Source organism: Halomonas rhizosphaerae (genome assembly GCF_030012485.1).
Taxonomy (GTDB): Bacteria; Pseudomonadota; Gammaproteobacteria; order Pseudomonadales; family Halomonadaceae; genus Halomonas; species Halomonas rhizosphaerae.
Map to the genome: position 1 here is coordinate 1 of NZ_JASCQQ010000030.1, position 51,800 is coordinate 51,800.

The 51,800-nt window shown below is 69.6% G+C and carries 47 protein-coding genes and 1 other RNA gene; 10 read left to right on the forward strand and 38 right to left on the reverse strand.

Annotation, left to right across the window (positions count from 1 at the left end; genetic code table 11):
- The 3 genes from plsX to QLQ86_RS14345 all read right to left on the reverse strand — a co-directional run.
- A partial coding sequence (plsX, locus tag QLQ86_RS14335) for a phosphate acyltransferase PlsX (RefSeq protein WP_282817424.1) occupies positions 1-1,072 on the reverse strand: 1,072 nt, incomplete at its 3' end.
- A gap of 37 nt (positions 1,073-1,109) precedes the next feature.
- Positions 1,110-1,280: a 50S ribosomal protein L32 gene (gene rpmF, locus QLQ86_RS14340; protein WP_106229211.1), complete on the reverse strand. Its 171-nt coding sequence runs from the start codon at positions 1,278-1,280 to the stop codon at positions 1,110-1,112.
- A gap of 32 nt (positions 1,281-1,312) precedes the next feature.
- A complete protein-coding gene (locus QLQ86_RS14345; RefSeq protein ID WP_282817425.1) occupies positions 1,313-1,840 on the reverse strand; it encodes a YceD family protein in 528 nt (175 codons plus the stop codon).
- Positions 1,841-1,970: 130 nt separating this feature from the next.
- Between QLQ86_RS14345 and QLQ86_RS14350 the strand changes: the two genes are divergently transcribed.
- A complete protein-coding gene (locus tag QLQ86_RS14350) occupies positions 1,971-2,564 on the forward strand; it encodes a Maf family protein (RefSeq protein WP_282817426.1) in 594 nt (197 codons plus the stop codon).
- Positions 2,565-2,790: 226 nt separating this feature from the next.
- Here QLQ86_RS14350 and sppA read toward each other — a convergent pair whose 3' ends face one another.
- The 3 genes from sppA to QLQ86_RS14365 are packed head-to-tail and all read right to left on the reverse strand — an operon-like array spanning position 2,791 to position 5,509.
- Complete coding sequence (gene sppA, locus QLQ86_RS14355; protein ID WP_282817427.1) at positions 2,791-3,876, reverse strand: signal peptide peptidase SppA; 1,086 nt, start codon at positions 3,874-3,876, stop codon at positions 2,791-2,793.
- A gap of 22 nt (positions 3,877-3,898) precedes the next feature.
- The gene (locus QLQ86_RS14360; RefSeq protein WP_282817428.1) at positions 3,899-4,549 is read right to left on the reverse strand and encodes an HAD-IA family hydrolase; all 651 of its coding nucleotides are present in this window, start codon (positions 4,547-4,549) and stop codon (positions 3,899-3,901) included.
- Between the two features lie 12 nt (positions 4,550-4,561).
- Positions 4,562-5,509 carry an RluA family pseudouridine synthase gene (locus tag QLQ86_RS14365; protein WP_282817429.1) on the reverse strand — a complete coding sequence of 316 codons (948 nt, stop codon included), beginning with the start codon at positions 5,507-5,509 and terminating at the stop codon, positions 4,562-4,564.
- Positions 5,510-6,071: 562 nt separating this feature from the next.
- On the opposite strand from QLQ86_RS14365, the gene rne reads away from it, so the two are divergent.
- On the forward strand, positions 6,072-9,578 hold the full coding sequence (rne, locus tag QLQ86_RS14370) for a ribonuclease E (RefSeq protein WP_282817430.1): 3,507 nt from the start codon (positions 6,072-6,074) through the stop codon (positions 9,576-9,578).
- Between the two features lie 89 nt (positions 9,579-9,667).
- Here the strand turns inward: rne and murB are convergent, their stop codons facing one another.
- The 9 genes from murB to QLQ86_RS14415 are packed head-to-tail and all read right to left on the reverse strand — an operon-like array spanning position 9,668 to position 18,413.
- Positions 9,668-10,684 carry a UDP-N-acetylmuramate dehydrogenase gene (gene murB / locus QLQ86_RS14375; protein ID WP_282817431.1) on the reverse strand — a complete coding sequence of 339 codons (1,017 nt, stop codon included), beginning with the start codon at positions 10,682-10,684 and terminating at the stop codon, positions 9,668-9,670.
- Positions 10,681-11,157, reverse strand: coding sequence for a low molecular weight protein-tyrosine-phosphatase (locus tag QLQ86_RS14380; protein WP_282733852.1), 477 nt, complete (start codon positions 11,155-11,157; stop codon positions 10,681-10,683). Before QLQ86_RS14380 ends, murB begins: the two co-directional genes overlap by 4 nt.
- The gene (kdsB, locus tag QLQ86_RS14385; RefSeq protein WP_282817432.1) at positions 11,157-11,927 is read right to left on the reverse strand and encodes a 3-deoxy-manno-octulosonate cytidylyltransferase; all 771 of its coding nucleotides are present in this window, start codon (positions 11,925-11,927) and stop codon (positions 11,157-11,159) included. The genes QLQ86_RS14380 and kdsB overlap by 1 nt, the downstream gene beginning before the upstream one ends.
- A 9-nt stretch (positions 11,928-11,936) precedes the next feature.
- Entirely contained in the window at positions 11,937-12,146 is a 210-nt protein-coding gene (locus QLQ86_RS14390; RefSeq protein WP_282733850.1) for a Trm112 family protein, read from the reverse strand.
- A 20-nt stretch (positions 12,147-12,166) separates the two neighbouring features.
- The gene (gene lpxK, locus QLQ86_RS14395) at positions 12,167-13,204 is read right to left on the reverse strand and encodes a tetraacyldisaccharide 4'-kinase (protein WP_282817433.1); all 1,038 of its coding nucleotides are present in this window, start codon (positions 13,202-13,204) and stop codon (positions 12,167-12,169) included.
- Between the two features lie 3 nt (positions 13,205-13,207).
- Positions 13,208-14,944 carry a lipid A export permease/ATP-binding protein MsbA gene (msbA, locus tag QLQ86_RS14400; RefSeq protein WP_282733854.1) on the reverse strand — a complete coding sequence of 579 codons (1,737 nt, stop codon included), beginning with the start codon at positions 14,942-14,944 and terminating at the stop codon, positions 13,208-13,210.
- Positions 14,944-15,366 (reverse strand): ExbD/TolR family protein, encoded by a 423-nt coding sequence (locus QLQ86_RS14405; RefSeq protein ID WP_282733848.1) that lies wholly within the window; start codon positions 15,364-15,366, stop codon positions 14,944-14,946. Before QLQ86_RS14405 ends, msbA begins: the two co-directional genes overlap by 1 nt.
- Positions 15,363-16,076, reverse strand: coding sequence for a MotA/TolQ/ExbB proton channel family protein (locus tag QLQ86_RS14410; RefSeq protein WP_282817434.1), 714 nt, complete (start codon positions 16,074-16,076; stop codon positions 15,363-15,365). The genes QLQ86_RS14405 and QLQ86_RS14410 overlap by 4 nt, the downstream gene beginning before the upstream one ends.
- Positions 16,077-16,115: 39 nt before the next feature.
- A complete protein-coding gene (locus QLQ86_RS14415; protein WP_282817435.1) occupies positions 16,116-18,413 on the reverse strand; it encodes a DNA internalization-related competence protein ComEC/Rec2 in 2,298 nt (765 codons plus the stop codon).
- 131 nt (positions 18,414-18,544) lie between these two features.
- Here QLQ86_RS14415 and QLQ86_RS14420 point away from each other — a divergent pair, with 131 nt between their 5' ends.
- Positions 18,545-19,087 carry a DUF2062 domain-containing protein gene (locus tag QLQ86_RS14420; protein ID WP_282817436.1) on the forward strand — a complete coding sequence of 181 codons (543 nt, stop codon included), beginning with the start codon at positions 18,545-18,547 and terminating at the stop codon, positions 19,085-19,087.
- A 59-nt stretch (positions 19,088-19,146) separates the two neighbouring features.
- Here QLQ86_RS14420 and QLQ86_RS14425 read toward each other — a convergent pair whose 3' ends face one another.
- Both QLQ86_RS14425 and QLQ86_RS14430 read right to left on the reverse strand, forming a co-directional pair.
- A complete protein-coding gene (locus QLQ86_RS14425) occupies positions 19,147-19,884 on the reverse strand; it encodes an ABC transporter ATP-binding protein (RefSeq protein ID WP_282817437.1) in 738 nt (245 codons plus the stop codon).
- A complete protein-coding gene (locus tag QLQ86_RS14430) occupies positions 19,877-21,118 on the reverse strand; it encodes a lipoprotein-releasing ABC transporter permease subunit (protein ID WP_282733843.1) in 1,242 nt (413 codons plus the stop codon). Before QLQ86_RS14430 ends, QLQ86_RS14425 begins: the two co-directional genes overlap by 8 nt.
- 152 nt (positions 21,119-21,270) lie before the next feature.
- Here QLQ86_RS14430 and QLQ86_RS14435 point away from each other — a divergent pair, with 152 nt between their 5' ends.
- Positions 21,271-22,320 carry an agmatine deiminase family protein gene (locus tag QLQ86_RS14435; RefSeq protein WP_282817438.1) on the forward strand — a complete coding sequence of 350 codons (1,050 nt, stop codon included), beginning with the start codon at positions 21,271-21,273 and terminating at the stop codon, positions 22,318-22,320.
- Between the two features lie 17 nt (positions 22,321-22,337).
- A complete protein-coding gene (locus tag QLQ86_RS14440; protein WP_282817439.1) occupies positions 22,338-23,240 on the forward strand; it encodes a carbon-nitrogen hydrolase in 903 nt (300 codons plus the stop codon).
- Between the two features lie 193 nt (positions 23,241-23,433).
- On the opposite strand, the gene QLQ86_RS14445 is transcribed toward QLQ86_RS14440, so the two are convergent.
- The 4 genes from QLQ86_RS14445 to QLQ86_RS14460 all read right to left on the reverse strand — a co-directional run bounded on the left by QLQ86_RS14445 (position 23,434) and on the right by QLQ86_RS14460 (position 28,907).
- Entirely contained in the window at positions 23,434-24,381 is a 948-nt protein-coding gene (locus QLQ86_RS14445; protein WP_282817440.1) for a Nudix family hydrolase, read from the reverse strand.
- 84 nt (positions 24,382-24,465) lie between these two features.
- A complete protein-coding gene (gene argJ / locus QLQ86_RS14450; RefSeq protein WP_282817441.1) occupies positions 24,466-25,695 on the reverse strand; it encodes a bifunctional glutamate N-acetyltransferase/amino-acid acetyltransferase ArgJ in 1,230 nt (409 codons plus the stop codon).
- A 46-nt stretch (positions 25,696-25,741) separates the two neighbouring features.
- Positions 25,742-28,477 carry a preprotein translocase subunit SecA gene (secA, locus tag QLQ86_RS14455; protein ID WP_282817442.1) on the reverse strand — a complete coding sequence of 912 codons (2,736 nt, stop codon included), beginning with the start codon at positions 28,475-28,477 and terminating at the stop codon, positions 25,742-25,744.
- Positions 28,478-28,547: 70 nt separating this feature from the next.
- Positions 28,548-28,907, reverse strand: a complete 360-nt coding sequence (locus QLQ86_RS14460) for a hypothetical protein (RefSeq protein ID WP_282733837.1) — start codon at positions 28,905-28,907, stop codon at positions 28,548-28,550.
- 143 nt (positions 28,908-29,050) lie between these two features.
- Between QLQ86_RS14460 and QLQ86_RS14465 the strand changes: the two genes are divergently transcribed.
- Positions 29,051-29,473, forward strand: coding sequence for a DUF721 domain-containing protein (locus QLQ86_RS14465; protein ID WP_282733836.1), 423 nt, complete (start codon positions 29,051-29,053; stop codon positions 29,471-29,473).
- A gap of 91 nt (positions 29,474-29,564) precedes the next feature.
- Here QLQ86_RS14465 and lpxC read toward each other — a convergent pair whose 3' ends face one another.
- The 17 genes from lpxC to rsmI form a co-directional block, all read right to left on the reverse strand.
- Positions 29,565-30,476: a UDP-3-O-acyl-N-acetylglucosamine deacetylase gene (gene lpxC, locus QLQ86_RS14470; RefSeq protein ID WP_282733835.1), complete on the reverse strand. Its 912-nt coding sequence runs from the start codon at positions 30,474-30,476 to the stop codon at positions 29,565-29,567.
- A 111-nt stretch (positions 30,477-30,587) separates the two neighbouring features.
- Positions 30,588-31,760: a cell division protein FtsZ gene (gene ftsZ / locus QLQ86_RS14475; protein ID WP_282733834.1), complete on the reverse strand. Its 1,173-nt coding sequence runs from the start codon at positions 31,758-31,760 to the stop codon at positions 30,588-30,590.
- Positions 31,761-31,794: 34 nt separating this feature from the next.
- Entirely contained in the window at positions 31,795-33,084 is a 1,290-nt protein-coding gene (ftsA, locus tag QLQ86_RS14480) for a cell division protein FtsA (protein ID WP_282733833.1), read from the reverse strand.
- Positions 33,085-33,278: 194 nt separating this feature from the next.
- Entirely contained in the window at positions 33,279-34,004 is a 726-nt protein-coding gene (locus QLQ86_RS14485) for a cell division protein FtsQ/DivIB (RefSeq protein ID WP_282733832.1), read from the reverse strand.
- Between the two features lie 3 nt (positions 34,005-34,007).
- The gene (locus tag QLQ86_RS14490) at positions 34,008-34,925 is read right to left on the reverse strand and encodes a D-alanine--D-alanine ligase (RefSeq protein WP_282733831.1); all 918 of its coding nucleotides are present in this window, start codon (positions 34,923-34,925) and stop codon (positions 34,008-34,010) included.
- On the reverse strand, positions 34,922-36,334 hold the full coding sequence (gene murC, locus QLQ86_RS14495) for a UDP-N-acetylmuramate--L-alanine ligase (RefSeq protein WP_282733830.1): 1,413 nt from the start codon (positions 36,332-36,334) through the stop codon (positions 34,922-34,924). Before murC ends, QLQ86_RS14490 begins: the two co-directional genes overlap by 4 nt.
- A 58-nt stretch (positions 36,335-36,392) precedes the next feature.
- A complete protein-coding gene (gene murG, locus QLQ86_RS14500) occupies positions 36,393-37,481 on the reverse strand; it encodes an undecaprenyldiphospho-muramoylpentapeptide beta-N-acetylglucosaminyltransferase (RefSeq protein WP_282733829.1) in 1,089 nt (362 codons plus the stop codon).
- Complete coding sequence (gene ftsW, locus QLQ86_RS14505; protein ID WP_282733828.1) at positions 37,478-38,686, reverse strand: putative lipid II flippase FtsW; 1,209 nt, start codon at positions 38,684-38,686, stop codon at positions 37,478-37,480. The genes murG and ftsW overlap by 4 nt, the downstream gene beginning before the upstream one ends.
- Positions 38,683-40,059, reverse strand: coding sequence for a UDP-N-acetylmuramoyl-L-alanine--D-glutamate ligase (gene murD, locus QLQ86_RS14510; protein ID WP_282733827.1), 1,377 nt, complete (start codon positions 40,057-40,059; stop codon positions 38,683-38,685). The genes ftsW and murD overlap by 4 nt, the downstream gene beginning before the upstream one ends.
- A gap of 39 nt (positions 40,060-40,098) precedes the next feature.
- Complete coding sequence (gene mraY, locus QLQ86_RS14515; RefSeq protein WP_250061588.1) at positions 40,099-41,181, reverse strand: phospho-N-acetylmuramoyl-pentapeptide-transferase; 1,083 nt, start codon at positions 41,179-41,181, stop codon at positions 40,099-40,101.
- Between the two features lie 9 nt (positions 41,182-41,190).
- Complete coding sequence (locus QLQ86_RS14520) at positions 41,191-42,558, reverse strand: UDP-N-acetylmuramoyl-tripeptide--D-alanyl-D-alanine ligase (protein WP_282817443.1); 1,368 nt, start codon at positions 42,556-42,558, stop codon at positions 41,191-41,193.
- Entirely contained in the window at positions 42,555-44,075 is a 1,521-nt protein-coding gene (locus QLQ86_RS14525) for a UDP-N-acetylmuramoyl-L-alanyl-D-glutamate--2,6-diaminopimelate ligase (RefSeq protein ID WP_282817444.1), read from the reverse strand. Before QLQ86_RS14525 ends, QLQ86_RS14520 begins: the two co-directional genes overlap by 4 nt.
- Positions 44,076-44,100: 25 nt before the next feature.
- Complete coding sequence (locus tag QLQ86_RS14530; protein ID WP_282733824.1) at positions 44,101-45,816, reverse strand: peptidoglycan D,D-transpeptidase FtsI family protein; 1,716 nt, start codon at positions 45,814-45,816, stop codon at positions 44,101-44,103.
- Entirely contained in the window at positions 45,813-46,139 is a 327-nt protein-coding gene (gene ftsL, locus QLQ86_RS14535) for a cell division protein FtsL (protein WP_282733823.1), read from the reverse strand. Before ftsL ends, QLQ86_RS14530 begins: the two co-directional genes overlap by 4 nt.
- 8 nt (positions 46,140-46,147) lie before the next feature.
- A complete protein-coding gene (rsmH, locus tag QLQ86_RS14540) occupies positions 46,148-47,104 on the reverse strand; it encodes a 16S rRNA (cytosine(1402)-N(4))-methyltransferase RsmH (RefSeq protein ID WP_282733822.1) in 957 nt (318 codons plus the stop codon).
- A 49-nt stretch (positions 47,105-47,153) separates the two neighbouring features.
- Positions 47,154-47,518: RNase P RNA component class A (gene rnpB, locus QLQ86_RS14545), an RNA gene on the reverse strand.
- Between the two features lie 32 nt (positions 47,519-47,550).
- Positions 47,551-48,408 carry a 16S rRNA (cytidine(1402)-2'-O)-methyltransferase gene (gene rsmI, locus QLQ86_RS14550; protein ID WP_282733821.1) on the reverse strand — a complete coding sequence of 286 codons (858 nt, stop codon included), beginning with the start codon at positions 48,406-48,408 and terminating at the stop codon, positions 47,551-47,553.
- Positions 48,409-48,454: 46 nt separating this feature from the next.
- On the opposite strand from rsmI, the gene QLQ86_RS14555 reads away from it, so the two are divergent.
- From QLQ86_RS14555 to QLQ86_RS14570, 4 genes are read left to right on the forward strand one after another with little or no spacing between them, the layout of a single operon-like run.
- On the forward strand, positions 48,455-50,206 hold the full coding sequence (locus tag QLQ86_RS14555) for a penicillin-binding protein activator (protein ID WP_282817445.1): 1,752 nt from the start codon (positions 48,455-48,457) through the stop codon (positions 50,204-50,206).
- On the forward strand, positions 50,190-50,558 hold the full coding sequence (locus QLQ86_RS14560; protein ID WP_282733819.1) for a YraN family protein: 369 nt from the start codon (positions 50,190-50,192) through the stop codon (positions 50,556-50,558). The genes QLQ86_RS14555 and QLQ86_RS14560 overlap by 17 nt, the downstream gene beginning before the upstream one ends.
- Before the next feature lie 39 nt (positions 50,559-50,597).
- Positions 50,598-51,191, forward strand: a complete 594-nt coding sequence (locus tag QLQ86_RS14565) for a phosphoheptose isomerase (protein ID WP_106229168.1) — start codon at positions 50,598-50,600, stop codon at positions 51,189-51,191.
- Between the two features lie 5 nt (positions 51,192-51,196).
- Positions 51,197-51,775 carry a BON domain-containing protein gene (locus QLQ86_RS14570; RefSeq protein WP_282733818.1) on the forward strand — a complete coding sequence of 193 codons (579 nt, stop codon included), beginning with the start codon at positions 51,197-51,199 and terminating at the stop codon, positions 51,773-51,775.
- Positions 51,776-51,800: the final 25 nt, after the last annotated feature.

Consider the following 51,800-nt stretch of genomic DNA (forward strand, 5'->3'; position numbering starts at 1 on the left):
CCGGCCCGTCGGGCCTGGGTCCACTCTCGGTTCGGCCGAGGACGGCCGAATCGACAGGGGACCGGTGGTGGTCCAGTTCCGCGGCCAGCCGACTCGGGAGGTCGCGCCTCACCTCGTTCACCGCCCGCTGCACCGCATAGCGAAAGCCCGTGGCATCGGCGCTGCCATGGCTCTTGATCACGATCCCGGCCAGCCCCAGCAGGCTGGCGCCATTGTAGCGCACGGGATCGAGCTCGCCCTTGAGTCGACGCAGCGCCGGACGGGCGAGCAGCCCCACCACCCGGCTGCTCCAGTGGGCCTCGAAGGTCGCCTGGACTCGCTCGACCAGCAGCCTCGCCAGGCCCTCGCTGGCCTTGAGCACGGCGTTGCCGACGAAGCCGTCGCAGACCACCACGTCGGCGGCACCGCTGAAGATCCCGTCGCCCTCCACGTACCCCAAGTAGGCGATGTCGGGATGACGGCGCAGCCAGGCATCGGCATCGCGAACGCTGCGCGTGCCCTTGGTACCCTCGACACCGACATTGAGCAGCGCCACCCGCGGTGCCTCGAGGCCATCCACATGGCGCGCCATCACCTCCCCCATCAGGGCGAAGTCGACCAGGCGCTCGGCACTGGCCTCCACGTTGGCGCCCAGGTCGAGCAGGTAGCAGCGACCCAGATCACGCGTGGGAATGGCGGTGCTGATGGCCGGACGTGGAATCCCCGCCACCGTACCCAGGGCACGCCGGGCCAGCGCCATCAGGGCGCCGGTGTTGCCGGCGCTGACCCCGGCCACGGCGTCGCCACCGGCAACGCAGTCGAGCATCCGCGCCATGCTGGTATCGCCGCCGTGACGCAGCGCCTCGCTGGGTCGCTGGGACTGCTGGACGACCGCCGGGGCATCGCCGACCCGCAGACGCGACGCCGCCGCGGCAAGCTGCCGCGGCAGGCAAGCTATCTCGCCCTCAAGCAGCTCGGCGGGGCCGAACAGCCAGAGCTCGAGATCGGGGTCGGCACGGACGGCCGCGGCGGAGCCCAAGACGGCCGGACGGGGACCGAGGTCCCCGCCCATCGCATCGATGGCGATCCGCACGTCAACGGCCAGCCATTACCATCCGTGTGCCGTCGCGTCAGGCGTCGACGACCTTGCGGCCACGGTAGAAGCCGTCCGGCGACACATGGTGGCGCAGGTGGGTGGTGCCGGTCTCCTTGTCCTGGGACAGGGCCGGAGCGGTGAGAGCGTCGTGGCTACGACGCATGCCGCGCTTGGAACGGGTCTTGCGGTTCTGTTGAACTGCCATGGGTTGTCACTCCAGAGTGAAACGAGGATGTATCAGGGTTTGCCCTTGATCTGCCGCAGCACATCGAAAGGGCTCGCCGGGGCGCTGGCCGAGTCGTCGGTCGCCTCCCCGCTGTTCAGCTGGTCGCGCGAGACCGGACACTCGGCCTCGTCGTGGTAAACCACCTGGGGCAGGCTGAGGATGAGCTCATCCTCGACCACCGCCAGCAGGTTCAGCTGTTCGTTTTCCACCAGCACCGGCTCGTGGGTGCTCGGCAGCTCCGCGGCCAGGGCGTCACTGGTGACCATTCCCAGCCGGAATGCGCTCTCGACCTGTTGCGCCATGGGCTCGAGGCAGCGCCGGCACGGCAGCTGCAGCTCGGCCTTCAGATGGCCACGGATCTCCCGTCGACCCTGGGGATCGATGGCAAAATCCAGCCATACCTGGGCATCACCGGATTGGACGCCGATTTCCTCGGCGAGTCGCGCCATCTCGGCGAGCGCCACCAGGCCTTCCAGGTGTTCGGCACGGGCCGCGAGCTTGTAGGGCTCGACCCTGCCGGGGAGTCTTGAGGTCAACATAGGCGCGCAATGATAGGCACTCCCCCTGCCCCTGTCAAAGCCGCCATCGTCCCGGGTTACCATGGTGGCGAGGCGCCAGGACCGGCGCCGCCGACTCGCCGTTTCCCTCGACCCATTCCGGAGAATGCCCATGCCCCGTCTGATCCTTGCCTCGGGCTCGCGCTGGCGCCGTCAGCTGCTTGACCGCCTGGAGATCCCTTATGCCTGGGAGAGCTCCGACATCGACGAGACGCCTCGCCCGGGCGAGGCGCCCGAGGCCCTGGTCCACCGCCTGGCGCTGACCAAGGCCGAGCGGCTGGCCGACCGCTGGCCTGAGCACCTGATCGTCGGCTCCGACCAGGTGGCACTGTTCGACGGCGAGATCCTCGGCAAGCCCGGTGACGCGGCCACGGCCCGCGCCACCCTGGCCCGCTTCTCCGGCCACCGCGTGCGCTTCCTTACCGGCCTGGCGCTGCTCGACACCGGGCAAGGCTGCCACCGGGTCTGTCACGAGACCTATGACGTGGTGTTCCGCCACCTGAGCGAGGGCGAGATCGCTCACTACGTGGAGAGGGAAAAGCCCCTGGACAGCGCCGGCAGCTTTCGCATGGAGGGGCTGGGCATCGCCCTGTTCGAGAAGTTCGAGGGGGATGACCCGAACACCCTGATCGGCCTTCCGCTGATCCGGCTCTGCGAGCTGCTGCGCGACGCCGGGCTGGACCCTCTCGGACCCAACACTCAGTAAGCCGGCGCCGCTACAGAGAGCGGCGCCGGGGGCAGGTCGTAGAGGGGGTCCTATGCCAGGGGTGAGGAGCATTGCTCCGAACGGGCTGGCCAAGGATGGCCAGCACCGGCCCTGCAAGCGGAGCGGGACGCGAGAGCGAAGCAGCGCATGGTAGCGCCCAGGGAGGGGTTCACAGCGCCCCCTCGCAGAGCTGTCGCCGGGAAAGCCGCGAGCTATGAAGGAGGCGCTAGTAGACCTGATAGCGCACCGGCGACTCGCCCCTCGGCAGGCCCAGCCACTCCATGGCCACCCGGCCGAACTGGCGGGAGATTCGCTCGAAGGGGTCGAGACGCGGGGTGTAGTCGCGCAGTCGTGCCTCGCCGAGTCGGGCGCGGGCCACGCCGTCGATGCTGTCGAGCCCGTCCACCAGCCCCAGCTCGAGGGCCTGTTCGCCACTCCAGATCAGCCCGCTGAACAGTCGCTCGTCGTCGGCCAGTCGACCGCCACGCCCCTCGCGCACGTCCTCGATGAACTGACGATGGGTGGTGGTCAGCACCTCCTGCCAGAACGCCCGCTGCGATGGGGCGATCTCCGAGAAGGGGTCGAGGAACGCCTTGTTCTCGCCGGCCGCGAAGACACGACGCTCGACGCCCAGGCGCCCGATGGCCTCCTCGAAGCCGAAACCGGCGTGGATGACCCCGATCGATCCCACCAGGCTGGCCGGCGCGGCGATGATCTCGTCGGCCGCCGCAGCCACGTAGTAGGCACCACTGGCCCCGATGTCCTCGATCACCGCCAGAACCGGCTTGTCGCCGGACTCGCGCAACCGCATCACCGCCTCGAAGATGCGCTGTGACTGCACGGGGCTGCCGCCGGGGCTGTCGATATGCAGCACCACCGCCTCGACCCCATCCGCCCTCCAGGCCCGTTCCAGGCCCTCGATGATGCGCTCGGCGCTGGCTGGCGAATCGCTGTCGATCACCCCCTTGACCTCGACGACACCGAGATGGGGCTGGGCAGGCGCCCCGGCACCCGGGGCACCGAAGATGCCGTAGAGGGCGGTGGAGAGCGAGGCCAGGATCAGCAGCAAGAAAAAGAAGCGGAAGAACAGCTTCCAGCGCCGGGAGCGCCGCTGCTCCACCAGCACCCCGCCGATCCAGCGATCCATCATCTCCAGCTGGGCCAGGCGCTGGCGCTCGCGAAGCGTCTCGGCGTCCTCGGCGGGCGGCGGCGCTGCATCGCCCCGTGGCGCCTCGCGCTCGCGGCGCGCCTGTTCCGGGGTCAGCTCCGGTCCGCTGGTCCAGCGATCGTCGCGCTTGTCGTCATCACTCATGGTCGTCCTGTCCCTTGGTCAGCTAGCCGTGCAGCCAGTCGAAGAGGTCGGGCACCGCCTCGGCGGTGAACACCGGCCGGCTGGCAGAAAGGCGTGCCGGGGCATGCACGCCCCAGGTCACCGCCACCCGATCCATGCCCAGTGCCCGGGCCATCTCGAGGTCGTATTCGGTATCGCCGATCATCACCGCCTCGCCGACCTCGACATCGAGCTCGACGAGGAGCTCCTCGAGCATCCGGGGGTGCGGCTTCGAGCGCGTCTCGTCGGCGGTTCGGCTGGCATGGAACCAGCCACCGCTGTCGCTCTCGCGGAAGATGCGGTCCAGGCCGCGGCGGCTCTTCCCGGTGGCCACGGCCAGGCGCTGGTCCGCCCTGCCCCGCAGCCGGGCCAGGCCGGCCTCGACCCCATGATAGAAGCGCATGGGGCCGGTATCGTCCTCGACGAAATGGTAGGCATAGCGTGCCCTCAGCAGCTCGGCACGCTCGCCGTCGATGCCGGGGCAGAGGGTGGCGATGGCTTCGGGCAACCCCAGGCCGATGATGTTGCGAATCGCTCCCGCCTCCATCTCACCCCAGCCGGCCTCCCGGGAGGCCGCCTGCATGCTGGAGACGATCCGTTCGATGGAGTCCATCAGGGTGCCATCCCAGTCGAAGATGGCCAGTCGATAGCGCATGAAGCCTCCGTGTCAGCGTGACTGGCGAGTGCGGTCAAGCACCGCCTCGAGCTCACTGGGCAATGGCGCCTTGATCTTCACCGGCCGGCCGCTGCTGGGCTCGGGGAAGGTCAGGGACGCGGCGTGCAGGAAGAGTCGCGACAGGCCCAGTGTGGCGGAGAGCCTCTGGCTCTCGCGGCTGCCGTACTTGTCGTCGCCGAGCAGCGGATGGCCGGCATGGGCCGCATGCACGCGGATCTGGTGGGTCCGCCCGGTGACCGGCTCGGCCTCGACCAGGGTGACCTTCTCGAAGGCCTCGCGCACTGCGAAGCGCGTCCGGGCCACCTTGCCGGCCGCATCGACCCGCACCCGTCGCTCGCCGTTGGCGAGCTCGAAGCGGTCGAGCCGGGCGCTGACGAAGTCGCGTCGCGCCGGCCAGCGCCCGGCCACCAGCGCCAGGTACTTCTTGTCCATCTGGCGCTCCTTGAGCGAGGCATTGAGCGCCAGCAGCGCCGGGCGCGACTTGGCCAGCAGCAGGCAGCCCGAGGTGTCGCGATCCAGGCGGTGGACCAGTTCCAGGAAGTCGAGGTCCTCGCGCACCTGGCGCAACGCCTCGATCAGGCCGATCTTCACCCCGCTGCCGCCATGCACGGCGAGCCCCGAGGGCTTGTTGATCACCAGCCAGTCGCGCCCCTCCAGCAGCACGCTGCCGGCGAGCAGGTTGCGCAGGTTGTCGCTGACCTCGCGGACCGCCTCGCGGGGCGTGAGGCGCAGCGGGGGGATCCGCACCATGTCGCCCAGCGCCAGGCGGGTGTCGGCCTTGACCCGCTTCTTGTTCACCCGCACCTCGCCCTTGCGCACGATGCGGTAGATGAGGGCCCGGGGCGCCCCCTTCATGCGCGTCAACAGGAAGTTGTCGACCCGCTGGCCGACCTGGCCCTCGGTCACTTCCACCCACTGCACGTCGCGCCCTTCGGCCATGCCGCCACTCCACTGGATACCTGCTTGAAAGGCGCATTCTACCGCAGTGCAGACCATCCTGCGCCAATTGCTGGCCACCCCCTTTGCTGTTATATTGCCAACTCGCTTCACTGGGTCGTCACGACCCGCCAGAGCGCCTGCACGACAGACACGCAGGCCGGAGCGAAAGATCAGGCCGCGACGATCCTCGCCAATCCGGGGTCCCGCCGCCGACAAGCAAGCGATACAACGCCACGCCCGGCTTCGGTCGCGCTCCCTGCAGCACGACCGGAGATCACGGGATACGTACAACAACGTGCCGGAGGCCGGCGTTGGCGAATCGATGAATGCCAGGTGTTGGCGGTGACCGCAGGGCCGGATGGGCGACGTCCCACCGAGACATGTCCTGCCTCCGCCCCGTACTCAACATGATCATGCCGTGTCGGATCCATCGTGCAAGGATGACCCGAACGGCCGGGCGCACTACCGCATCCGCGACATGCGCTGAGCACAAGCACGCAGCAACCAGCGGTTCGCCTCCGTCGTTGACCGCCGTCCGGCGCGTCTCTACTTGCGAGACGACATGAAACGGATGCTCATCAATGCGACCCAGCCCGAAGAGCTGCGGGTCGCGCTGGTCGATGGACAACGCCTCTACGACCTGGACATCGAGTCCGGTGCCCGGGAACAGAAGAAAGCCAACATCTACCGCGGCAAGATCACCCGGGTGGAACCCTCCCTCGAAGCCGCCTTCGTCGACTTCGGTGCCGACCGCCACGGCTTCCTGCCCCTCAAGGAGGTGTCCCGCGACTACTTCCTGAAGGAACCCTCGGGCCGCCCCAGCATCAAGGAAGTGCTCAAGGAGGGCCAGGAAGTCATCGTCCAGGTGGACAAGGAGGAGCGCGGCAACAAGGGCGCGGCCCTGACCACCTTCATCAGCCTGGCCGGTCGCTTCCTGGTGCTGATGCCCAACAACCCCCGGGCCGGCGGCATCTCGCGACGCATCGAGGGCGAGGAGCGCAGCCAGCTCAAGGAGGCCATGAGCCAGCTGACCGTGCCCGACAAGATGGGCCTGATCGTGCGCACGGCCGGCATCGGCCGCTCCCCCGAGGAACTGCAGTGGGACCTGGACTACCTGGTGCAGGTCTGGGAGTCGATCACCGAAGAGGCCGGCAAGCGCCCGGCACCCTTCCTGATCTACCGCGAATCCAACGTCATCATCCGCGCCATGCGCGACTACCTGCGCCAGGACATCGGCGAGGTGCTGATCGACAGCGAGCAGGTCCACCAGGAGGCCCTGGCCTTCATCCGCCAGGTGATGCCCTCCTACCAGCAGAAGATCAAGCTCTACGTCGACGAGGTCCCGCTCTTCTCGCGCTTCCAGATCGAGTCGCAGATCGAGACCGCCTACGAGCGCGAGGTCAAGCTGCCCTCAGGCGGCTCCATCGTCATCGACCATACCGAGGCGCTGGTCTCCATCGACATCAACTCGGCGCGCGCCACCCGCGGCAGCGACATCGAGGAGACCGCACTGCAGACCAACCTGGAGGCGGCCGACGAGATCGCCCGCCAGCTGCGCCTGCGCGACATCGGCGGCCTGGTGGTGATCGACTTCATCGACATGAGCCCGGCGCGCAATCAGCGCGAGGTCGAGAATCGCATGCGCGACGCGCTCAAGCTCGACCGCGCCCGGGTGCAGATCGGTCGCATCTCGCGTTTCGGCCTGATGGAGATGTCCCGCCAGCGTCTGCGCCCCTCGCTGGGCGAGACCAGCGGCGTGGTCTGCCCGCGATGCGACGGCCAGGGCACGATCCGTGACGTGCGCTCCATCTCGCTCTCCATCATGCGCCTCATCGAGGAAGAGGCGATGAAGGAGCGCAGTGCCCAGATCCGCGCCATCCTGCCGGTGCCGGTGGCCACCTACCTGCTCAACGAGAAGCGCGCCGTGCTGGCCGAGATCGAACGGCGCCAGGGCGTACGCGTGGTGATGCTGCCCAATCCGGACATGGACACGCCCCACTACGACGTCCAGCGCCTGCGCGACGACCATGTGGACGAGGAAGGTGCCACCACCCTGTCCAGCTTCGAGCTCTCCACCGACACCGAGGTCGGCAAGGAGCCGGAGGCCGCCTTCGGCAAGCCGGTCCAGCGCGCCGAGGCCGCCGTGAAGACGGTGATCCACCACGAACCGGCGCCCGCGTCCCTGCAGGAGGAGGAGGCCCCGGCCCCGGTACCGCCCAAGGCAGCGGCCAGGGCGCCGGCTGCCCCGCCCGTCGTCGAACCCCAGGCCGGGGTGCTGGGTCGCCTGGTCAAGGGCCTGGCCAAGCTGCTCGGCAGCGACGAGGCACCTGCCGGGACCGAGCCGAAGCCGTCCGCCCGCTCAGGCGAGTCGCGCGGCGAGCCGGGTTCGCGCAAGCCCGCCCAGCGGGATGACGAGCGCGGTGGCCGCAACGGCCGCCAGCGTCGCCCGCGCAGCGAGGAGCGTCGCAGCGCGCCACGCCAGGAAGGCGAGCGTGGCGAGGGCAAGGCGGAAGGCAGCGAAAACCGTGACAATCGCGGCAGCCGCGGCGGCCGTGGACGCGGCGGTCGCCCCGACGAGGGTCGCCAGGCGCGCCAGCAGGAGGCGCCGAAGGCTCGCGATGACAAGCCCCGCGATGACAGGTCCCGTGACCAGAAACCCCGCGACGAGAAGCCCCGCGACGACGCACGCCGCCAGAAAGGCAGCGACAAGCCGGCCGAGACGCCGAGCGAAAAGCGTGCCGAGAAGCCGGCAGAGGCGGAGGCCCCGGTGGATGACGGCAAGCCCAAGCGCACTCGCAACAACCCGCGCCAACGCACGCGCAAGCACGCCATCAACCCCAAGGCGGAGGCCGAGCAGCAGCGCCTGCAGGCCGAAACCGCCGCGGCCATGCCGGTAGAGACGACAGACGCCCCCCAGGTCGAGTCGCCCAAGGGCGAGGCCAAGCCAGCGGAGAGACGCACCGAGCCGAAGGCAGAGGCGCCCAAGCCTGAGCAGAAGTCGGACGAGAAGCTTGCCGAAGCATCGAAGGCCGAGCCCACGCCGGATGAGGCCAAGGCCGAGCAGAAGCCAGCCGACGCAAAGGCCGAGTCAGACGCGGCGAAGCAGCCAAGCGGCCAGGCGGCCAAGGCCGAACCCAAGCCGGATGCGCACAAGGCGGAGCAGAAGCCCGTCGAGAAGGCTGCGGCAGCGAGGACCGACACCGCGGCAGCCAAGCAGCCAGGCGGCCAGGCGGCCAAGCCCGAGCAGAAACCTGCCGAAGCGAAGGCCGAGTCCGAGCCCAAAGCAGAGGCGCCGAAGGCGGAGCAGAAGCCGACCGAGAATCCTGCCAAGGCCGAGGCACCGAAGGCCGAGCAGAAGCCTGCCGAAGCGAAGACCGACACCGCGGCAGCCAAGCAGCCAAGCGGCCAGGCGGCCAAGCGCGAGCAGAAACCTGCCGAAGCGAAGGCCGAGTCCGAGCCCAAAGCAGAGACGACGAAGGCGAAGCAGAAGCCCGCCGAGAAGTCTCGCGAAGCCAAGGCCGAGCAGAAGCCGGCCGAAGCGAAGGCCGAGTCCGAGCCGAAAGCAGAGACGCCGAAGGCGGAGCAGAAGCCCGCCGAGAAAGCTGCCGAAGCGAAGACCGACAGCGAGGCAGCCAAGCAGCCAAGCGGCCAGGCGGCCAAGCCGGTGGATAAACCGGCCGAAGCGAAGGCCGAGGCCACGTCGGATGTGTCAAGGGCTGAGCAGAAGCCGGCAGAGGCAAAGGCCGAAGCCCAGCCGGATGCGCCGAAGGCCGAGCAGAAGCCGGCAGAGGCAAAGGCCGAAGCCCAGCCGGATGCGCCGAAGGCCGAGCAGAAGCCCGCCGAAACCGAGCCGGATGCGCCGAACGCGGAGCAGAAAGCTGCCGAGGCAAAGGCCGAGCCCAAGTCCGAGGCGCCGAAGGCCGAGCAGAAGCCCGCCGAGGCCAAGGCCAAAGAGGCGCCGGCGGAGAGCCGCGCCAGCCGCCGTCGTCGTCGCCGCGCTCACAATGACCCGCGGGAGATCCGCCGTCGTGAGCAGGAGGCCAAGGCCCAGGAGGGCAAGCAGGGCTGAGGCCCCGCTTTTCCCCCTGCACAACCGACAGCGCCCGCAGCCATGGCTGCGGGCGCTGTCGTTTCAGGGGCGGGAAGACGCGGGCTGTGTCACGCCGGCGCGGCCAGACGCGGCTCGCGCTCCAGCATCACGCCGAAGCGCTCGCACACGGCCTCGGCCACCCGCCCGGCGAAGTCGAGCAACTCCACCGCACTGCCGCCACCGAAGTGCACCAGCACCAGCGCCTGGCGCTCATGTACGCCGAAATGCCCCTGACGCCAGCCCTTGAGGCCGCACTGGTCGATCAGCCAGCCGGCCGCCAGCTTGACCCGCCCATCGGGCTGGGGGAAATGCGGCATCGTCGGATGGTCGTCCACCAGCCGCCGGGCCAGGTCGGCCGCCACCACGGGATTCTTGAAGAAACTGCCGGCATTGCCCAGCACGGCCGGGTCGGGCAGCTTCTCGCGACGTATCGCGCAGACCGCCTCGGCCACGTCCCGCGCCGAGGGGGCGGCACCGACCCGGCCGGACAGGTCCCCGTAGCCGAGCCGGGGGCTCGGCGTCCGCGACAGGCGCAGCACCAGCCGGGTGATCACGACCCGCCCGTCCAGCGCACCCTTGAAGATGCTGTCGCGATAGCCGAAGGCGCACTCCGCCGGCGAGAGCACCGCTTCATGACCGTCGTCGAGATGGATCAGGTGCACCGCCTCGATGACATCGCTCAGTTCCACGCCGTAGGCGCCGATGTTCTGGATCGGCGCGGCCCCGCAGTCCCCGGGAATCAATGCCAGGTTCTCGATTCCCCAGAGCCCCCTGCCGGCCAGCGCCATGACCAGCTCGTGCCACACTACCGCCGCCTCGGCGTGGACGAGGACCTCCCTCCCCTGCTCCTCCAGCCACCACGACTGCATGGCGGGATGGACCACCAGGCCCGGGAGCCATGCCGGCAGGATCAGGTTGCTGCCGCCCCCCAGCAGGGTCAGCGGCCAGCCCGCGCGATGAACCAGGTCCAGCGCCTCGCGCAGCTCGTCGAGGCCGGCCGGCGCCACGAAGCGCTCCGCCTGGCAGGGCAGGCCCAGGGTATTGTCCCGGGAGAGGTCGTGGGGGGCCCGGAGCGCCAGGCTCAAGGCCCCGGCTCCAGGTGCGCCTCGACCTCCTCGAGCAGGCCCCGGGAGGCCACCTCGATCAGGTCCAGCACCTCGTCGAAGCCCCGGTCACCGCCGAAGTAGGGGTCGGGCACGGCGCGGTCAGGGTCTCCGGCATACTCGAGGAACAGCCGTGCCGGCACCCGGCTGTGGGGCGGCCGTCGCGCCTCGATGGCCTCGAGGTTGTCATGGTCCATGGCCAGCAGCACGTCGAAGCGGTCGAAGTCGTCGGCGGCGAGCTGCCGGGCGCGCAGCCCGGAGAGGTCGACCCCCCGGCGGGCGGCGGCCTCCTGGGCGCGGGGGTCTGGCGCCTTGCCCACGTGCCAGGGACCGATGCCGCAGGAGTCCACCTCCACCCGGTGGGACAGGCCGCGTGCCTCGAGCAGGCGACGGAACACGCCCTCGGCGGTGGGCGAGCGGCAGATATTGCCGAGACAGACGAAGAGCACGCGCATCAATGACCTCCCGACTGCTGCATCAGCTCGCGGACCCGCGCCAGGTCCTCCTCGGTGTCCACGCCCGCAGGGTGCGGGACCCGGGCCAGGGCCACCTGGATGGCATGGCCATGGTGCAGGGCACGCAGCTGCTCGAGCTGCTCCAGGCGCTCCAGCGGCGAGGGGGCCCAGTCGCGGTACTCGGCGAGAAAGCCCGCCCGGTAGGCATAGAGGCCGATGTGTCGCAGCCAGGCATCGGTCTCCAGCAGCTCGGGGCGGGCGGCGAAGGCGTCCCTGTCCCAGGGGATGGGCGCCCGCGAGAAGTAGAGGGCCCGTCCGGAGAGCGCACGCACCACCTTGACCGCATTGGGATTGAAGAGCGTCTCGACGTCGCTGATCGGTTCGGCCAGGGTGGCGATGGAAGCATCCGGGTCGTCGAAGAGCCGCACCGCCACCTGGTCGATGAGCAGCGGCGGGATCAGCGGCTCGTCGCCCTGCACATTGACCAGTACCGCATCATCGGCCAGGCCCAGTCGCTCGGCCACCTCGGCCAGGCGGTCGGTTCCCGACGGATGGTCGTCGGCGGTCAGCAGCACCTCGGCACCGCAGGGTGCCAGCGCCTCGGCGACGCGCCGATCATCGGTGGCCACCACCACCCGGGCGGCAGCGCTTTCCCGTGCCCGTCGCCAGACATGGGCCACCATGGGCTCGCCCGCGATCTCGGCCAGCGGCTTGCCGGGCAGCCGCGAGGAGGCGAAGCGCGCCGGGATGACGGCGATGAACTCCTGCATGGGACCTCCTCAGGACTCGCCGGTGCGCCCGGGAGAGTCGTGCAGCTTCTCGTCGACGTCCATCGCGCGGGCCTCCTCGGGCAGCATCACCGGGATGCCGTCGCGAATCGGGTAGGCGAGGCCATCGTATCGACACGCCAGCTCGGCGGCCTCGCGGTTGTACTTCAGCTTGCCCTTGCACAGTGGGCAAACCAGCATCGCCAGCAGTTCCTTGTCCATGACTCCCCCTCGGATGGGTTTCAGGTGGCGACCCGGGATGCACGCCGCGCCGCCTGGGTTGAGAGTGACACCAGCCGCGCCTGCAGCCAGTCGATGAAGGCGGCGTCGGGCCGGGCCTCCACCTCGAGCACCCAGCTGTCGACGGGCGCCAGCTCGCGACACTTGACCGCGTCCTTGGCCGTCATCACCACCGGCCGACGGTCGGCGAAGGCCAGGTCGGCCGCCGTGAAGCGATGGTGGTCGGCGAAGGCGTGGGGGATCGGCTCCACGCCCAGCGTCTCCAGGGTGGCGAAGAAGCGCGCCGGGTGACCGATCCCGGCCAGGGCATGCACCGGTCCGGCGAAGGGTGGCGGTGAGGGCGCCACTCGCGCGCCGTCGCCGAGGCGACGCCAGGCCGACGGCACCAGCGCCATGCCATGGGCCCCGGGCGGCGGCTCGAAGGCCGGCTCGCCGTTGATCACCACGGCATCCACCCGGTCGAGCCGCGTCAATGGCTCGCGCAGCGGCCCCGCCGGCAGGCAACGCCCGTTGCCGAAGCCGCGACGGCCATCCACGACCACGAGCTCCAGGTCACGGCCCAGCGCCAGGTGCTGAAGGCCATCATCGCCGATCAGGATATCGCACCCCGCCGCCAGCAGTCGCCTAGCGCCCCGTGCACGATCGGGGTCGACCACCACCGGCACCCCCGTCTGGTCCGCCAGCATGCGAGGCTCGTCCCCGCAGGCCGTGACCGGCGTGTCGGCGTCCAGCAGCAGCGGATAGCGCTCGCTGCGACCGCCATAACCCCGTGAGAGGATGCCGGGCGACCAGCCCCGCTCGGCGAGAAAGCGCGCCAGCCAGGCCACCAGCGGCGACTTGCCGGTGCCGCCCAGGGTGATGTTGCCGACCACGATCACCGGCACCGGCGCCTGCCAGATGGCCCGCCTGCCCGCCGCAAAGGCCGCGGCGCGACGCCGCACGGCCAGGCGATAGAGGGCTTCCAATGGCCGGAGGGCGACCAGCCAGGCATCGCCCCGATAGGCTGCCGCCAGCCAGCGCTCGCCGAGACGGCCCGCCATGGGTCAGGCCGGCTCCTGGAACTGCAGGCGATGCAGGGCCGCATAGGCCCCGTCTCGGTCGAGCAGCTCGGCATGGCTGCCCTGCTCGACGACCTCGCCCTGCTCGAGCACCAGGATGCGGTCGGCGCGCTCGATGGTCGAGAGGCGGTGGGCGATGACGAAGGTGGTGCGACCCCGGCAGACCTCCTCCAGAGCGGCCTGAATATGGCGTTCCGACTCGGTATCCAGCGCCGAGGTCGCCTCGTCGAGCACCAGCAGCGGCGCATCCTTGAAGATCGCCCGTGCGATGGCCAGGCGCTGGCGCTGGCCGCCGGAGAGCATCACGCCGTTCTCGCCGACCACGGCGTCATAGCCCCCCGGCATGCGCTCGATGAACTCGTGGGCATGGGCGGCCCGTGCGGCGGCCTCGATCGCCGCCGGGTCGGGATCGTCGATCCCGTAGGCGATGTTGTCGGCGATGCTGGCATTGAACAGGGTGACCTGCTGGGAGACCAGGGCGATCTGGCGACGCAGCGGCTGAAGGCGGAACTCCTCCAGGGGCACCTCATCGATCAGGATGCGCCCCGCCGTCGGGCGGTAGAAGCGCGGCAAGAGGCCCACCAGGGTCGACTTGCCACTGCCGGAGCGGCCGACGATGGCGACCATCTCGCCGGGCGCCACCTCCAGGTCGATGCCCTTGAGCACCTCGGGCTGGTCCTCGCCGTAGGCGAAGCGCACCCCCTCGAGGCGGACGCGGCCGGCGAGGCGACCGGGATCACGGGTGCCCTCGTCACGCTCCGGGGGCTCCTCGAGCAGGCCGAAGAGCTCGCCGGCGGCGGCGATGCCCTTCTGGATCTCGCTGTTGATCTCGGTGAGCTGGCGTACCGGCTTGGCCATCAGCGCGGCGGCGGTGACGAAGCCCACGAACTCGCCGGGGGTCATGGCGTCCATCAGGGTCGGCGACATGGCCAGCCACACCAGTACCGCCAGCGATAGCGCCACCAGCAGCTGGATCACCGGGGTACTGGTGGCCTTGGTCAACGCCTCCTTCATGCTCTGGCGTCGGTTGACCTCGCTGGCCTCGGCGAAGCGCGCCTTCTCGTAGGCCTCGGCCCCGTGGGTACGCACCACCCGGTAGCCGGAGAGCGCCTCGGAGGCCACATGGGTGACGTCGCCCATCGAGCGCTGTATACGCCGCGAGATGCGCCGGAAGCGCTTGCTGGCGTAGCTGACCACACCGCCGATCAGCGGCGTAACGGCCAGGAACAGCAGGGTCAGCATCCAGTTGGTCCACAGCAGGTAGATCACCAGGCCGATCACGAAGAGCCCCTCGCGCAGCAGGATGGTGACCGCCTTGGTGGCGGCCCCGGTGACCTGCTCGACATGGTAGGTGACCCGCGAGATCAGGTGACCCGTGGAGTGGCCATCGAAGAAGCGTCCCGGCAGGTGCAGCATGTGGTTGAAGACGTCACAGCGCAGGGCGTGCACCAGGTTGCGCGCCACGCTGCTCATGAAGTAGGTGCCGAGGAAGGTGCCGAGACCGCGAGCCGCGAACATGCCCACCACGAACAGCGGCAGGAAGAGCCGAAAGGCGGCATCGGGGTTCTGGATGCCGTCGATGAGCCGCTTCATCATCTCCGCCAGGGCGGTGCTCGAGGCGGCATAGATGACATAGCCGAGGATCGCCAGGGCGAAGGCCCGCCAGTAGGGCTTCACGTAGCCCAGCAGGCGCTTGTAGAGGGTCCAGCCGGAATGTTCGATCACGGTGTCTCCGGTTCAGGGGGTGATGCCGCGGCGGTCGCGATGCGTACGCGGCGGATCTCCAGGCCGGCGGCACGGTCCAGGGCACGCACCACGTCGGCGTGGGCGGCACGCCCGTCGGCCTCCACCACCAGGCCAAACTCGCGGGCCTGCTCGGCCTCGGCGGCCAGGGCCTCGCCCAGCGTCGCGGCGGTATGGACCCGCTCGCCCAGCCGGTATTCGCCCGCGGCGGTGACCACCAGGGTCACCGGCGATGCCTCCATGTCCTGGCCACTCTCGCTCTCGGGAAGTTCGAGTTCCAGTGCCTGGCGGGTCTCGAAGGTGGTCGAGACCATGAAGAAGATCAGCAGCAGGAAGACCACGTCGATCAGCGGGGTCAGGTTGACCTCCACCGGGTCGCGTCGCCGCCGGGGGAACCTCACGGCTGCTTCACCCTCGGGGCGATGCGACCATCGGCCTCCAGTTCGTCGTCGCCGCGCTGGCCCGGCCGGGACTCGTCGGCGTGCCGCTCGGCCAGTACCAGCTCGCCCGGATAGTGGGCGAGGTACTCGACCACCTGGCCGGCCTGCTCCTCCATGCGCACCGTGATGTCCTCGACCCGGCGCTGGAAGTAGCGATGGAACATCAGCGACGGGATCGCCACGGTGAGGCCTGCCGCCGTGGTGACCAGGGCGCGGGAGATGCCGCCGGCCAGATCGGCGGTGCGACTGGCCCCGTCGCCGGTGACGATCACCGCGAAGACCTCGATCATGCCGACCACGGTGCCCAACAGCCCGATCAGTGGCGTGATGGCGGCGATGGTGCCCAGGGGGCTCAGGAAGCGCTCCATGTCGTGTATCACGGCGGTGGCCGCCTCCTGGAGCCGCGCACGCACCTGCTCGTGGCCGAGCCGGGCATTGCGGAGCCCGGCGGCCAGCACGCCGCCCAGCGGGGAGTGTCCCTCCAGCCAGTAGAGGTTGACCTGTCCCCGTGCCACCAACTGACAGACCTCCTGTCCCAGGCCGTAGGGCGCGATGCGCCGCGCCCTCAGGGTCCACAGGCGCTCGATGATGATCACCGTGGCCACAAGCGAGCAGCCCAGCAGCGGTACCATCAACCAGCCGCCGGCGATCAGGGCATCCATCATGTCCATGCCGTTCCCCTTCGAGATGGCCGGCCGCGAGGCCGGGAGTCAGTGAGGCGATTCTAACGCAAGGCAGCCAGCTCCGACACCGCCGTGCCGCCAGGCGGCCGGCCGCTCGGAGCGGACTCCGCGGCGGGCGGCCTCGCCGAGCCAGAAGGTCACGGCACCATCCCGGGCGGTGCTCCAAAGGCAGCTGCCGGCCTCCCGAAAGCGACGCACGACGCGGCCGGTCGGGTGGCCGAAGGGGTTGTCTCGCGCCGCACTGAAAACCACATGGCGCGGCGCCAGACGCCGCACCAGCAGCATGCCGGAACTGGTGGCACTCCCGTGGTGCCCTGCCACCAGCAGGGTCACCCCCGGGGGAAGCTCGGCGAGGAAACGCCGCTCGGCATCTCGCCCCACATCCCCGGTAATCAGCAGGTGGTGCTCGCCGACAATCGCCAGCAGCACGCAGGAGCGGTCGTTGGACGAGAGTTCGCCGCTCTCGGCCGGTGGCCAGAGAATACGGAAGATCACGCCATCGCGCCGCCACTCCCGTCCGGCCGTGCAGGACTCGGCCGGTACCTCCAGGGCCTCGCCGGGGGGTGCCAGGAAGCGCGCCACCCGGTGCTGCTCGCGCAGGGCCGGCAGGCCGCCGACATGATCCTGGTCGGCATGGCTGATGAGGACGTCATCAAAGCGCTGTCCCGGCGGCCACAGGGTGGCGAGCGGCATGAAACCGGAACCGAAGCGCGGCCCGGTGTCATAGAGCGCGCGATAGCCGGCGGTGCGCAGCTCGACCAGTTGGCCCTGACCCACGTCATGGACCCGGACCCGCAGCAGTCCCTCGGCGGTGACCGGGGACGAGGAGGAGAGGCCGAGCGGCACCAGCAGCAGCAAGGCCGTGCCGACCAGTCGCAGGCGCGGGATCAGGCCGGGCAGTGCCCACAGCAGGGCGGCGAGACCCAGGGCCAGCCCCAGCGGGACGACCCGCGACGGCTCCGGTAGCCAGAGGGGCAGCCAGCGGGCGGCCTGGTCCAGCAGGAATACCAGCCCATCGACCAGCAGGCCGAACAGGGCCCAGCACAGGGCCGAGAGCGGCGGCAGCCAGGCCGTCAGCCAGCCGAGCAGCCCCAGGGGCACCAGCAGGCTGCTGACCAGGGGCACGGCGACCAGGTTGACCAGCGGGGCCGCCGGGGCCAGGCGATCGAAGGCCAGCAGCACCGCCGCCGCCATCAGCGGGGCCAGCAGCAGCTGGGAGCGGACCAGCGCCCGGAGCCAGCCGCTCACCCCGCGCGGGCGCGCCCTCCCCTGCCAGACCAGGATCAGCAGCGCCACGGCGACGAATGACAGCCAGAGGCCGGGACGCCAGGCCGACAGGGGGTCGGCCAGCAATACCAGCGCCAGGGCCAGCCACCAGGCCTGCCAGGTGCCGGGCGAATGACGTCCGCTGGCCACCCACAGCCCCACCAGGGTCATGAGCATGGCGCGCAGTGCGGGGGGCTCCAGGCCGGCCAGGCCGGCATATCCCACCGCCGCGGTACCCGCCATCCACCAGGGCAAGACCGCCAGGCGCCATGCCCCGGGGGTGACCAGGCGGGCCACCCCCCTTGCCAGCCACAGGGCGAAGGCCGCCACCAGCCCCACGTGCAGCCCGGAGATCACCATCAGGTGGGTGGTGCCGGTGGCGTTCAGCAGGTCCCAGTCCTCCGGCCCCAGCCGCTCGCTCACCCCCAGGGTCAGGGCCGCCAGCCAGCGTCGATGACGGGCCGCCAGCTGCTGCTCATCGAGGTGGCCCAGTGCCAGCCGGCGCAGCGAGAAGGGCGCGGTGGCCAGGCGGCGAGGGGGTGGGTCGCGGCGTACATAACCGTTGGCCTGGATGCCTTCCCGCCACAGCCAGCCGCGGTAGTCGAAGGTCCCGGGGTTGGCGAAGCCTGCCGGCGGACGCAGGCGAACCGTCAGCCGCCAATGCTCGCCGGGCACCATGGCCGGGGCATCGAAGAAGGAGAGCCGGACCCGCGCGAGGCCGCGGCAATCGGGCAATGTCTCTGCCAGGGGGCGACACTCGGTGACCTCCAGCGTCAGCCGCGCCAGCCGCTCGTCCCTGGCCACCGAGACCAGGGGCCCCTCGAGCCGCAGGTCCTGACGGGTCAGCCCGGGGGCGAGCTCGCCGCCACGCACCATGAGCAACTGGACTGCGACCAGGGCCGCGACCACCAGGGCCATCGCGAGACGCACATGACGCCCGGCCAGGACGACCAGCAGGCCTAACGCCAGGACCTCGATGGCCCCCGGCACGGCGAGATGGCTCCCCAGCACGCCGGCCATCACGGCGAGTGCCAGGGGAATGGCCAGGCCCAGCTGCATGGCATCGTCCCTGAACGGCAAGCAAGGCGACCCGCCCGCCCCGCAGCGGCGTCACGTTGAGGGGCATCATGGCGGGGCACGCGACTCGTATGCATAATAGCCCGGGTTTGGAAGCCGCGAGCCCCTCGTCAATGCCGCGCCGACTGCTGCAGCGCTACCTGCCCCACCCCGATGCCCTCAGGCGCCGGCGCTCCCTGCGCGTCGTCAGCCACCTGATTGGCAATCCTTCGCTGTGGGTGCTGACGCGACGCAGCGTGGCCAATGCCTTTTCCGTGGGGCTGTTCAGCGCCCTGCTGCCGATTCCCTTCCAGATGCTGGTGGCCGCCTTCGGCTCCTGGCTGGTTCGCTGCAACCTGCCGCTCTCCATCGGCCTGGTGTGGATCACCAACCCCCTGACGATGCCGCTGATCTTCTACGGCAACTACCGCCTCGGCGCCTGGCTGCTGGACATGCCGGTGCGCCAGGCGCCGGACCGACTCTCCACCCGCTGGATCGCCGACCAGCTGGTGGAGATCCTGCCGACGCTGGCCCTGGGGTCGCTGGTCGCGGCCGTGGCAATCGCCGCACTGGCCAACCTGGCGATCCGCCTGGTATGGCGCTGGCAGGTCTCGCGCAGCTGGAAGGCACGCGCACGTCGACGCCGGCGACAACGGAGCGCCGGCCGGGAGGAGTGAGGCCGCCATGGCGGCGGCCGCTATCATGGGGCCGGTTGCCCCTCATGAGCCGCGCCGTCTCAGTCGCTCTCCGCCTGCTCGACGAGGCGTCCACCGTCGAGTCGAAGGACGCGGTCCTGATGGGCGGCGAGCGCTAGGTCGTGGGTGACGATCACGAAGGCGCAGGCAGCGCTGCTCGCCAGCTCGTCCATCAGCGCCAGGATACTCGCCGCCGTGGTCTGGTCGAGGTTGCCGGTGGGCTCGTCCATCAGCACCAGGCTGGGGTCGGTGACCAGCGCCCGGGCAATGGCCACCCGCTGGCGCTCCCCCCCCGAGAGCTCGCCCGGCTTGTGATCGGCCCGCTGGGCCATCCCGACCCTTGCCAGCAGCTGGCGGGCCCGCTCCTCGGCCACCCGCTTTCGCTGGCCGCGCACGATCAGCGGCAGGGCGGCATTCTCCAGGGCGGTGAACTCCGCCAGCAGGTGGTGGAACTGGTAGACGAAGCCGATGTGGCGGTTGCGGAAGCGCCCCAGGTCGGCGTCATTGAGTGTCAGCAGCGACTCGCCGGCGATGCGCACCTCACCCCGACTCGGGCGATCCAGCCCGCCCAGCAGGTTGAGCAGCGTGGTCTTGCCGGAGCCGGAGCTGCCGACCACGGCGACCCGCTCGCCGGCCAGTACCTGCATCGCCAGGCCATCCAGCACGGTGAGGTCCCGCGGTCCCTCGCGATAGACCCGGGTCAGGTCACGGCATTCGAGCATCACCTGTCCCGCATGGGTGGGCGTGCCGGCGTCTGGGGGCATGGCCGTCTCACTCATAGCGAAGCACCTCGGCAGGCTGCACCCGGGCGGCGCGCCAGGCCGGGTACAGGGTGGAGAGGAAGGTCAGCACGAAGGCCGCGGACACGATGTTGGCCACATCGCTCCAGATCAGGCGCGACGGCAGGTTGCTGATGAAATAGACCCCAGCATCGAGGAAGTGGATGCCGAAGGCACCCTCCACCCAGGCGATGAGATCCGACACCGTCCAGGCCATCAGCACGCCTAGGATGACCCCCACCAGGATGCCGATCACGCCGATCGCCAGCCCCTGGACGATGAAGATTCCCATGATCGAGCGCGGCGTGGCACCGATGGTGCGCAGGATGGCGATATCGGCCCGCTTGTCGGTCACCACCATCACCAGGGTAGAGACGATATTGAAGGCCGCCACGGCGATGATCACCGTCAGCAGCAGCGCGATCATGCGCTTCTCCATCTGGATCGCCTGGAAGAGGTTGCCATGCGAGTAGGTCCAGTCGAGCCCCCGGTAGCCGGACCCCAGCTCATCGATGATCGCCCGGGTCTCGCTGCCCGCGGCGAAGAGGTCGTCCAGTTCGAGGCGCAGGCCGCCGACCGCATCGCCCAGCCGTGCCAGGGTCTGCATGTCGTCGATGTGGGCATAGGCCAGGGAGGCATCAAGGTCCGCCCCGACGCTGAAGATACCGCTCACGGTGAAGCGCTTGAGCCGCGGGAAGACGCCGGCCGGGGTGATCGAGGCCTCGGGCACCAGCAGCGTCACTCGGTCGCCCACCCCAACGCCCAGGCGGCGCGCCAGGATCGAGCCGAGCACGATGTTCCACTCGCCGGGCGTGAGGTCGTCCAGGCTACCGTGGCGCATGTTCTCGTCGATGATCGACACCCGACTCTCCCACTCGGGTTCGATGCCGTTGACCATGGCGCCCTCGTTGCGCCCGCCCACCGAGAACATGCCCTGCTGCTCGACATAGGGCGCCGCGCCGATCACCCGCTCGCGCTCCATGAGGCGCTCCGCCAGCGGCTGCCAGTCGGTGAGCCCACCCGGCGCCTCGATCTTGGCGTGGGGCACCATGCCCAGCACCCGGGTGCGCAGCTCGTGGTCGAAGCCGTTCATCACCGACAATACCAGGATGAGCACCGCGACCCCCAGCATGAGGCCCAGCATGGACGTGAGCGAGATGAAGGAGATGAAGTGGTTGCGTCGCTTGGCGCGCACGTAGCGCAGCCCGATCAGGAAGGGTAGACGGTCGAACATGGGAACATTCCTTGTCGGCGGGCGCCCATGGTACGGTTTTTTGGCCTTTTCTGCATCGCCGGCACGATCCGTTTGCGCGATCATTGCATCATTGCCGGCGGCGGCCTACATTGCGCCGGCACGACCCGAGACGATCTGCACGAGACCCGCCCATGGCCCATCGCCTGCTCCCCGAATGGCATCCTCAGGATGCCGTGCAACTCACCTGGCCCAGTCCCGACAGTGACTGGGCCCCGCTGCTCGAACGCATCGAGGCGACGATGGAGGCCATGGTGGTCGCCATCACGCGCTACCAGGCCGTGCTGGTCGCCGTGCCGGATGCCGCGACCCGCAGCCATCTGGCCCACCGCTTCGCCTGCCTCGGCGTCGAGGCCGCCCGCCTGAGGCTGGTGGTCGCTGCCGCCGACGACACCTGGGCCCGCGATCACGGCCCCCTCGGTATGGCACGTGACGGCGAGCCGCTCCTGCTCGACTACGTCTTCACGGGCTGGGGCGGCAAGTTCGACGCCACCCGCGACAACACCCTGACGCGCCGCCTGGCGGACGTCGGTACCTTCTCCTGCCCGGTGGAATCCCGCGACCTGGTGCTCGAGGGTGGCGCCATCGAGACCGATGGCGAGGGCACCCTGCTGACCACCGAGGCCTGCCTGCTCAACCCCAACCGCAATCCCGGTCTCGACAGGACGGCCATCGAGGCGCGCCTGAAGGCGGAGCTCGGGGTCACGCGAGTGCTGTGGCTGGCCAATGGCCACCTGGACGGTGACGATACCGACAGCCATGTGGACACCCTGGTGCGCTTCTGCGACCCGGCCACGCTGGCCTACGTCAGGTGCGACGACCCGGCCGACCCCCACTACCCGGCACTGGCCGCCATGGAGGCCGAGCTGCGCGCCCTACGGCGCGCAGACGGCGAGCCCTACCGGCTGATTCCCCTGCCCTGGCCGCGGGCCTGTCATGACCCGGTGGATGGCCACCGACTGCCGGCAACCTATGCCAACTTCCTGATCATCAACGGCGCCGTGCTGGTCCCGGCCTATGGCGACGGTGCCGACAACCGGGCCCTGGCCGCCCTGGGCGAGGCCTTTCCCGGCCGCGACATCATCCCCATCGACTGCCTGAGCGTGATCCGCCAGCATGGCAGCCTGCACTGCCTGACCATGCAGCTGCCCCAGGGCAGCCTGGCCGACACGCCCCGGCCCTGACCCACAAGGAGAGCCCCATGTCCCGCACGCTGAAGGTGGGCCTGGTCCAGCAGCCCGCCTGGCCCGGCAAGGCCAGGAGTCTCGCCGAGAGCGAGGCCGGCATCCGCGAACTGGCCACTGCCGGCGCCCAGCTGGTGATGCTCCAGGAACTGCATGCCACCCACTACTTCTGCCAGACCGAGGAGACCGAGGTCTTCGACCTGGCCGAGGCCCTCGACGGGCCGACCGGCACGCGGCTGGCGACCCTGGCGAAGGAACTCGACATCGTGCTGGTGGGCTCGCTGTTCGAACGCCGCGCGCCTGGCCTCTACCACAATACCGCGGTGGTCTACGACCGTGACCGCGGCCGCGTGGGCCACTACCGCAAGATGCACATCCCCGACGACCCGGGCTTCTATGAGAAGTTCTACTTCACCCCCGGCGACCAGGACGACGGTCGCGGCCAGGGCTTCCAGCCGATCGACACCTCCCTGGGACGCCTGGGCGTGCTGGTGTGCTGGGACCAGTGGTACCCGGAAGCGGCGCGGCTGATGGCCCTGGCCGGCGCGGAACTGCTGCTCTACCCCACCGCCATCGGCTGGCATCCGCCGGACGACACTCCGGAGAAGCGGCGACAGAAGGAGGCCTGGACCCTGATCCAGCGCAGCCATGGCGTGGCCAATGGCCTGCCGGTGATCGTCGCCAACCGGGTCGGCCACGAGCCAGACCCTTCGGGGGCAACGCCGGGCATCGACTTCTGGGGGGGCAGCTTCATCTGCGGCCCCCAGGGCGAGCTGCTCGCCCATGCCGGCCAGGAGGCGGAACGGATGCTGGTGACACTGGACATGACGCGCAGCGAGGAAGTGCGGCGCATCTGGCCCTACCTCCGTGACCGCCGCATCGACGCCTATGGCGACCTGACACGGCGCTACCGGGACTGAGGCCGCCAAGCCGCCAAGCCGCCAAGCCGCCAAGCCGCCAAGCCGCCAAGCCGCCAAGCCGCCAAGCCGCCAAGCCGCCAAGCCGCCAAAGTGTGGGACGCTGACACGTCAAGGCAAACCCCGAGGCAACGGCCTCGGGGTTTGCTTGTAGCTCGGCGCTTGTAGCTCGGCGCTTGTAGCTCGGCGCGTTTGGCTACTTCCAGAAATCGCGGATCGAGGCGATGCCCTGGGCCCCCACGGCGCGGGCATGGTGCGCATCGAATCGCGTCATGCCGCCCAGGGCGAAGACCGGCATGCCGGCGTGCTCGACCAGCTGCTGGAAATCATGCCATCCGATCGGTGCCACATCCGGATGGGAGGGCGTGGTACGCAGCGGCGAGAGGGTCACGAAGTCACAGCCGATGCGGCGCGCCTGGTCCAGCTGCCGACGATCATGGGTCGAGGCGGAGAGCCATGTGCCTTCGGGCAGCGGGCGCCGCTCCAGGCTCATCAGACGGTCGCTGGTCAGGTGGATGCCGTCGGCGGCCACGGCCTCCAGCAGCGATGGCTCGCCATTGAGCACCAGGCGGGCGCCCCGCTCACGGCACAACGCCAGGGCCTGCTCGGCACGCTTCAGGTAGTCCGGCTCACTCAGCGACTTGGCGCGCAGCTGAACCAGGCGCACGCCGTCCTCGTCGAGGGCACGGGACAAGCGCTCCGTGAAGCGCTCCTCGTCGACCTCCTCCCCGGTGATCAGGTACTCGGTGGGCAGCATGACCGCCCGCAGGATCGGCAGATTGGCCGCCGGGAAGGGGTAGTGCACCAGTTCGGTCATGGGCACCCAGCGCACCGCCTGCCCCTCGCGACCGAACGGCTCGCCGGCGAAGTCATGGACCTGCCACACATCCAGCAGGATGTGCTTGTCGGAATATTCGTGGTGGATGCGGATCAGCGGCTGTGCCCGCCGGATCTCGACGCCGAGCTCCTCGTGGAGCTCGCGTTTCAGCGCCTCGAGGCCGGTCTCGTAGGGTGCCAGCTTGCCGCCGGGAAACTCCCATAGCCCGCCATGATCGACGTTGGAGGGGCGACGGGCGAGGAGCACCTCACTGCCGTCGGCACTGATGATGGCGGCCGCCGCCACATGCACCCTTCTCTTCACCATTGCGTTCATTGACTCCTACCCGCTGGTCCACGCGGCCTTGCCGCCGCGCGGGGTTGCTGTCAGGCTGCCGACCGTCCCCGACGGTCAGCTGCGATAGTCGGCATTGATGGTCACGTAGTCATGGGACAGGTCCGAGGTCCACACCGTGGCGCTCTGCTCACCGCGTCCCAGGGCGATTCGGATGACGATCTCCTCGCGGGCCATCACTGCGCTGCCGGCCTCCTCGGTATACCCCCGGGCCCGTCCACCACGCTCGACCAGGCGCACCTCGCCCAGGTCGATGGTGACCCGGTCCACGTCGAACTCCTCGACGGGCGCACGCCCCATCGCGGCCAGGATCCGGCCCCAGTTGGCATCGGAGGCATAGAGGGCCGTCTTGACCAGCGGCGAGTGGGCCACGGTGAAGGCCACGTCCAGGGCCTCGCGACGGCTGCGTGCCTCGTCGACCTGCAGGGTGACGAACTTGGTCGCCCCCTCGCCATCGCGGATCACCGCCTGGGCCAGTTCGGTCATCACCCGCTGCAGGCCATTGCGGAAGATGGTCAGGGCCGCTTCATCGACCACTGCGGCGCCTCGCCCGGTGCTGATCAGCATGCAGGCATCGTTGGTCGAGGTATCGCTGTCGACGGTGATGCAGTTGAAGGAGCGCTCCACCGCCTCGCGCAGCAGCTGGTCGAGCAGCACCGGCTCCAGCGCCGCATCGGTGGCCACGAAGGCCAGCATGGTGGCCATGTCGGGACGGATCATCCCCGATCCCTTGGCGATGCCGTTGATGGTCACCGTCTCGTTGCCCAGCGCCAGGGTCACGCTGGCGCCCTTGGCGCGGGTGTCGGTGGTCAGGATCCCCTCGCCGGCCTCTCGCCAGGCGGCGGCGCCGTCATCGAGAGCCCGCATAGCCGCGGGCAGGCCCGCCAGCAGGCGCTCCATGGGCAGCGGTTCCCCGATCACCCCGGTGGAGAACGGCAGCACGCTCTGCTCGCCCACCCCGGCCAGCCGTGCCAGCTCGGCACAGGTGGCACGGGCATCTCGCAGGCCCGTCTCGCCGGTACCGGCATTGGCATTGCCGGTGTTGATCACCAGGTACCGCACCCCTTCCCCGCGCGCCGTGCAGGCGGCCAAGTGCTCACGGGCCACCGTCACCGGCGCCGCACAGAAGGCATTGCGGGTAAAGGCCCCGGCCACCCTGGCCCCCTCGGGGATCTCGATCACCACCAGGTCACGGCGGTCGGGCTTCTTGATCCCGGCCATGGCGGTGCCCAGCCGCAGCCCCTCGATCACCGGCATCGCCGGAAAGCGTGTCTCGCCCACTGCCATCGTCTCGTCTCCTGTCCTGGCCGGGGGCACCCCCCGGCCCGTCGCCTCAGCTCAGCTTGCCGCAGCACTGCTTGTACTTCTTTCCCGATCCGCAGAGGCAGGGATCATTGCGGCCGACCTTGGGGCCCTCGCGGCGCAACGGCCGACCGTCGGCCCCCGGGGCCGGAGCGGCCGGGGCATCGTCCTGTTCGCCGGCCGCCATCGACGGCGCGTCGTGACGGCTCGCCGCACTGGCCTTCTCGCGCTCCAGCGCCTCGCGGCGCTGACGTTCCAGGGCCTCGACCTCCTCGGGGCGGCGCACCTGGACATGGCTGAGGATGCGGGTCACGTCGGCCTTGATGTTGGCCAGCAGGTTCTGGAACAGCTCGAAGGCCTCGCGCTTGTACTCCTGCTTGGGGTTCTTCTGGGCATAGCCGCGCAGATGGATCCCCCGGCGCAGGTGGTCCATGGACTGCAGGTGCTCCTTCCAGCGGGTGTCGAGCACCTGCAACATCACCTGCTTCTCGAAACGGCGCATCAACTCCTCGCCGGCCTCTGCCACCTTGGCCTCGTAGGCCTCGCGATGCATCGCCTGCAGCCGCTCGCGCAGCTGCTCCTCGTGGAAGCGCTCGTCCTGCTCGGCCCATTCGACCACCGGCGCGTCGAGGTTGAACTCGCTCTTCAGGTAATCCTGGAGGCCGGCCAGGTCCCACTGTTCGGGCAGGCTCTGGGGCGGCACGAATTCGCTGATGGCGAGGTCCAGCACCTCCTCGCGGATGCCCATGACGCTGTCGGACACGTCCTCGGCGGCCAGGATCTCGTTGCGCTGCTCGTAGATGACCCGACGCTGGTCGTTGGCCACGTCGTCATACTCGAGCAGCTGCTTGCGGATATCGAAGTTGCGTCCCTCGACCTTCTTCTGGGCGCGCTCCACGGCATTGGAGACCATCTTGTGCTCGATCGCCTCGCCGTGCTCCAGCCCCAGGGCCTTCATCATGCGCTGCACCCGGTCGGAGCCGAACAGGCGCATCAGGTTGTCTTCCAGCGACAGGAAGAAACGCGTCGAGCCGGGATCCCCCTGGCGCCCGGCGCGACCGCGCAGCTGGTTGTCGATGCGCCGCGACTCGTGGCGTTCGGAGCCGATCACGTGCAGGCCGCCGGCCTCGAGCACCGCCTCGTGGCGGGCCTGCCACTCGGCCTTGAGCTGCTCGACCTGGGCCTCGGAGGGGTTCTCCAGCTTGGCGGCCTCGGCCTCCCAGTTGCCGCCCAGCACGATATCGGTGCCGCGGCCGGCCATGTTGGTGGCGATGGTGACGGCCCCCGGGCGACCGGCCTGGGCGATGATCTCCGCCTCGCTCTGGTGCTGCTTGGCGTTGAGCACGTTGAACCGCATGTCGGCCCGCTTCATCAGATCGGCCAGGTACTCGCTGGTCTCGATGGACGCGGTCCCCACCAGCACCGGACGCCCCGCCTCGGTCTGGGCCTTGACGTCCTCGATGATCGCCTCGAACTTCTCCTCGGCGGTGAGGTAGACCAGGTCATTGAGGTCCTGGCGGATCAGCGGCCGGTTGGTGGGAATCACCACCACGTCGAGGCCGTAGATCTGGCGGAACTCGAAGGCCTCGGTGTCGGCGGTGCCGGTCATGCCGGAGAGCTTGTCGTAGAGGCGGAAATAGTTCTGGAAGGTAGTCGAGGCGAGCGTCTGGCTCTCGCGCTGCACCGGCACGCCCTCCTTCGCCTCCACCGCCTGGTGCAGGCCCTCCGACCAGCGACGCCCGGGCATGCTGCGACCGGTATGTTCGTCGACGATCACCACCTGACCGTCGCTGATGATGTAGTCCACATCGCGGTGGTAGAGGTGGCGAGCGCGCAACGCCGAGTGCATGTGCTGCAGCAGATTGAGGTTCTGGGCGGCATACAGGGAGTCCTCTTCGCCCAGCAGCCCCTCGCCACGCATCAGCTCCTCGACCTTGCGATGGCCGGCCTCGGTGACCTCCACCTGCTTCTGCTTCTCGTCGAGGATGAAGTCGCCGCTCTCGGGGTCCTCCTCGTCGCTGCAGGCCACGAGGTTCACCGCCAGGCGGTCGACGACCCGGTAGAGCTCGGTGTTCTCGTCCACCGCGCCGGAGATGATCAGCGGGGTTCGTGCCTCGTCGATCAGGATGGAGTCGACCTCGTCGACGATGGCGAAGTGAAGCCCGCGCTGCACCTTCTCCTCCAGCGAGAAGGCCATGTTGTCGCGCAGGTAGTCGAAGCCGAACTCGTTGTTGGTGCCGTAGGTGATGTCGCAGGCGTAGGCGTGACGCTTCTCCTCCGGCGTCTGCCCGGCGAAGATCACGCCCACCGAGAGGCCGAGGAATTCATAAAGTGGACGCATCCACTCGGCATCGCGGCGCGCCAGGTAGTCGTTGACCGTGACCACGTGCACGCCCTTGCCCGGCAGGGCGTTCAGATAGACCGCCAGGGTCGCCACCAGCGTCTTGCCCTCGCCGGTCTTCATCTCGGCAATGCGCCCGCGATGCAGGGTCATGCCGCCGACCATCTGCACATCGAAATGGCGCATGCCCATGACGCGCTTGCTGGCCTCGCGCACCGTGGCAAAGGCCTCCGGCAGCAGCGCATCGAGGGACTCGCCGGCCTCCAGGCGCTCTCGCAGCGTGTCGGTGCGGGCCTTCAGGGCCGTCTCATCGAGGCCTTCCAGCTCGTTCTCCAGGCCGGTGACATCCGTCACCTGGCGGCTCATGCGCTTGACTTCGCGGTCGTTCTTGGAGCCGACGACCTTGCGTAACAGGTTGTTGATCATGAAGGGTCCAGTTGCAGCGTGTGGCATCGTGTCGCGAACAGCAGGCCCGCGACCTCTCCGGGCGGTCTCGTCACCGCAGGTCGGGAGGGCCACGACGTGTCAGGACATCATGCGCGGCAACGGTGTGACAGGGCGCGAGGGCGGAGCGGGCAACGACCCTCGCGGCCACCCTCGGCCAGCGGGCGGCTCGCCGCACCCAGCGCACCAGGGCACGACGACGGGCCTGCAGGCGAGAGCGCACGCACAGCAGTACCGGCACCAGGATGCTGACCTGGGCGGCACGCTCGACGGGTCGCAGGGACTCGACCTGGGCCAGGCTGGCCGGCAGCAGGCATCCCACCAGCAATCCGGCCAGCCACCAGCGGGTCGTGCGGCACCTGTTCCGGCTCCCGTGAGACCCGGCGCCGTTGTCGGTGATGGCGGCTGGCATGCTGTCGAAGGCCTCCCGTGCGTGCTAGGCTCTGGGTGTTCAACGGCCGCCCCAGCAGTGGCGGCCGACGCGTAACGTCAGGGGCGCGGCCCCCGAGAACCAAGCTGATGAGTATAAAGGTTAAGCGGTTCAGAGCACAGCCCATGTCCCGGCTGCTGGAAGGTCGTGGCGAACTGGGGTCGCTGATGCGCATGGCCACCCTGATCGAGCGCGCCCAGCATCACCTGCGCGACCAGCTGCCCGAGGAAATGCGCGAGCACCTGTTCGTCGGCGGCTATCACCAGGGTCGCCTGGCCCTGATCACCGACCGCGCCGTCTGGCTCACCCGACTGCGCTACGAACAGCCTCGCCTGCTCCAACTGCTGCACCAGCTGCCCGGCTTCGAGTCGGTGACCGGCTTTACCCTCAAGGTCCGCCCGGTGCGACCGGTCCGCCCTCCCCTGCGCCAGGTCCGCCACCTGCCGGAACGGGCCGCCGACGAGATCTCGAGCTGTGCCGAGGATGTCGACGACCCCGGGCTCAAGCGCGCCCTGAAGCGGCTGGCGGCCCACGCCGAGAGATCCTGACGCCCTTTACGCTGTGCAATGGTTGCCGACACGAAGACGCCGCCACCCGAGGGTGACGGCGTCCTTGAGACTGCCCTAAGGGATCGCGCCGTCAGGCCATGGCCGGCGCGGAGTAGGAGATCGGCGCCGTCTCGGACTCACCCTCGAAGGTGACGAGTTCCCAGGCGTGCGGCTGAGCCAGCAGGGCACGGCAGAGCTGGTTGTTCAGGGCATGGCCCGACTTCACGCCGCGGAATTCGCCGATCAGGCTGTGGCCGAGCTGGTAGAGGTCGCCGATCGCATCGAGCACCTTGTGCTTGACGAACTCGTCGTCATAGCGCAACCCGCCCTCGTTCACGATGCGATAGTCGTCGACCACGATGGCGTTGTCGAGACTGCCGCCCAGCGCCAGGTTGTTGGCGCGCAGGTACTCCAGATCACGCATGAAGCCGAAGGTACGGGCCCGCGACACCTCCTTGACGAAGGAGGTGGTGGAGAAGTCCACCATGGCCGTCTGGGACTGGTCCTCGAAGACCGGATGGTCGAAATCGATGGCAAAGGAGACCTTGAAGCCCTGATGGGGCAGGAAGATCGCCTCCTTGTCGTCCTCGCGCACCACGATCTCGCGCTTGATGCGGATGAACTTCTTGGGAGCACCCTGCTCGGCGATGCCCGCCGACTGGATCAGGAACACGAAGGGGCCCGCGCTGCCATCCATGATCGGCACCTCGGGCGCGCTCACGTCGACGTAGGCGTTGTCGATGCCCAGCCCCGCGAAGGCCGACATCAGGTGCTCGACGGTGGCGACCTTGGCCCCGCCCGCGGAGAGCGCGGTGCACAGGGTGGTGTCGGTGACATGCTCGGCGCGCGCCGGGATCTGCACCTCGGGCTCCAGGTCGGTGCGCACGAAGACGATGCCGGTGTCCACCGGCGCCGGCCGAAGGGTCAGATAGACCTTCTTGCCGGAGTGCAGGCCGACGCCGGTAGCGCGGATGACGTTCTTCAGGGTACGTTGTCTGATCATGGTCGGTCGCCAGGCAGTCATTGGTTATCAAACACCGTTCACTATAACACCGAACGGACGTTTCAACAAAGAAAGCTCACCCGGCGCCCCCTATCCCCGTGATAGCGTGGATCAATCGGCCTGCCGCCGCAGGAAGGCCGGAATGTCCAGATAATCGTCGAGCTCCTGTGACTTGCGCTTCTCCGGCTGCGGCCGCGGCGCCTCCTGAGCCTCCGGCTTCGGCGCCGTGGCCTGACCGCGACTGACCGCCGTCTGCGGACGCTGGCGATAGCTGCTGGCCTCGGCACGACGCGCGGTCTCGCGGGATGCCGGCTTCTGGGCCTTGTTGCCCTCGAGCCCGGCCGCCACCACGGTGACGCGCAGCTCGTCGGTCATGTCCATGTCGATGGAGGTGCCGACCACGATGGTGGCGTCCTGGGAAGCGAACTCCTGGACGGTGGCACCCACATCATTGAACTCGCCGATGGAGAGGTCCGGGCCGGCGGTGATATTGACCAGGATGCCGCGGGCCCCGTGCAGGTCGATGTCCTCGAGCAGCGGGCTGCGGATGGCCTTCTCGGCCGCCTCGCGGGCGCGGTTCTCGCCGGTGGCCCCGCCGGTACCCATCATCGCCATGCCCATCTCGGACATCACGGTGCGCACGTCGGCGAAGTCGACGTTGATGATGCCGGGGCTGGTGATCAGCTCGGCGATACCCTGCACGGCCCCCAGCAGCACGTCGTTGGCTGCACTGAAGGCGGTGAGCAGGGTCGCGCTCTTGCCCAGCACCGAGAGCAGCTTCTCGTTGGGGATGGTGATCAACGAGTCGACGTGTTCGGAGAGCTCCTTCATGCCCTCCTCGGCGGCGCGCATGCGCTTCGGGCCCTCGAAGGGGAAAGGACGGGTCACCACCGCCACGGTGAGGATGCCCAGTTCCTTGGCCACCTGGGCGACGACGGGCGCGCCACCGGTCCCGGTGCCGCCCCCCATGCCGGCGGTGATGAAGACCATGTCGGCGCCGCCGAGCAGTTCCGCGATCCGCTCACGGTCCTCCATGGCGGCCTGGCGGCCCACATCGGGGTTGGCGCCGGCCCCGAGGCCCTTGGTGATCTCGCTGCCGAGCTGGAGCACGGTCTTGGCGGCGACCCGCTTGAGGGCCTGGGCATCGGTATTGGCGCAGATGAACTCGACGCCCTCGATGTTGCTCTCGACCATGTGGTTGACGGCATTGCCGCCACCGCCCCCGACACCGATGACCTTGATGACCGCACTGCTTGAAGGTGCGCTATCTACCAGTTCGAACATAAGTCCCGTCTCCTGGACCGCGACCGCGGCCCTGTCAGAAATTTCCTTTGAACCAGCCCTTGATCCTTGCCAGCGCCGGAATCCCTTCCCCTGCGTCACGCCGGGTGATGTCGTCACGCCTCGGTTGCGCCGGGATGATGCCTCCAGGCCCCTGACGGCCATGCCCTTGACGGGTTTCCAGTAGAGCGTAATGCAGCAGACCGACACCCGTCGAATAAATCGGATTGCGTACCACGTCTGCCAGCCCGCGCACGTTCTGCGGGCAGGCGATGCGCACCGGCATGTGGAAGATCTCCTCGGCCAGCTCGACCACCCCCTCCATGCGTGCGGTGCCACCGGTGAGCACCACCCCAGCGGCCACTAGATCCTCGTAGCCGCTGCGACGCAGCTCGTCACGCACCAGGGTGAAGAGCTCCTCGTAGCGTGGCTCCACCACCTCGGCCAGCGACTGGCGGGAGAGATCCCGGGCCGGCCGATCACCCACGCTGGGCACCTTGATCATCTCGTCGCTGGAGGCCAACTGGGTCAGGGCGCAGGCGTACTTGACCTTGATCTCCTCGGCATGCTGCGTGGGCGTGCGCAGCGCCATGGCGATGTCGTTGGTGACCTGGTCGCCGGCGATGGGAATCACCGAGGTATGGCGGATGGCCCCCTCGGTGAACACGGCGATATCGGTGGTACCGCCACCGATGTCCACCATGCAGACGCCGAGTTCGCGCTCGTCCTCGGTGAGGACCGCATGGCTCGAGGCCAGCTGCTCAAGGATGATCGAGTCCACCTCGAGCCCACAGCGGCGCACGCACTTCTCGATGTTCTGGACGGCATTGAGGGCGGCAGTGACCAAGTGAACCCGAGCCTCGAGTCGCACGCCGGACATGCCCAGTGGTTCGCGGATACCGCCCTGGGTATCGATGGCGAATTCCTGGGGAAGGACATGCAGCACGCGCTGGCCTTCCGAGATCGCCCGCGCCCGGGCGGAATCGATGACGCGGTCGATGTCGGAGGAGGCGACCTCGCGCTCCTTGATGGCTACCACGCCATCCGAATTCATCGAACTGATATGGCTGCCGGCGATGCCCACATAGACCGAATGGATGTCGCAGCCGGCCATCAGTTCGGCTTCCTCCACGGCACGCTGGATGGACTGCACCGTGGACTCGATGTTGATCACCACGCCCTTCTTCATGCCGCGTGACGGATGTGAGCCGATACCGGCGATTTCGATCCCGCCATCGTCGGTGGGCTGCCCCACGATCGCCACGACCTTGGATGTTCCGATATCCAGCCCGACTACCATATTGGACACATTGGATGGACCTGCCATGAGTCGGGAAGTCTCCTCGAACCTGACCCCGAAGGGGAAGATTAATCCTGAAAAGTAGGCCTGGGCCAATTATAGGAACAACTTCAGTTGTTCCACCAGCCCGATTGCCGAAACACCCGTCACGATACGGCGAATTTGTCACGAAAGAAACACCCGAAATGCTGCCTGGTCAACCGAATTGTCTCCTGACGCCTTCAGCCGTCCGTCGGTGACTCTTCCTCCACCGGCTCGGTCTGTCCGTGCCAGGCCACGGCAACCCCGTTGGGATATCGCAGGTCGATGTAGCGGATATGCGATGCCAGAGGACCCAGCTCGCGCTGCCAGGCGGCGGCCAGGCGCCCCAGGCGGGCGGGGCGATCATTGCGACCGAGCATCACCCAGACACCGCTGTCGAGCTGGAAGCGCCAGGCCCCGCGAGGCTCCAGACGCAGCTGGCGCACCTCGATCCCCTGAGTGGCGAACTTCGCGGCGAGCCGGGCATGATAGCCCAGCACCTCGGCCCCGCTGCCGGGCGGGCCGGCCAGGTCCGGCAGATCGGCGGGAGGCGACACCGGCCCGACGGCGAAGGGCTCGCCCTCGGGGTTGAGCAGGCGCGCGTCGTTCCAGCGGGCCACCGGCACCTGCTCGACCAGGTCGAACGTCAGCGCATCGGGCCACTCGCGGCTGACACGCACTTCGGCCAGCCAGCCGATCTCCCGGGCCTTCTGACGCAATGCGGGCAGATCGACGGAGAGCCAGGTCTGCCCCTGGATCATTGGTGCCAGCTGGCTACGCAGATAGTCGGCATTGACATGGTGAAGCTCGCCCCCCACCGAGACACGCTCGATGGGCCGGTCGAGCCAGATCCACAGCGCCCGCCCTCCGGCACCCAGCAGCAGGGCCAGCAGGAGTACGCCGACGAAGCTTCCGCGCGTTGCCATGGGTTAGCGTCGTTCCTCGGCCGTGGCGAGGATGCGCAGCACCAGGGCATCGAAGTCGATGCCGGCATGTGCCGCCGACTGGGGGACCAGGCTGTGGTCGGTCATCCCCGGCACGGTGTTGACCTCGATCAGCCAGAAGCGCCCCTCGGCGTCGCGCATCACGTCGACCCGTCCCCAGCCTTCGGCGCCGATGGCCTCGAAGGCCGACCGGCAGAGCGCGGCGAGCTCGGCCTCCTCGTCGCCGGACAGGCCGCACGGCAGGTGGTAGCGCGTCTCGTTGGAGAGATACTTGGCCTCGTAATCGTAGAAGCCGCTGGGCACCTCGACGCGGATCGCCGGCAGGACGTCACCCGCGAGAAGCGACACCGTATACTCCTCCCCCTTGACGAAGCGCTCGGCCATCACCCGCGCATCGAAGCGGGCGGCATCGCGGTAGGCCGCCTCCAGCGCATCGCGGCTGTCAACGATGCTGATGCCCAGGGTCGAGCCCTCGTGGACCGGCTTGACGATCAGCGGCAGGCCGAGGCGCTCGACCACCGCCGCCCAGTCGGCTTCGGGGCCGAGCATCACGCTCTCCGGGGTCGGCAGGTCCAGTGCCTGCCAGATCAGCTTGGTACGCTGCTTGTCCATGCCCAGTGCCGAGGCCAGCACCCCGCTGCCGGTGTAGGGAATGCCCAGCAGTTCCAGCGCACCCTGCAGGGTGCCGTCCTCGCCACCCCGGCCGTGCAGGGCAATGAAGACCCGGTCGGGATTCAATGCTTCCAGCCCCACCAGCCCGTCCTCGGCGGGATCGTAACCGATGGCCTCCAGCCCCGAGCGGGTCAGGGCCGAGAGAACGGCGGCACCGCTCTTCAAGGATACCTCGCGCTCGGCGGATCGTCCGCCGTACAGCACCACCACCCGGCCGACATCATGCGTCATAGTGTCACCTCGTCGAGTGCCAGGGCGGCATCGGCCAGGTGCTGGGCGATGCCGCCCACGTCGCCGGCCCCCTGGGTGATCAGGATATCGCCGGGGCGCAGCACCCGGGCGAGCAGGTCCGGCAGCTCGCCCTTGTCCTGGACGAATATCGGGTCGACCGACCCGCGCTGGCGTATGGAGCCCGCCAGGGTGCGCCCGTCGGCCCCGGGAACCGGTGTCTCTCCGGCGCCGTAGACGTCGAGCAGCAGCAGGGTGTCGACACCGGCCAGCACCCGCACGAAGTCCTCGTAGAGGTCCCGGGTGCGCGAGTAGCGGTGCGGCTGGTAGACCATCACCAGGCGCCGTTCGGGCCAGCCGGCCCGCACGGCGTCGATCACCATCGCCACCTCGCGGGGATGGTGACCATAGTCGTCCACCAGCATCACCTCGCCCTCGCCCCGCGGGGCCGGGAAGTCACCATGTACCTGGAAGCGTCGCCCCACCCCGGCGAAGCTCGCCAGGCCCCGCAGGATGGCGTCATCGCCGACCCCTGCGTCGCTGGCCACGGCGATCGCCGCCAGGGCATTGAGGGCATTGTGGCGTCCCGGCATGGCCAGGCGCACCTCGAGCGGCGCCAGCCCCTCGGGACGCACCGCGGTGAAGTGCACCTCGCCGGCCTGCTGGACGAACCCCTCGATGCGATAGTCGGCATCCTCGCTGAAGCCATAGGTGACGAACTGGCGGCTGACGCGGTCGAGCAGGCCACGCACGTGGGTATCATCGATGCACAGGATCGCCAGGCCATAGAACGGCAGGTTGTGCAGGAACTCGATGAAGGTGCCCTTGAGCCGTTCGAAGTCGCCGCCGTAGGTCGCCATGTGATCGGCATCGATGTTGGTGACGATGGCGACCATGGGCTGCAGGTGCAGGAAGGAGGCATCCGACTCGTCGGCCTCCGCCACCAGGTAGTCGCCCTCCCCCAGCCGCGCATTGGTGCCGGCACTGGTCAGCCGTCCGCCGATCACGAAGGTGGGATCCAGTCCGCCCTCGCCCAGCAGGGTCGCGGTGAGGCTGGTGGTGGTGGTCTTGCCGTGGGTGCCGGCCACGGCGATGCCGTGGCGAAAGCGCATCAGCTCGGCGAGCATCTCGGCGCGGCGCACCACCGGCACGCGATGCTCGTGGGCCCAGCGGATCTCGGGGTTGGTCTCGTCCACCGCAGTGGAGACCACCACCACGTCGGCGTCCACGGCATGCTCGGCGGCATGGCCGATGGCCACGCGGACGCCGCATTGGCGCAGGCGGGCCACCACCGGGGAGGCCTTCAGGTCGCTGCCGCTGACGGCATAGCCCTGGTTGGCCAGCACCTCGGCGATGCCGCACATCCCGGCCCCCCCGATGCCGACGAAATGGATGCGCCGGATACGACGCATGCCGAGTCCCCGTCCGGGGTGCGGGGGCGTGGCCTGACCGGGAACCGGTCCAAGGGTCTCATCGCTCAAAGCCTGTCTCCATGCAACCGGCCACCAGGCGCTCGACGGCATCGAGACGGGCACTTCCACGGGCCCGTGCCGCCATGGTGGCGAGAGTGTCGGGGTCCAGCAGCGACGCCAGGCACTCGGCCAGCGTCGCCGCGCTCATCTCCTGCTGGGGCATCAGTCGCGCCCCCTGCTCATCGACCAGGGCCCGGGCGTTGGCCGTCTGGTGGTCGTCCACCGCGTGGGGAAAGGGCACGAAGAGCGCCGGCTTGGCCGCGGCGGCCAGCTCGGCCACGGTCAGGGCACCGGCGCGACACACCACCAGGTCGGCCCAGGCGTAGGCGCCGGCCATGTCGTCGATAAAGGCCGTGACGTCGGCCTCGACGCCCTGCTCGCGGTAGGCCTCACTGGTGGCCGTATCCTTGTCGCGGCCGGCCTGGTGGCGCACCTCGGGGCGACGGGCCTCGGGCAGCCGGACGAGCGCCTCGGGCAGCCGCTCGTTGAGGGCCTGCGCCCCCAGGGAACCGCCCACCACCAGCAGCCGCAGGCGCCGCCCGGCCATCTCGTCGGCGCGCCTCGGGACCTCACCGAGCCGGGCGATCTCGTCGCGCACCGGGTTGCCGATCACCTCGGCCCGGCCGGAGAAGGCCTGGGGAAAGGCGGCATAGACGCGGCGCGCCAGGCGCGACAGCACCCGGTTGGTGAGCCCCGCCACGGCGTTCTGCTCGTGGATGACCAGGGGCCGGCGGGCCAGCCAGGCCGCCAGGCCGCCAGGTCCGCTGGCGAAGCCGCCCAGCCCGACCACCAGTTGGGGATCGAAATCGCGGATGACCCGTCCCGCCTGCCATACCGCGCGGGCCAGGTTGAAGGGGGCCAGCAGCCACCCGGCCAGGCCGTTGCCACGCAGCCCGCTCACCGCGATGCGGTGCAGCGGGATGTCGGCCTCGGGGACCAGGCGGTTCTCGATGCCGCGTGGGCTGCCCAGCCAGGCGACCTGCACGCCCTGCGCCTGGAGCCCGCGGGCCAGCGACAGGGCCGGAATAACGTGGCCACCGGTTCCGCCGGCCATGATCAATACGCGGCGTCCCTCGCGTCGACTCATGTTGCGCGTCCTTGTGTCCTGCCGGGCGATGGCGCCCGGGAAGCCGTGGGCCCGGCCCGGCGCAGGGCCAGGCGGGTCTCGATGTCGGCGCGCAGCAGCAGCGCCATCATCAGGCAACTCACCACCAGGCTCGAGCCACCATAGCTGAGCAGTGGCAGGGTCAGCCCCTTGGTGGGCAGCATCCCGGTGCTCACGGCGATGTTGATGAAGGCCTGGGCCCCGATGACCAGGGCGAAGCCATAGCCGAGGTAGGCGGCGAAGGCCAGGCCGGCCAGTTCGGCCCGCCGCCCCACCGCCATGGCGCGCCAGACCAGCAGGGCGAAGAGCCCGACGACGGCGATGGCGCCCAGCAGGCCGAGCTCCTCGGCCAGCACCGCGAAGACGAAGTCCGTGTGGGCCTCCGGCAGGTAGAACAGCTTCTGCACGCTGTTGCCCAGCCCCATGCCCAGCCAGTGCCCGCGCCCGAAGGCGATCAGTGCCTGGGTCAGCTGGTAGCCGCTGGCGAACTGGTCGGCCCAGGGGTCGGCGAAGCTGGTCAGGCGCGCCATCCGATAGGGCTCCGCCACCGCGGCCAGGGCCCCGAGGGCCCCCACCAGCAGCAGCAGCACCAGGAAGCGCCCCCAGGGGGCACCGGCCATCAGCAGCATGCCCATCACCGCGCCGGTCATCACCACCACGGCACCGTAGTCGGGCTCGAGGATCAGCAGCCCCGCGATCACCGCCATCACCGCCAGGGGGCGCAGGAAGGCCCCCCACTGGCGACGCACCTGGGGCAGGAAGCGCTCCAGGTAACCGGCCAGGTAGACGATCAGGCAGAACTTGGCGACCTCGGACGCCTGCAGGTTGAAGGGCAGGCCCGGCACGGAGAGCCAGCGACGGCTGCCGTTGACCTCGCGCCCCACCAGCAGCACCAGCAGCAGCAGGACCAGCCCCACCAGCAGCAGCAGCGGTCCGTTGGCCTTCCACCAGGCCAGCGGCACCCGCAGGGCAAGCGCCCCGACGGCCAGTGCCACCAGCAGGAAGATGCCGTGCCGCAGGCTGAAATACCAGGCATTGCCGGTAAGGCTCGAGGCCACCTCGCTGGACGCCGAGGTCACCATCACCCAGCCGATCAGCAGCAGCGCAAAGGAGGCCAGCACCAGCCAGCCGTCGAAGGCGTGCTCGGCGGTGCTCAGCCGCCGGCGCAGGCGGGATAGCCGGTTCATGCCGCCTCCCCTGCCAGGCGCTTGACCGCCCGGCGAAAGGCCTCGCCACGCGCCTGGTAGTCGGTGAATTGGTCGAGGCTGGCACAGGCCGGCGACAGCAGCACGCAGTCCCCGGGCGCGGCGATCTCCACCGCCCGCGCCAGGGCGCCCTGCAGGTTCTCGACCCGCGTCACCGGCAGCCGGCCACGCAGGACATGCTCCAGGTGCCCGGCATCCCGGCCGAAGAGGATCGCCTCGCGTCCATGGCGCGCCAGGGGCTCCGCCAGGGGGTGGAAGTCGGCCCCCTTGCCCACCCCGCCGGCCAGCAGGATCAGGCGCCCCTCGAGGGTCGGTCCGAGTCCCTCGATGGCGGCCAGAGTCGCGCCGACATTGGTGCCCTTGGAGTCATTGATCCAGCGCACTCCCGCGATCTCCGCCACCAGCTCGCCACGATGGGGCAGCCCGGGAAAGCGCCGCAGCACCTCGAGCATGGCCGTGAGCGGAAGGCCCAGGCGATGGCCCATGGCCAGCGCCGCCAGGGCGTTGGCCTGGTTGTGGCGCCCCGGCAGGCGCATCTCGGCGGCCGGCAGCAGCGGGTCGCTCCCGTGCATCAGCCAGTCGCGGTCGGCGCGCCGTGCGATGCCCCAGTCGTTGCCCTCGGGGGCGCGGGTGGTGAAGCGATCGAGAGCCGGCAGCGGCCCGTCCGGCCAGGTGTCGGGATCATCGGCATTGACCACGCCGTGCCGGGCGCCGCGGAAGATGCCCAGCTTCGCGGCCCGGTAGCCTGCCATATCGCCATGGCGGTCCAGGTGATCCTCGGAGAGGTTGAGGAAGGCGGCCGTCTCGGCCCCCAGGCGGGGGGTAGTCTCGAGCTGGAAGCTGGAGAGTTCCAGCACGAAGAGCTCGGCGTCGGGCGCCGCCTCGAGCAGGTCGAGCGCCGGGGTCCCCAGGTTGCCACCCACGGCGACCCGCAGTCCGGCTTCGCGGGCCATCTCGCCCACCAGGGTGGTCACGGTGGACTTGGCGTTGGAGCCGGTGACGGCGACGATGGGCGCTCGGGCCGCACGCACGAAGAGCGCGATCTCCCCCACCAGCAGCGGCTCGGCGGTGGCCTCTCGGGTGCGCCCCGCCAGCCCCTCCAGGCCTGGCGTGTGCGGGTCGACGCCGGGGCTGACCACCACCTCCTCGGCCTCGTCGAGGTCGAGGTCAGTGAGGGGCCCCAGGTGAATCCCGACGCCGGGATGGGCAACGCGGAAGTCGTCCAGCCCGGGCGGCACCTCACGGGTATCGGCGACCATGAAGGGCACACCGTGCCGGCCGAGGTGGCGGCAGATGGCCCGCCCGGAGAGTCCGAGCCCGACCACCAGCGTCGTTCCCTTCGGCACCTTGACCATGTTGAGCTCCTTGCGGATGGCGAATCGGCCTTGGGGGAATCAGCGGACCTTGAGGGTGGCCAGGCCGATCAGCACCAGCACCACGGTAATGATCCAGAAGCGCACGATGACCCGCGGCTCCGGCCAGCCCTTGAGCTCATAGTGGTGGTGCAGCGGCGCCATGCGGAAGATGCGCCGCCCGGTGAGCTTGTAGGAGCCCACCTGCAGGATCACCGAGACGGTCTCCATGACGAAGATGCCGCCCATGATGAACAGCACGATCTCCTGGCGCACGATCACCGCCACCACGCCGAGGGCCGCGCCCAGCGCCAGGGCCCCCACGTCGCCCATGAACACCTGGGCCGGGTAGGTGTTGAACCACAGGAAACCCAGGCCGGCCCCGGCGATGGTGGCACAGAACACGGCCAATTCACCCGCCCCGGGAATGAAGGGAATCTGCAGGTAGTCGGCGAACACCGTGTTGCCGGTGGCATAGGCGAACACCGCCAGGCCCATGGCCACCAGCACCGTGGGCATGATCGCCAGGCCATCGAGGCCGTCGGTGAGGTTGACGGCATTGGAGCTGCCGACGATCACCAGGTAGGTGAGGACCATGTAGAACACCCCCAGCGGCAGCACGAACTCCTTGAACAGCGGCACGATCAGGCTGGTCTCCACCGGCGAGGCAGCGGTGACGTAGAGCAGCACGGCGGCCGCGACGCCGATCAGCGACTGCCAGAAGTACTTCCAGCGCGCCGGTAGGCCCCGGGGGTTCTTCTCCACCACCTTGCGGTAGTCGTCCACCCAGCCGATGGCGCCGAAGCCCAGGGTCACCGCCAGCACCAGCCAGACATAGTGGTTGGTGAGATCCCCCCATAGCAGGGTGCTCACGGCGATGGCCATCAGGATCATGGCGCCGCCCATGGTGGGGGTGCCGGCCTTGGAGAGGTGGGACTGGGGGCCGTCGTCGCGCACCGCCTGGCCGATCTGGCGTTCCACCAGGCGGCGGATCATCACCGGCCCGAGCCACAGGCAGAGCACCAGGGCGGTCAGGGTCCCCAGGATCATGCGCAGGGTCAGATAGTTGAAGACATTGAAGGCACTCTGGAATTGCGCCAGAAAGTCAGCCAGAAAGAGCAGCATGTATCGCGTTCACCTTGAAGCATCCGCGCGCAGGGCCGCCACGACTCGTTCCATGCCGGCACTGCGCGAGCCCTTGACCAGTACGCTGGCCCCGGACGGTAGATGGTGGAGGACGTGGCGCATCAGCGCCTCCCGATCGTCGAAATGGACCCCGCCTTCACCGAAGGCCTGGCTGGCCGGTCTCGCCGGCTCGCCGAGGGTACCCAGGAAATCGATTCCCCGTTCCCGCGCGTAGTGCCCGAGCTCGGCATGCAGCCGGTCGGACTCACCCCCCAGTTCGCCCATGGCACCCAGCAGGCACCAGTGCGGGCCGGGCAGCGTCACCAGGGCATCGAGCGCCGCCTTCACCGCGCCGGGGTTGGCATTATAGGTATCGTCCAGCAGCCGCGAGGCGTTGAAGCCCTCCACCACGCTCATCCGGCCCGGCATCGGTGCCACCGTCTCGAGCCCGGCCAGCACCTCGCGCTCCGCGAGCCCCATGGCCAGGGCCGCGGCCGAGGCCGCCAGGGCATTGGCCACGTTGTGCCGGCCCAGCATGGCCAGCTGGACGCGCCCGACCTCGCGGCCGTCCCGGACAAGCGTGAAAGCATAGCGTCCGAGGGCGTCACAGGCCAGCGCCTCGGCACGCAGGCGCGCCCGCGGCTCCAGGCCGAAGTCGAGCACCTCGCGGGGCGCCGCCAGGCGCGCCCAGGTGGCGAAGAAGGCGTCGTCGCGGTTGAGCACTGCCACGCCGTCGGCCGGCAGGCCGGCCAGGATCTCGGCCTTGGCCTGGGCGATACGGCCCATGCCGCCGAATTCGCCCACGTGGGCACCGGTGACATTGGTGATCACCGCCACCCGGGGCTCGGCCAGGATCGTGGTCCAGGCGATCTCGCCGAGATGGTTGGCGCCCAGTTCCACCACCGCCTGGCGGTGCCCGGTCTCCAGGGCCAGCAGGGTCAGGGGCGCACCGATGTCGTTGTTCAGGTTGCCCTGGGTGGACAGCGTCGACCCGCACCGCGCCAGCAGGGTCGCCAGCATCTGCTTGACCGTGGTCTTGCCGCTGTTGCCGGTCACGGCGACCAGCGGACCGCCCCAGGCTCGCCGCCGGGCACGCGCCAGCAGCCCCAGGGCCAGTCGGGTGTCGGCCACCGCCAGTTGGGGGAGCGGGTCGTCTACCGGTCGTTCCACCAGCGCCGCCACGGCCCCGGCCTCGCGCGCCTGGCCGACGAAGTCATGGGCATCGAAGCGCTCACCCCTGAGCGCCACGAACAGCGCCCCGGGGGCAAGCCGCCGGGTATCGGTGACGATCGCCCCGACCGGCAGATCCTCGGCCGGGGCGGGAAGCCCCAGGGCCGCGGCGACCTCGCCCAGGCGCTGCAGGCCGGCGGCGCTCATCGAGGGTCCTCCCCGTGGCCTTGCCGGGCGCGGGCGGCCAGGCCACGCTCCGCCTCGGCCAGGTCCGAGAAGGGGTGGCGGACGCCCGCCACCTCCTGATACGCCTCGTGACCCTTGCCGGCGATCAGCACCACGTCGTCGGGGCCGGCCTCGGCAAGCACCCGGGCGATCGCTCCGCCCCGTCCGGCCACCTCGAGGACCGCGTTGCGCTCGGGGTCGCCCAGCCCCGCGAGGATCTGGGCACGGATCGCGGCCGGGTCCTCGCTGCGCGGGTTGTCGTCGGTGACCACCAGCCGGTCGGCCCCTCGGCGCGCGACGGTGGCCATCAGCGGGCGCTTGCCGGCGTCGCGGTCGCCGCCGCAGCCGAACAGGCACCACAGCCGGCCGTCGCCCGGCAGGTGGGCCCGCAGCGCCGAGAGGGCATTGTCGAGGGCATCCGGGGTATGGGCATAGTCGATGACCACCGTGGGAGCGCCTGGACGGGTCAGGCGTTGCATGCGACCGGGCACCGGGGCGAGGCCGGCCGCCGCCGCGAACAGCGTATCGAGGGAGTGCCCGAGGCCATGGAGGGTGGCCATGGCCAGCAGCACGTTGTCCAGGTTGAAACGGCCCATCAAGCCGAGCTCGAGCACCCGCTCCCCCTCCGGCGTGGCGATGAGCGCCCGCTGCCCCTCGGCATGGGGCACCCAGTCGATGACGCGCAGGGTCACCGCCTCGTCCTCGCCGACGGCCAGGACACGCACGCCACGGTGCACGCCAGCGAGCATCAGGCGCGCCAGCGGGTCGTCGCCGTTGACCACGGCGAGCGCGAGCTCATGGCGACGGAACAGCCGCGCCTTGGCGGCGGCATAGGCCGCCATGCTGCCGTGGTAGTCCAGGTGGTCACGGCTGAGGTTGGTGAACACCGCGGCAGACACGCGACAACCATCGAGGCGACCCTGCTCCAGGGCATGGGAGGAGACCTCCATGGCCACCCGACGCACGCCGTCCGCCGCCAGCTCACCCAGCGCCGCCTGCAGGGCCAGGGGACCCGGCGTGGTCAGCTGGCCGGCCGCCAGGCGCCCCGGCCGGCCGTGCCCCAGGGTGCCGATCAGGCCGGCATCCACCCCGAGGGCGATGCTCAGCTCGGCCAGGTAGTGGGTCACCGAACTCTTGCCGTTGGTGCCGGTGACCCCGACCAGCTCCAGGTCATGGGGCACGGCGAACAGGACCTTGCCCAGTTCGCCCTGGGCCTCGCGCAGTCCCGGCAACCACAGCACCCGGGGGTCGTCGGGCCCGGGCGCACCGTCGTCATGGGCCAGCACCAGCGAGGCCCCGGCCTCGAGAGCCGCCGGGATGAAGTCGCGGCCGTCCGCGGCCACCCCCGGCACCGCCACGAAGACGTCGCCCTCGGCCAGCCGACGGCTGTCGAGCGCCAGCCGGACGGCGTCCGGCAGGGTGATGTCCGCCAGGCCACGGCGACAGTCGGGCCAGAGCCCGGCCAGGCCCGTCTCGAGTCGTTCGGCGGTCAGCCGCATCGCGTTTCCTCCCCAGGGCTTGCACTCATGATTCCGGCTCCCGGGCATCCGGTGGCACGTCCAGCAGGCGCAGAGCATTGCCGGCCACCCGCGAGAAGACCGGCGCCGCCACCGCCCCGCCATAGTAGCTGTCGCCCCGCGGGTGATCGATCATCACCACGGTGACGATCCGCGGCTCCGAGACCGGCGCGATGCCGACAAAGAGGCTGCGGTAGGCATCCTTCTCGTAGCCGGTGGCCGAGGTCTTGCGTACCGTGCCGGTCTTGCCGGCCACCCGGTACCCCGGCACCCCAGCGCGGCGCCCCCCGGTCCCGGGCTGCACCGACTCCTCCATGATGCGCAGCAGGTCATGGGCCAACTCGGGATCGATGGCGGGGTTGCCGACCGGGAGTTCCGGCAACCTGAGCAGCGAGGGGGCCATCCGCACGCCATCGTTGGCGAGTGCCGTGTAGGCGCTGGCCAGCTGCAGTGCCGAGACCGAGAGGCCATAGCCGTAGGAGAGGGCCGCCCACTGGCTGCTCGACCAGCGCGCCGGGGACGGCAGGCTGCCCGCGGACTCGCCGGGAAAGCCGGTGCCCGGCGCCTGATCCAGGCCCAGGCGACGATAGATCTCGGGGACCAGCGGCTCGTCGAGCTTCAGGACCAGCTTGGACATGCCGATGTTCGAGGACTTCTCGAGGATGCCGGCCAGGGTGAGTTCGCCGTAGTTGCGGATATCCTTGATGGTGAAGCGATCAATGACCATCCAGCCGGGCGAGGTATCGACCACGATGTCCTTGTCGAACTGGCCACTCTCCATGATCGCCGCCATGGCCAGCGGCTTGACCACCGACCCCGGTTCGAAGACATCGACGATGGCCCGGTTGCGCAGTCCCTGAGGGTCGAGCCCGGCCCGGTTGTTGGGGTTGTAGGAGGGCTGGTTGGCCATGGCCAGCACTTCGCCATTGTGAGCATCCAGCATCACCACGGTGCCACCGTCGGCATCGTGCTCGGCCACCGCCGCCTTGAGCTCGCGATAGGCCATGTACTGGAGGCGCTGGTCCAGCGCCAGCGTGAGATCCCCCCCCGGCTGAGCCTCCTGCAGCAGCGCCAGGTCGCGCACCAGGCGACCGCGGCGGTCCTTGAGCACCCGACGCTTGCCGGGCACCCCCGCGAGGTGCGACTGGTAGGCCAGTTCCAGACCCTCCTGGCCGATATCATCGATATTGGTCACGCCCAGCAGCTGGGCGGTCACTTCCCCCGCCGGATAGTAGCGCTTGTACTCTTCGCGGGCGTGGACACCGGGAATGCGCAGGTCCAGCACCCGCTGGGCCTCCTCCGGCGTCATGCGGCGGCGCAGGTACATGAACTCGCGCTCGGCGTAGCGTGCGATGCGCTCGTTGAGGGCATCCAGCTCCTGGCCCAGGGCCCTGGCCAGCATGAGACGCTGAATGTCGTCGGCCGGCAGGTCCTGGGGGTTGGCCCAGAGGGTGACCACCGGCGTGGAAATGGCCAGCGGCTCGCCGTGGCGGTCGGTGATCATGCCGCGATGGGCGGGAATGGTGTCGGTGCGCAGGGTACGGGCATCGCCCTGCCCCTGCAGGAAGGGACGGTCGAAGACATGCAGGTCGACGATGCGGCCGGCCAGCAGCGCGAGCCCCACCAGCACCAGCGTCATCATCACCCCGTAGCGCAGCCCCCCCATGGGTGCCATGGGCGGCGGGCGACGCGGCGTCACGCCGCTGCGGGCGTCGGCACTCATGGCCGGATGACCTCGACCTCGTCGATGTCGGGCAGGCGCATCTCCAGGCGCTCCTGGGCCAGGCGCTCGATGCGGGCGGGCGAGGACCAGGCACTCTCCTCGAGCAGCAGTTGCCCCCATTCGGTCTGCAACTGCTGTTGCTCACGCTCGAGCTGCTGCAGGCGGGCATACTGGTCACGGGTCAGGTGACTGGTGGTGATCACCGCCAGCGCCGAGCCCAGACTGGCCGCCAGCAGCAGGGCGACGAGCAGCAGCCGCGGCGATGCCCCCAGGCGAAGGGGCCAGCCGAACGGGGAGGTTGCCGCGGATCGTCCCTGTGCCATGACCGTCCTCAGTATCGCTTGCGCGCCACACGCATCACCGCACTGCGTGCACGGGGGTTCTCCTGGACCTCCTCGGCGGAGGGACGACGCGCCTTGCCCAGCGATGCCAGGCGCCGCTTGAGCTGGTTGTCGCGGATCGGCATGCCGCGCGGCAGGTCGGTATCGCCGCGCACGTGATCGCGAATGAAGCGCTTGACCCGGCGGTCCTCCAGCGAGTGGAAGCTGATCACGACCAGGTGGCCGCCCGGGGCGAGGGCCTCCAATGCCGCCTCGAGGGCGGCATCGAGCTGCTCGAGCTCGCCGTTGACCTGGATGCGCAGGGCCTGGAAGACGCGGGTCGCCGGGTGCTTGCCCTTTTCCCAGGCGGGATGAGCGGCCTTGACCACCTCGGCGAGGTCCGCGGTCCGCTCGAAGGGTCGCTCGAGACGACGCGCCACGATGGCCCGTGCCAGCCGCCGGGCGAAGCGCTCCTCGCCATAGGCCTTGAAGACCGCGGCAATCTCGCTCTCGCCGGCCCGGGCCAGAAAGCCCGCGGCGCTCTCGCCGCGGGAGGGGTCCATGCGCATGTCCAGGGGACCGTCGCGCAGGAAGCTGAACCCCCGCTCGGGGTCGTCGAGCTGGGGCGACGAGACCCCCACGTCGAGCAGGACGCCCGCCAGCCGCCCATGCAGGCCGTGGCGCGCGGCGATCTCGTCGAGTCGGGCGAACTCGCCCTGCTCGATGGTGAAGCGCGGGTCATCGATGGCGGCGGCCTCGGCGACGGCCTGGGGGTCGCGGTCGATGGCCAGCAAACGGCCCTCGGGGGCCAGCCGCGCGAGGATGGCACGCGAGTGGCCACCGCGGCCGAAGGTGCCGTCCAGGTAGGTGCCCTCGGGGTCGTGGACCAGCGCCTCCACGGCGCCGTCGAGCAGCACGCTGGCATGGCGAAAGCCGCGGGCGGGCTGTTCAGGGGCGGATGACGGCATGGGGCTCTCGTTCGAGGGGCTGGGGGCCGCAGGCACGGCGATGTTCGGAAAAGGGAGTCGGCCGATAAGCCGGGTTCTGTCGTGGACAGTCATTCCTCTAGGGGCCATGTCACCAGGGCCCTCAAGCAACCTACCCGAACCCGACGCGGGCCACGTCATGGGGTTCCTATTTGGTCTTGCTCCGAGTGGGGTTTACCTTGCCACGCACTGTTGCCAGGCGCGCGGTGCGCTCTTACCGCACCCTTTCACCCTTGCCGGCCTCCCTAGGGAGACGTAGGCGGTCTACTCTCTGCTGCACTTTCCGTCGGCTCACGCCGCCCAGGCATTACCTGGCACTCTGCCCTGTGGAGCCCGGACTTTCCTCCCCCGCCCCGTCCCGAAGGCCGGGGCGGCGGCGACTGTCTGGCCAACTCCCGCGGCAAGGATACCAGTGCCCCTCCCCCGCCTCAATGCCCGTCCTTGAGCGCCTGGAGTCGGCCATACCAGGTCTTCTTGGCCCCGCCCAGCACCCGCGCCGCCACGGCGGCCGCCTGCTTGACCCCGACCCCCTCGGCGAGCAGGGCCGACAGCAGCGCATCGGCCTCAACCGAAGAGGCCTCGGCATCGCCGCGCGGGCCGGCCCCGGCCACCATCACCACGAACTCGCCGCGGGCCTGGTCCGGGTCCTCCTCCATGCGCGTGAGCAGCTCGGCGGCACTGCCGTCGAGGAAGGTCTCGAAGGCCTTGGTCAGCTCACGCGCCAGCACCACCCGTCGCGCCCCGAGGGTGGTGGCCAGATCCGCCAGGGTGTCACGGATGCGGTGGGGAGACTCGTAGAACACCAGGGTCTCCTCGCGGGAGGCCAGCGCTTCCAGCCGCCCCCGCCGGGCACCGCCCTTCGCCGGCAGGAAGCCCTGGAAGAGGAAGCGGTCGGTGGGCAGCCCTGCCGCCGACAGGGCCGCCACCAGGGCACAGGGCCCCGGGACCGGCACGATGCGACGCCCGCGGGCACGCAGCTCGCGCACCAGCACGAAGCCGGGATCGCTGATCAGCGGCGTGCCGGCATCGGAGACCAGGGCGATGTCCTCCCCGGCAACGAGTCGGGCATCCAGGGCGTCAACCCGCGCGGCCTCGTTGTGCTCGTGCAGCGAGAGCATCGGCCGCGACAGGCCCAGGTGGCGCAGCAGGCGGCCACTGTGGCGGGTATCCTCGGCGGCGATCACGGCCACCTCCCCCAGCACCCGGGCGGCCCGGGGGCTCAGGTCGTCCAGATTCCCAATCGGCGTGGCGACCACGTACAATGAACCGGTAAGCGTATCGGACATCTCGGCTCCCTGGGATGCTCTCGCACATGGGGACAAGGAAGGATTCATGAAGATCTCGTTTCGCGGCCCGCTGGCCGCCGCGCTCACCGCGCTGCTGCTTGCGGGCTGCAGCTTCCAGCCGGGCATCATCGAGCGACAGCCCGACGGAGATCCACAGCGCCTGCTGCAGCAGGCCGAGCAGCAGGAGCCCGGCCAGGCGGCGCAGTCCCGCCTGGAAGCGGCCGACATCCTAGCACGCCAGGGCAACCGCACCCAGGCACTGGAGGTCGCCAAGGAGATCGACGACAGCCGGCTGGAGCGCCAGGCACGGACACGCTGGGCCCTGCTGCTCTCGGAGCTGGGCGAGGCCGAGGGGGACCCCTGGGCGGTGATCCAGGCCGGGCAGCTGCTCGACGAGGTCGACCTGCCTCGCGAGGCCTCCCTGACCCTGCGTGAACGCCTGGGCATGGCCCTGGCCGAGGTCGACGAGCCCCGCGCCGCCGCCCGGGCCCTGATCCAGGTCCAGGCGGAGACCGAGCGCGAGGACCTCAACGACCCGATCTGGGACCAGCTCTCGCGGCTAGACGGCGGGTCACTGGCCACCCTGAGCGACGAGGGCGGCGACCTGGTGCAGGGATGGGTCGCCCTGGCCGAGCTGGTGCGCTCCAGCGGCGGCGACATCCAGCGGCTCTTTGCGCGACTGGATGACTGGCGCGAGCGCCATCGTGGCCACCCGGCGGCCCGACGCCTGCCCGGCGAGATCACCGCCCTGGGTGAGCTGCGCGGCCAGGAGGTCAACCACATCGCGGTCTTCCTCCCCGAGTCCGGACCGCTCGCCGGCATTGCCGGGGCGATCCGCGAGGGGATTCGCACCCACCACCTCGAGGGCGTCGACAGCGGCGCCCGCCTGAGCTTCCTCGACAGCAGCCATGGCGATCTGGAGGCGCTCTACCGGGAGGCCAGCGAGAGCGGCGCCCAGGTGGTGATCGGCCCGCTGGACAAGGATGCCGTCAGCGAGCTCGAGCAGCGCGAGCGGGTGCCGCTGCCGACCCTGGCGCTCAACTACGGCCGCGGGGACCGCAACCGGGCCCTCGGGCTCTTCCAGTACGGCCTGTCCGCCGAGGACGAGGCCCGCCAGGCGGCCCATCGCGCCTGGGTCGACGGCCACCGCCTGGCCTCACTGCTGGTCCCGGACAACGACTGGGGACGCCGCGTCGGCGAGGCCTTCTGGAAAGCCTGGCGCGACCAGGGAGGCGAGGTCGCCAATGCGGTGCGCTACAACCCCGAGTCCTCGGCCACCGAGAGCGCACGCCGGGCCGTGACCAACCCCCAGCCGGACATGCTGTTCCTGCTGGCCCTGCCGGACTATGCCCGCCAGGTACCGCCGACCCTGGACTACTACGACAGCGGCGATCTGCCGATCTATGCCACCTCCCACCTCTTCGAGGGCCGCCTGCAGCCCCGCCTGGATCACGACCTGGACGACGTGCTGTTCGCCGATATCCCCTGGCAGATCCCCGATGCGGCCGTGGGCGGCGTCGAGGCCCTGCCCTTCCTCGACAGCTATCGCCGGCTGCGCGAGGAGTCCGACCCCGCCATGTTCCGGCTGATGGCCATGGGCGTGGATGCCTACGAGCTGGCCCGGCGCCTGCCTCAGCTGCAGGCCATCAGCGGCAGCGAGCTGTTCGGGGCCACCGGCACCCTGAGCCCCGGCGACGACGGCCGGATCCAGCGCCGCCTGCCCTGGGCACGCTTTCTCAATGGCGTGCCCCAGCCCGTGCTGATCCCCGGCGTGTTCGGCGATGAACGGGCCCCGTGACGCCCGCGCCCGCGGCGGCGCCATCGAGCAGCTCGCCGCACGCTGGCTGACGGCACGCGGCCTTTCGCTGGAGGCCAGCAACCAGCATGCCAAGGGCGGCGAGATCGACCTGGTGATGCGTGATGGCGAGGTGCTGGTGTTCGTCGAGGTCCGCCACCGCGCCGACCACCGCCACGGGCACCCGCTGGAGACCGTCACCACCACCAAGCAGCGCCGCCTGATCCGGGCGGCGCGTTTTTATCTCCAGCGCAACGGGCTATCATGTCCCTGCCGCTTCGATGTGCTGGCCGTGACCGGCACGCCCCCCGACCTCGAGATCGAGTGGGTGGCGGATGCCTTCGAAGCGTCCTGACCGCTCAAGCCCATCTGCGAAAAGGACCAGGAACCCCGCATGGATTTCCAGCAGCGCATTCTCGGCCACTTCAATGCCAGCATCGACACCAAGACCTATGCCAGTGAGGTGCTGCCGCCCTTCATCGAGGTGGCCAGCCAGATGATGGTCCAGTGCCTGGTCAACGAGGGCAAGATCCTGGCCTGTGGCAACGGCGGCAGCGCCGGCGACAGCCAGCATTTCTCCTCGGAGCTGCTCAACCGGTTCGAGCGGGAGCGCCCCAGCCTGCCGGCCCTGGCGCTGACCACCGACACCTCGACCCTGACCTCGATCGCCAACGACTACAGCTACAACGAGGTCTTCTCCAAGCAGATCCGCGCCCTGGGTCAGCCCGGTGACATCCTGCTGGCGATCTCCACCAGCGGCAATTCCGCCAACGTCATCCAGGCCATCCAGGCCGCCCACGACCGTGACATGACGGTGGTGGCCCTGACCGGCCGGGACGGCGGCGACATGGCCTCGCTGCTGGGCCAGGACGACTGCGAGATCCGCGTGCCGGCGACGTCCACGGCACGCATCCAGGAGGTCCACCTGCTGGCGATACACTGCCTGTGCGACCTGATCGACGAACAACTCTTCGGTACAAGCGAGTGACCCCCATGACCAGGAAGTCCCTTCTCACGCCCCTGCTGCTCATTCTCGGCCTCGGCCTCGCCGGCTGCACCACCGTGACCGGCGTCACTACCCCCGGCACCATCGACGAGAACTACGGGGAGCGCACCTTCGGCACCCAGGTCGAGGACGAGAGCATCGAGACCAAAATCGGCCACAACCTGGGCCGCACCGATGCCCGGCTGGGCGATGCGCGCATCAATGTCGACAGCTTCAGTGGCGTGGTCCTGCTCACCGGCCAGGTACCCAGCGAGGAGCTCCAGGCGAAGGCCGAGGAGGTCGCCGGCAAGGTGCGCAACGTGCGCGAGGTGCACAACGAGCTCTCCGTCGCCGCCAACCTGCCGGCCGGCCAGCGTCTCGCCGACACCTGGCTGCGCACCCGTATCCGCACCAGCCTGGCCGCCAACGAGGAGATCGATTCGGGTCGCATCCGCGTGGTCACCGAGAACAACAGCGTCTACCTGATGGGCATCGTCACCCGCAACGAGGCGGAGCGCATCGTCCAGGCCGTCTCCAACGTCGGCGGCATGCAGCGCATCGTCAAGGTGTTCGACTACCTGGACTGAACGCCCTCCCGGAACGCGAAACGGC

Coding starts and splice junctions, on each gene's coding strand:
- QLQ86_RS14490 (WP_282733831.1), bottom strand. CDS start 34,925: ATGACGCATGATGTCGGCCGGGTGGTGGTGCTGTACGGCGGACGATCC.
- QLQ86_RS14345 (WP_282817425.1), bottom strand. CDS start 1,840: ATGTTGACCTCAAGACTCCCCGGCAGGGTCGAGCCCTACAAGCTCGCG.
- rne (WP_282817430.1), top strand. CDS start 6,072: ATGAAACGGATGCTCATCAATGCGACCCAGCCCGAAGAGCTGCGGGTC.
- QLQ86_RS14460 (WP_282733837.1), bottom strand. CDS start 28,907: ATGCCAGCCGCCATCACCGACAACGGCGCCGGGTCTCACGGGAGCCGG.
- argJ (WP_282817441.1), bottom strand. CDS start 25,695: ATGGCAGTGGGCGAGACACGCTTTCCGGCGATGCCGGTGATCGAGGGG.
- QLQ86_RS14360 (WP_282817428.1), bottom strand. CDS start 4,549: ATGCGCTATCGACTGGCCATCTTCGACTGGGATGGCACCCTGATGGAC.
- lpxK (WP_282817433.1), bottom strand. CDS start 13,204: ATGGCGGGCCGTCTCGGCGAGCGCTGGCTGGCGGCAGCCTATCGGGGC.
- ftsZ (WP_282733834.1), bottom strand. CDS start 31,760: ATGTTCGAACTGGTAGATAGCGCACCTTCAAGCAGTGCGGTCATCAAG.
- QLQ86_RS14525 (WP_282817444.1), bottom strand. CDS start 44,075: ATGCGGCTGACCGCCGAACGACTCGAGACGGGCCTGGCCGGGCTCTGG.
- QLQ86_RS14415 (WP_282817435.1), bottom strand. CDS start 18,413: ATGCAGCTGGGCCTGGCCATTCCCCTGGCACTCGCCGTGATGGCCGGC.
- QLQ86_RS14465 (WP_282733836.1), top strand. CDS start 29,051: ATGTCCCGGCTGCTGGAAGGTCGTGGCGAACTGGGGTCGCTGATGCGC.
- rsmH (WP_282733822.1), bottom strand. CDS start 47,104: ATGCCGTCATCCGCCCCTGAACAGCCCGCCCGCGGCTTTCGCCATGCC.
- lpxC (WP_282733835.1), bottom strand. CDS start 30,476: ATGATCAGACAACGTACCCTGAAGAACGTCATCCGCGCTACCGGCGTC.
- QLQ86_RS14565 (WP_106229168.1), top strand. CDS start 50,598: ATGGATTTCCAGCAGCGCATTCTCGGCCACTTCAATGCCAGCATCGAC.
- QLQ86_RS14430 (WP_282733843.1), bottom strand. CDS start 21,118: ATGTTCGACCGTCTACCCTTCCTGATCGGGCTGCGCTACGTGCGCGCC.
- QLQ86_RS14530 (WP_282733824.1), bottom strand. CDS start 45,816: ATGAGTGCCGACGCCCGCAGCGGCGTGACGCCGCGTCGCCCGCCGCCC.
- ftsL (WP_282733823.1), bottom strand. CDS start 46,139: ATGGCACAGGGACGATCCGCGGCAACCTCCCCGTTCGGCTGGCCCCTT.
- QLQ86_RS14520 (WP_282817443.1), bottom strand. CDS start 42,558: ATGAGCGCCGCCGGCCTGCAGCGCCTGGGCGAGGTCGCCGCGGCCCTG.
- QLQ86_RS14390 (WP_282733850.1), bottom strand. CDS start 12,146: ATGGACAAGGAACTGCTGGCGATGCTGGTTTGCCCACTGTGCAAGGGC.
- QLQ86_RS14410 (WP_282817434.1), bottom strand. CDS start 16,076: ATGGACATGATGGATGCCCTGATCGCCGGCGGCTGGTTGATGGTACCG.
- QLQ86_RS14435 (WP_282817438.1), top strand. CDS start 21,271: ATGGCCCATCGCCTGCTCCCCGAATGGCATCCTCAGGATGCCGTGCAA.
- QLQ86_RS14420 (WP_282817436.1), top strand. CDS start 18,545: ATGCCGCGCCGACTGCTGCAGCGCTACCTGCCCCACCCCGATGCCCTC.
- rsmI (WP_282733821.1), bottom strand. CDS start 48,408: ATGTCCGATACGCTTACCGGTTCATTGTACGTGGTCGCCACGCCGATT.
- sppA (WP_282817427.1), bottom strand. CDS start 3,876: ATGAGTGATGACGACAAGCGCGACGATCGCTGGACCAGCGGACCGGAG.
- rpmF (WP_106229211.1), bottom strand. CDS start 1,280: ATGGCAGTTCAACAGAACCGCAAGACCCGTTCCAAGCGCGGCATGCGT.
- mraY (WP_250061588.1), bottom strand. CDS start 41,181: ATGCTGCTCTTTCTGGCTGACTTTCTGGCGCAATTCCAGAGTGCCTTC.
- QLQ86_RS14560 (WP_282733819.1), top strand. CDS start 50,190: ATGAACGGGCCCCGTGACGCCCGCGCCCGCGGCGGCGCCATCGAGCAG.
- QLQ86_RS14445 (WP_282817440.1), bottom strand. CDS start 24,381: ATGGTGAAGAGAAGGGTGCATGTGGCGGCGGCCGCCATCATCAGTGCC.
- kdsB (WP_282817432.1), bottom strand. CDS start 11,927: ATGCAGGAGTTCATCGCCGTCATCCCGGCGCGCTTCGCCTCCTCGCGG.
- QLQ86_RS14570 (WP_282733818.1), top strand. CDS start 51,197: ATGACCAGGAAGTCCCTTCTCACGCCCCTGCTGCTCATTCTCGGCCTC.
- murG (WP_282733829.1), bottom strand. CDS start 37,481: ATGAGTCGACGCGAGGGACGCCGCGTATTGATCATGGCCGGCGGAACC.
- QLQ86_RS14350 (WP_282817426.1), top strand. CDS start 1,971: ATGCCCCGTCTGATCCTTGCCTCGGGCTCGCGCTGGCGCCGTCAGCTG.
- QLQ86_RS14440 (WP_282817439.1), top strand. CDS start 22,338: ATGTCCCGCACGCTGAAGGTGGGCCTGGTCCAGCAGCCCGCCTGGCCC.
- QLQ86_RS14555 (WP_282817445.1), top strand. CDS start 48,455: ATGAAGATCTCGTTTCGCGGCCCGCTGGCCGCCGCGCTCACCGCGCTG.
- ftsW (WP_282733828.1), bottom strand. CDS start 38,686: ATGAACCGGCTATCCCGCCTGCGCCGGCGGCTGAGCACCGCCGAGCAC.
- QLQ86_RS14425 (WP_282817437.1), bottom strand. CDS start 19,884: ATGAGTGAGACGGCCATGCCCCCAGACGCCGGCACGCCCACCCATGCG.
- murD (WP_282733827.1), bottom strand. CDS start 40,059: ATGGTCAAGGTGCCGAAGGGAACGACGCTGGTGGTCGGGCTCGGACTC.
- QLQ86_RS14365 (WP_282817429.1), bottom strand. CDS start 5,509: ATGGCCGAAGGGCGCGACGTGCAGTGGGTGGAAGTGACCGAGGGCCAG.
- QLQ86_RS14485 (WP_282733832.1), bottom strand. CDS start 34,004: ATGGCAACGCGCGGAAGCTTCGTCGGCGTACTCCTGCTGGCCCTGCTG.
- secA (WP_282817442.1), bottom strand. CDS start 28,477: ATGATCAACAACCTGTTACGCAAGGTCGTCGGCTCCAAGAACGACCGC.
- murC (WP_282733830.1), bottom strand. CDS start 36,334: ATGCGTCGTATCCGGCGCATCCATTTCGTCGGCATCGGGGGGGCCGGG.
- ftsA (WP_282733833.1), bottom strand. CDS start 33,084: ATGGCAGGTCCATCCAATGTGTCCAATATGGTAGTCGGGCTGGATATC.
- QLQ86_RS14380 (WP_282733852.1), bottom strand. CDS start 11,157: ATGCGCGTGCTCTTCGTCTGTCTCGGCAATATCTGCCGCTCGCCCACC.